The sequence below is a fragment of the Shewanella sp. 10N.286.51.B8 genome, from assembly GCF_041469325.1.
GTDB lineage: Bacteria > Pseudomonadota > Gammaproteobacteria > Enterobacterales > Shewanellaceae > Shewanella.
In genome coordinates this window covers 181301-238971 of the sequence record NZ_JBFRKG010000007.1, presented here as the reverse complement: position 1 = coordinate 238971, position 57671 = coordinate 181301, and the positions used below count along the sequence as shown (strand labels likewise).

Sequence of the window (57671 nt, the reverse complement as noted above, 5' to 3'; positions counted from 1 at the left end):
TAGCTTCTTGATAAATAACATTTTCCCACTCAGACAAATCAGCATCATTACAATCGATACCAAAACGTTTAACCACTAACTCATCAAGACCTTGAGAGCGCAATAACGCTGGGATCTTATAAATACTGTCGACATCTTTTAATGAGATAACGGCTTTTTCTTCTACATTACAAAATAGCGAGATTTTCGCTTTTTCATTAGCAGGAATAGCACGGTCGCCACGACAAACTAATACGTCTGGCGCGATACCAATTGAACGCAATTCTTTAACAGAGTGTTGTGTTGGCTTAGTTTTAATTTCACCTGCAGCACCTAAGAACGGCACTAAGGTTAAATGCATGAATAATGTGCGATCACGTCCTAGCTCAGCACCTAATTGACGAATTGACTCTAAGAAAGGCAATGACTCGATATCGCCTACTGTGCCGCCAATTTCTACGATAGCAACATCGTGACCTTCGCCGCCTTCAAGTACTTTTTCTTTAATTGCATTAGTGATGTGCGGGATCACCTGAATGGTGGCACCTAAATAATCACCACGACGCTCTTTACGTAGCACTTGCTCGTAGATACGACCGGTAGTGAAGTTATTACGACGGTTCATCTTGGTTCGAATGAAACGCTCGTAATGACCTAAGTCTAAATCGGTTTCAGCACCATCTTCAGTAACGAATACTTCACCATGCTGAGTCGGGCTCATGGTGCCAGGGTCAACGTTAATGTATGGGTCAAGTTTCATAATGGTTACATTGAGGCCACGCGCCTCTAAAATTGCTGCTAATGAAGCTGCTGCAATGCCTTTACCTAGTGATGAAACAACGCCACCAGTAACGAAGATATACCTTGTAGTCATGCTGAACCTGAGAATGTGAGATTGAAAATAACGTGCTTGTAAGAAAGCACTAGGACGGGGCGACATTCTACCAAAATAGCGCGCTAACAACAAACAATAAACGCATAAAATTGATATTAAGCCAAAGTTAAATCATGGTCATAATTTAACCCTAATTTTCATAGCGTTGAATTCAATATCATCCTAATGTTTGCCAAGTGCGCAGATTAATCTTTACTAAGCTGCTGACTTTTCTCTGCCATTTTAACTTGATCCCAATAGCTATCGAGCTCTTCAAGTGAGTGCTGTTCAAACGCCTTGCCACTTTGTGCAGCATATTGCTCTACCCCTTTAAAGCGACGTTCAAACTTCTGATTAGCAAGCCTTAATGCCTGCTCTGGCTCAACCCCTAAGTGTCTTGCCATATTGGCAACAGCAAATAATAAGTCGCCCATTTCATCAACCACCTTGGGGTAATATTCGTCTTTATTGGCTTCTAAGTGCTGCGCCTCTGCCATGACCTCATCGATTTCTTCATGAACCTTTGCCACCACAGGGGCTAAATCAGCCCAATCAAAGCCCACCTTTGCAACCCGCTTTTGAATTTTTATCGCTCGGTTCAGTGCTGGCATTGCTACTGGAATGTCATCAAGTATCGAGTGTTGGCTTTTCGCGAGCCTTTCTTGCTGCTTAATTTCATCCCAAACAAGTTTGACTTGTTCAGCGCTAGTGCCAAGGTTGTCGCCGCTAAACACATGGGGATGTCTTCTGGTTAATTTGTCGCAAATTTTATTCACCACAGTGGCAAAATCAAATAAGCCTTGTTCTTTACCGAGCTGACAGTAAAACACCACCTGAAACAACAAATCACCCAGCTCATCTGGCAGCGAATCTAAATCAGCTTGCTCGATGGCATCGGCAACCTCATAAGCTTCTTCAAGGGTAAAAGGAACAATAGTCTCGAAGCTTTGCTGTTTATCCCAAGGGCAACCCGTTTCAGGATCCCGCAGTTTTTCCATAATTGTTAATAAAGGCTGCATAATATCGTTAGCTTGCTTTAGGGTATTTGCTGACATGGTCTATTTCTCAATGATATGGCCTAAACTGGCTGATAAGTTAAAATAAAGGTGACAAACCTTTCGATTTATCACCTTATCTTTTGACACTAAAGTGCGCCGTTGGGATTTAATACTATAATCGTCTGGCTTCGGTCACACCTTCAACTTGGCCTAATTTTGATAATATCCGTGACAAGCCATCGAGGTTATACAGTTCAAGTTCTAGCTCAACGGTAGCGGTTTGGTTTTTTTCATCAGAGGTTGAACTCATTGCCATTACATTGGACTTTTCAGCCGCCAGTACTGTGGTGACATCTCGCAGTAAACCACTGCGATCATGAGCTATCACCCGTACTTTAATCCGATAACCGCCAGAATAGTTTTCTCCCCACACCACTTCGACACTGCGCTCTGGATGGGCGCGCATTAGCTCTTTAACCTGTGAGCAGTCACTGCGGTGCACTGACACGCCGCGGCCCATGGTGATATAACCAAAAATTTCATCACCCGGTACAGGTTTACAGCAGCTGGCAATATGGCTTAATAAATTACCAACACCATTTACTTCTACCTGACCTTTGCCTTTACGGGCTGGTTTCGGATTCGAGCGTTTAATGAGCTCTTCAACAATCTCTTGTTCGGTCACTTCAGTTTTGCGTAAACTGGTTTCAATGTAATTCACCACTTGGTTTAAGCGTAAATCACCGCCACCAATAGCCGCTAACATGTCATCCATGGAGTTCATATTAAAGCGCTCAACCGCAACTTTGGCATCTTTTAAATGAAGTGAGACACGGTTAAGTTCAGCCTCAAGTAATTCTTTCCCTGCCACCATGTTTTTATCGCGGTCTTGCTGCTTGAACCAATGCTGAATTTTCGAGCGAGAGCGAGACGACTTGATGTAGCCTAAATTTGGATTTAACCAATCGCGCTTCGGATTAGGATGCTTTGAGGTAATGATTTCAATACGCTCACCGGTTTCAACTTGATAAGTAAAGGGCACAATACGGCCATCGACTTTGGCGCCAATACATTTATGGCCCACATGGGAATGAATGTAGTAAGCAAAATCGAGCACGGTGGAGCCTAATGGTAAATCAACCACTTCGCCATTAGGGGTAAACACATAGACTCTGTCCTCAAATACTTGGCTGCGGACTTCATCAACCAGGTTTCCGGTTTCAGCAACATCTTCTTGCCACAGCAAAATTTTACGTAGCCAATTAATTTTTTCTTCATAGCCACTTTGCTTGCCACCAGCAGAGCCTTCTTTGTACTTCCAATGGGCTGCGACCCCAAGTTCTGAGTCCTGATGCATCGCTTCAGTACGAATTTGAATCTCTACCGTTTTACCTTCAGGGCCAACGACCACGGTATGAATTGATTGGTAACCATTGGGTTTAGGGTTGGCCACATAATCATCAAACTCACGGGGAATATGATGCCAAAGGGTATGCACGACACCTAAAGCACCATAACAATCTTGGAGACGTTCTGTGACAATACGCACCGCGCGCACATCAAACAGCTCATCAAACTTCAAGTCTTTGCCTTTCATCTTACGCCAGATGCTATAGATGTGTTTCGGGCGGCCATAGACTTTCGCGCGAATTTGGTCATTATCCAGACGCTGTTGCAGCTGGGTAACAAACTTATCGATAAACACTTCTCTGTCGACACGTTTACCATCTAACTGTTTGGCAATATCTTTGTAAACTGTCGGGTGCAGGTAGCGAAACGAGATATCTTCTAATTCCCACTTTAATTGCCCAATTCCTAAACGGTTGGCAAGCGGGCCGTAGATATCGACCACTTCTCTTGCCAACAATACTCGGGTTTCTTCATCGGCATTTTTAACTTCACGAAGTAGCGCTACCCGCTCAGCAAGCTTAACCACTACCGCGCGTACATCTTCGACCATGGCCAATAACATTTTACGAATATTATCGATTTGCGGCTCGGCGGTTCGAGAGTCAGGACTGACTTTTAAGGCGCCAATAGCCTCCATGGTCACCACGCTTGCCACTAGCTTGCTTAAGCTAGCGCCATATTTTTCTTCAATTGTTTCAATTGATAAAATACCGGCATCATGAGCAATAAATAATAATGAAGCTTGTAAGGTCTCGATATCCATATTCAATGGCGCTAGAATTTCCACCATTTCACGGGCGCGCTCAAGCAAGGCCCGATGTACATCGGGAGATTTCGTTGGCAACATATCTAGATACAGGATCAGATCCCGTAACAATAGGGCTTCTTCGGCGTTATCGATATAACGCATAACCCATTCGTCGATATTAAAATCGGCTAGATTAAAATGTGCTTCTCGAACTGAGACCATAATTAACTTCCTTATTGGTACTGACTTTTACGCGTACAAATAACTGAATCTGTGTTGATGTGTTATTTACTCTAATGCTTTCATCTTGAGCATTCAGTTATTTATGTCAAATTAATATTAATCAATTTAAAAAATGTCATCTTCAAACAGTATTTCTGTTTGAGTTGGCAGTAAAAACAGTTGATTTTACTGGTTTGCCACGCCAGCGCAGCAAGTTATTTGATTTCAAACAATGCCATCGCTTCGATATGATGAGTTTGTGGAAACATATCCAACATGGTTAGTTTTTTAAGCTGATAGCCTTGTTCGATTAATACTTGGCTGTCTCTGGCTAAACTTGCCGGATTACATGACACATACACCACTTTTTTAGGCTTCATTTTAGATAACCATTGCAAACTTTCATACGCCCCCGCTCTGGCAGGATCGAGCAATAGTTTATCAATTTTACCCAGCCAAGAGGCTTGAGATAAATCCGCACTTAAATCAGCGTGAAAAAAACTCAGGTTGGTTAAGTTGTTATCAGCAGCATTTTGTTTCGCCTGCGTAACCATTTCAGGTACGCCTTCAACACCAATAACATCAGCGGCTTGGGTAGCAAGGGGCAAACTAAAATTACCTACCCCACAAAATAAATCCAAAATTCGTTCATCTTGTTGTGGATCTAGCCACTCGATGGCCTGTGCGACCATACGCTGGTTAATATCAGCATTGACCTGCACAAAATTTCCCGGGCTAAATCGACATTCGACTTGGCCGTTAGCTAACAAATATTTGGGTAATTCAATATGATCGTCACTGACTAGCGAACGCAGTTCGCCATCATTATCTTGCACTAACAACTGTATTTGATGCTCCAAAGCAAACGCTTTCAGGCGCTGCTCATCATCGGTTTTCAATGCTTTGGTGATTCTAAGTACTGCAAATATGCCATTTTCAGCTTCAGTGAGTTCAAGGTGACCGAGTGTCATTTTAGCTTGTAACTGATTAAGCACGTTTGAGAAGGGTTCAATCAATGCCGACAATGCTACAGCCAATACATCGCACTGCTTAATATCAACGATATTATTGCTATTGGCAGCTCGAAAGCCTAATTGTAAATGCTTCGTCTTTTTATCAAATAACGTAGCTAGCCGTGCGCGACGACGATAATGCCATTGCTCACCGGTTATCATTGAAGTCATGATCTTGTCATCAATATTGACCGCTAACTTACCCATTAAATTTTGTAGTGCATCTTGCTTATATTCACGCTGCGCATCAATGCTCATATGTTGTAAGTCGCAGCCACCACATTGCTGATAATGAGGGCATTGCGCCGCGACTCTTTTATCGGTTGCGATTTGAATTTTAAGCAGCTTAGCTTTAGCGTACTTTTTCTTTTGTTCAATTAATTGCGCGGTTACCGTTTCACCGGGCAGAGCCCCAGGAATAAATACCACTTTGCCGTCATGTTGAGCAATACCTGCACCGAGATGATCAAGTTGTGATACCGTTAAAGTCAACTTGGCCGACAGTTGTTTAGTTTTGTTTGGTTTTGCTTTAAAAAATTGTGCCATTTTGGCCTCAGGTATTGAATAAATGACTAGTCAAGACGGCTCTGTTTCTGGCAGTCTAGTCCTCATCATAGATAAAAAGTCTTTAGGAATAATGTCTTCACGATGAAAAATGCTAACAACATGACCAAATACAGTCTTCGCTCTTGGGTACTGGTACTTGCGTTAGCGCCAACGGTCATGGTGGGTATTCTACTTGGAAGTTACTTCACCATAAACCGTTTTTATGAACTCGAAGAGACCTTAATCAATCAAGGTAGAAGTATTGTCGAGCCTTTGGCCATTGCCAGCGAGTTCGGACTGGTCACTGAAGACAGAGAAGCCAGCAAACGTTTACTGGCAACATCGCAATTAAACAACTCTGCCCTTATTCACTCAATTGCTATTTTTGATGATGAAAATCAATTATTTGTAACATCTCACTACCATAAAGATTTTGAGAGTATGCGCTATACAGCAGCGTTAAAGTCTTTAATTTCGACTCAGTATGAAACCATCGACGACACCATGGTGATACGGGTGCCGATTATGTCTTATACCGGCGTTAATCAACAAACTAACCCGCAAGGGGTGACAATTTCGCCCGCCAACGGCCCAAGAAAAATTATCACCAATGCTGAAGGGCAACAAATATTGGGGTATATCTCAATATTACTCAATAAAGAAAATGCCTTACTTGAGCAACACCGTGCCGCCATTGCCGCATTTGTCATTGTATTAATTGGGGTGCAGCTGAATCTGTTTTTCACATTCCGTTTGGTTAAGCATGTTAACTACCCCATTACTGAAATGGTAAGAGTAGTAGCAAAAATTCGTGAAGGTAAGTTAGACACCCGTCTTGATGGACAATTAATCGGCGAGCTAGATTTACTTAAGCGCGGCATTAATGCCATGGCTAGTTCATTGTCAGAATATCACGATGAAATGCAGCAAAACATTGACCAAGCGACCTCTGATTTACGGGAAACCCTTGAACAAATTGAAATCCAAAACGTCGAGCTTGATTTAGCCAAAAAGCGCGCCCTTGAAGCCAGTCGCATTAAATCAGAGTTCTTAGCAAATATGTCCCATGAATTAAGAACACCACTAAACGGTGTGATTGGATTTTCTCGGCAGTTAATTAAAACGCCGCTGCACTCAAGTCAGTTAGATTACATAAAAACCATTGAACGAAGCGCCAGTAACTTACTGGGGATCATTAATGACATTCTGGATTTCTCCAAATTAGAAGCCGGTAAAATGGTCTTAGAGAAAATGCCATTCGCCCTGCGGGAAACCATTTCTGAAACCGTCAGCATTGTGGCCGGCAGCGCTCAAGAAAAAAACATCGAACTGATTATTGATATTGACGACAACGTGCCTGAAAGTGTCAGCGGTGATGCGATGCGGGTTGCACAAATCATGACGAACCTATTGGGCAATGCGATTAAGTTTACCGATCAAGGTAGCGTTATTTTGAAAATTCATCTTGTAGGCCAAAAAGATGAAAATATCACCCTGCGCTGTGAAGTAATTGATACCGGTATTGGTATTGATGAAAGTCAGCAAGAATATCTGTTCCAGGCCTTTGGCCAAGCAGACTCGTCTATTTCACGCCGCTTTGGTGGTACCGGCTTGGGCTTAGTGATCACCAAACGTTTGATTAACCAAATGGGCGGCCAAATTGGCTTTACCTCAATTCCAAATCAAGGCTCAACATTTTGGTTCATGCTGCCATTGGAATTAAGCCAGTTTCATATTGGTGAAGTGCTGCATTTGGACTCTTTACGTAATAAAACCCTGTTGTTATTTGAATCAAGAGAGCTAAGCCGCGATATGCTCAATCGCCGCTTTGAAGCGTGGGGGCTACATTTAACCACTGTTGGCCAAATTAGCCATTTAGAGTCAACGCTTTCATCAAGCAAAGTGCATTACGATTATATTCTGCTTAACTGCCATGGCTTTAGTGATAAAGAGCAGTTATTAAGCTGTTTAAGCATGGCGAGGGAAAAGACCTCATGTTTAGTCTTGCTTCATGATTGCATCGAGCAGCAAAAAATATTAAACCAAGCATTGAGGCCTAATAGCGATATTTTACTCAGTATGCCAGTGAGTGACTACGAGTTGGCTAACCACTTAATTCATCCACCCACTCAAACAGCGCTATTAACCGAGTCACTACCCGCGACTGTGTATGAGCGCAAGAATTTGAGCGTACTTGCTGTTGATGACAACCTTGCTAACTTAAAGCTAATCGATACCCTACTGAAAGAGTTGGTGGTTAATGTCATCTCTGTCAATAACGGTGATGAAGCCGTGAGCTATGCCCAAAAACAAGCCTTCGATGTTATCTTTATGGACATTCAAATGCCCGGCACTGATGGGGTTACAGCAACCAAACTTATCCGCCAAGACTCACTTAACCGCAATACACCTATTATTGCGGTAACAGCCCACGCTATCGCTGAAGAGCGAGAATTAATTTTAGGTAGCGGCATGGACGGTTATCTGCCAAAACCCATTGATGAAGCGGCATTAAAAGGGGTGATTGATCGCTGGATAAATAAACCTAAATTTACCCACTTTGATATGCATACCCTTAATTGGGAGCTGTGCTTAGCACAAACCAATCAAAAACCGGATTTAGCATTAGAGATGCTGCAAATGTTGGTGGACTCACTGCCTGAAAGTGTCAGCGACATAGAAACGGCATTAAAAAGCAGCAATAGTTCGCTTATGCTGCAAACCGTGCATAAACTTCATGGAGCGAGTTGTTATTGTGGGGTGCCCAACACCCAAAAACTTTGCCAAGAATTAGAGTCTGCGTTAAAGCACAAAACCAACATCGAAGACTTAGAACCTGAAATACTTGAGTTACTTGACGAGCTAACTAAGGTAGAATCAGCAGCAAATCAAGTGATATCACAGTTATCAGCGGATGTTCCCTATGAGCAATAAACCCGGTTTTTTTAAGCGTTTAAAAGCGCTGTCATTACCTCAAAAGCAACTTTTTGCGACCGCGCTATGTCAGCGCATGCTGCCCAATTACGCCCTTTTCTCCGAAGTGTGTGAGTTTGGCGAGCCTAAAGTATTAAGCACAGTATTGGATTTACTTTGGCAATCACAATACGATAAAAAGCTTAAGTTTAATTACGATATTCACTTACAGCGTTTAGATGAAAATACCCCTGAGCCTGCAGATTTTGAAGCCTACGGTGTTTATCCTGCAATGGATGCTGCTGTAGCGTTATCGACTTTACTCGGTGGCATACAAGCTAAAATCGAAGAAGATATTACCAACGTCAGTAAATTATCATCAAGTACAGTGGCCAACTATATTGAAGCCATTAGCATTGAAGAACTTGAAGACGTCATGAATGAAGATGTTGTAGAAGAGTTCGTATTTAACCATCCTGTAATGCAAGAAGAGAAGCACTTACAAGGAATGTTATTAGATGTGATTGAAGAAACAACAAAAATCACACCTGAATTCATTAAGGAATTACGCAAAGAAATCATTGATGCTGGCGTGTCTAATATCGGCATCAGTCTGCAGCAATGATACTTTTAAAGTAGCAATAGCACTCTTTAAGTAGCAATAGCACTCTTTAATAAGGGCCTGTCATCATGCCCTTATTAAAGATACCGCTAACAGATAGCTTTATACTCTAATGCCAACCTGATGGGCAACATTTACATCCTCCTTGTCGTATCAGATCTATGCAGTTTTTCTTATCTTAGTTTAATTTAAAAACTTAACTTATTTGAATAGCTTAGATTCATCTCATACCTTACCTTTATCTAATATCTTATTGGCGCCATTAAAGTAAGATATCCAACGCCCACATTATTGATATGTCATTCAAGGCCCTAAAAAGGAATCAAGCTTGCCTAGTATCCTAACCCCACTTATCGCTGTTTTTGGCATCATGGTTATTGGCTTTAGTGTCCAGAAACTTAAATTACTCCCCCAAGATAGTGACTCGGCGCTAAATAAATACGTCTACTATATCGCCTTCCCTGCTATTTTATTTATTGCACTGGCCGAAACTGACATTAACGATATTCTGCAATGGGGATTTATATTCGCCTTTGGCCTCGCTATGGCGGGCACATATTGTATTACAGTGATCATCTCAACCCTTGCAGACAATAAACAGCCCGCGCTAGCTGCAATTAGAGGCCTAAACACCAGTTTTGGTAATACCGCCTTTATTGGGATCCCTTTAATGATGAGCTTGTATCCTGATAACAATCAAGCCATCGCCACCGCAGCCATTGCCAGTCTACTGTCCATTATCATGTTCGCATTTGCACTGGTGAGCATGGAACTTGCGGTGAATAAAACCCAACAACGTCATCCTATTATGATTATGCTCAACGCATTAATCACCAACCCCATCGTTATTGGTTGCGCCCTAGGGGTATTGGTATCAGCGCTCAAAATAAACCTACCTGACAGTATCAGCATGATGTTTCGGTTAATCGGAAACACCTCTAGCCCCTGCGCCTTATTTGCCATTGGCATGGTGTTAGCTAAAGCCATGCATCGCGGCGCAAAAGCTGGGCCTAAAAAACATAATATCGCCCTTGAAATGAGCTTGCTGAATAGTTTAAAACTCATTGTCCAGCCGTTACTTGCCTATGTTTTATTAAGCTATTTTAAGGTGGAGTCTGAGCTAGTTTTTATGGGCGTCATTCTGGCGGCACTGCCGACAGCAGCAAGTGTTTACTTACTGGCACAGCGTTACCAAATCTATGCCTTATCAAGTGCCAAGTGCATATTGATCAGCACTACAGCCACCTTTATTAGTTTGCCCATTATTGAAAAAATCTTAAGCGCCTTGGTTTAATCCTCGTATAAAAAATCAGCACCATTTTTTTATACAGCACTTTACTGTATATAAAAACAGTGTAAACTGTATGCAGATACAGTGGTTTGATGGTTATTCACACAAGGATTGATTATGCTGTGCCAATTAAGCATTAATAATTTCGCAATTGTACGTTTTCTAGAACTCGACTTTAAAGCTGGCATGACCAGCATTACTGGTGAGACCGGTGCTGGTAAATCCATTGCTATTGATGCCCTGGGCTTATGCCTTGGTAATCGCTCAGATGCCAATAGCGTTAGACCAGGTGCAACCAAAGCCGAAGTGAGTGCCCGCTTTAGCTTAGATGATGTGCCATTTGCTAAGCGCTGGCTAGAGGACAATGACCTTGATGTCGAAGACGAATGTATCTTAAGAAGAACAATTAATGCCGATGGCCGCTCACGTGCCTATATAAATGGTAATCCAGTTCCGTTAGCCCAGCTTAAATCTCTAGGGCAATTATTTGTCGGTATTCACGGCCAACACGCGCATCATGCAATGTTAAAAAGCGAGCATCAACTGACCCTTCTTGATAGCTACGCCAACCATAAATTATTGCTTGACGGGGTAAGCAAAAGCTATCAACGCTGTAAGTTAATCGAAAATGAACTGAAACAATTACAACAAAATCAGCAAGAGCGTATAGCCAGAAAACAGCTAGTGCAATATCAAGTTGAAGAGCTTGATGAGTTTGATCTTAAAGCCGGTGAATTTATTGAGATTGAGCAAGAGCATAAACGCCTTGCTAACGGCACAGAGTTAATTGATACCTGCCAATCCAGCCTGCAATTACTGTGTGATGACGATGAAGCCAATATTGAATCTTTACTTAATCGGGTCGTGGGCTTAGCTGAGAACCTAACTGAGTTTGACCCACAACTAAGTAATATTGCTCAAATGCTCAATGAAGCGTTAATTCAAGTGCAGGAAAGCAGCAGCGAAGTTCAGGACTATTTAAGCCGAATAGAACTCGATCCTGAACACTTTGCTTACCTTGAGCAGCGCATTTCAAAGGCGATGCAATTATCAAGAAAACACCATGTGAGCTCTGAGCAACTGTTTGAGCATCACCAAGCTTTAAAAGCTGAACTTAGCGAGCTTAATAACGATGCCACAAGGCTTGATGAAATTCAGCAGCAAGTAGATGAAAGCAAAAAAGCTTACGTAATTAGCGCCCAAAAACTCAGCCATAGCCGTAACCGCTATGCTAAAGAGCTTAATAAGTTAGTCACCCAATCGATTCAAGAGTTAAATATGCCCAAAGGCAGATTCTGCATTGAGGTGAATTTTAACCCAGAACTACAATCAGTTTCTGGTTGTGATCAAGTTGAATTCTTGGTTACCACCAACCCCGGTCAACCGATGCAGCCCATTGCCAAAGTAGCTTCTGGTGGCGAATTGTCACGTATTGGGCTTGGTATTCAGGTTATCACCGCTAAAAAGGTATCAACACCAACCTTGATATTCGATGAAGTGGATGTAGGTATTTCAGGACCTACTGCAGCAGTTGTGGGAAGAATGCTACGCAGCTTAGGTCAATCAACTCAGGTGCTCTGTGTGACGCATTTACCGCAAGTTGCAGGTAATGGTCACCAACATATGCTAGTGAATAAATTCACCAAAAGTGGCGGCACTGAGACGAATATGAAGTCATTGGATAAACAAGAGCGAGTCAATGAGCTAGCAAGACTACTCGCGGGTGATGTGATAACTGAAAATACCTTAGCGAATGCTAGAGAGCTATTGCAATAATCTTGCAGCTTTAAGCATCATCCATTAATCATCGCCCATTAAAAAGCCCACTATGAAGTGGGCTTAACGTTTAATGGGATTAGCTTTAAAGAGATTAAAGTATCATTGGTTAAATATAATAAGCCAACAACTGTAAACAAATTAACGAGAAAATCCCCGCTAATACATCATCAATCATGATCCCAAAACCGCCATGCACTTTAGCGTCGAGCCAACGAATTGGCCACGGTTTTAAAATATCGAAAAAACGAAATAACGCAAAACCAACCACTAACCAAATTACCCCAGCAGGGGCGGCAATCATGGTGATCATTAAGCCTGCGACTTCATCCCACACAATTGCGCCATGATCATGAACGCCCATATCTTTAGCGGCTTTATCACAAATATAAATACCAACAAGGCAGCTAATTAGCGTGATAAAAATAAAAGCCGATAGGCTTAAAAAGCTCATCAAGTACACAATCGGCACTGCGGCAAGGGTACCAAAGGTGCCCGGGGCTTTGGCGGCTAAACCACTGCCAAAACCTAATGCTAAAAAGTGTACAGGGTTTGTTAAGGTTAATTTCTTAACGGCTGGATCGGTTGAAATAAACTTCATTAGAAATGCTCAAAACTATTTTTTTCTAGCTCAAAAGGTTTGCCATCAGCCACTAAGCGTAACTTTTCGCCGGCACAAATTTGACCTACTTTAATAAATTTAACCCCAGCGTGGATCAGTGCAATATCCAAAGCGCCACGTTGAGATTCTGGTACAGTAAACATCAACTCATAATCTTCGCCACCAGTTAACGCATAACTAGTTGCTTCATTAGGGCTCAATGATGCTTGTAATGATTCCGATAGCGGTAATTCATTCACATCAATAATCGCACCCACATTAGATGCCTTTAAAACGTGCTGAATATCAGAAAATAAACCGTCAGATAAATCAATGGCACTGGTTGCTAAAGAGCGTAGCGCTTGACCCGCTAGTATTCTAGGCGTTGGATGATAGTGACGGTTAATTAAAAATTCTTTATGTTGATGTGCGACTTCTTTTTTGCCCAACAGGATATCAAGCCCAAGGGCAGAGTCACCCAAAGTGCCAGTAACATACACCCAGTCACCAACTTTCGCGCCACTACGGGTTAATGCTTTACCGGTTGGCACTTGACCATGAATAGTAATATTGATGCAGCGAGGCCCGCGGGTGGTATCACCACCGATCAGACTAACACTGTAATATTCAGCCGCTTCAAATAGCCCTTGGCTAAATTGCGCTAACCACTCATTATCAACATCTGGCAAGGTTAGCGCTAACGTCATCCACGCCGGATCTGCGCCCATGGCAGCAAGATCGGATAAATTTACCGCTACAGATTTATAGCCAAGCTCATAAGCTGGCATTGTCGGTAAAAAATGGACATTCTCGACTAGGGTGTCGCAAGATATGGCAATAGATGTGTTTTCCGCCGGTTGGACTAATGCACAGTCATCGCCAATGCCTAAATGCACATCTCGACGTTGCTGACCTTTATCACGGAAAAATTGTTCGATAAGTTGGAATTCTTTCACGATATAATCTGGTGCGGATAACCGCCCACCTATTATTTTGTAGAAAAAAGCGTTACATACAAAAACGGTATCCGAAGATACCGTTTTCATTCATTACTTACGAGTAACAAGCTTATCTAGCATACCATTGACAAACTTATGACTATCGTCAGCACCAAACGCTTTCGCTAATTCGATACCTTCGTTAATGGCCACTTTATATGGCACATCTTTACGATAAGTTAATTCATAAGCTGCTAAACGCACAATGGCTTTCTCAACGGGTGATACATCTTCAATATCACGATCTAAATGAGGCTTTAGCAGATCATCAAGTTGAGTTGCTTTCGTGGCTACACCTGATAGCAATTCACGAAAATAAGCTACATCAACACCGTTAATGTTTTGTTCAGTTAAAAATTCATGTTCAACATCAGCAACATTGTTCTTGCTTAACTGCCATGAATAAATAGCTTGAACAGCTAAACGGCGTGCCTTGCGGCGCTCTGAAGGCTTCATTACTTTTCCTACTACTATACTAACTGTTGTTCTAATTCTTGCAGAACGTTAACCATTTCTAGTAAACCAAGTGCAGCTTCAGTGCCCTTGTTACCAGCTTTAGTACCAGAGCGTTCAATTGCTTGCTCGATGGTATCAGTGGTTAAAACGCCAAATGAAACTGGGATATCATACTCTAAAGCGACTTGAGCAAGACCCTTGTTACATTCACCAGCAACTAAATCAAAATGCGGAGTACCACCACGAATTACTGCACCAAGTGCAACAATACCGTCAAACTTTCCACTAGCAGCAATTCGACGTGCAGCAAGTGGTAATTCAACAGCGCCAGGAACACGAACAACAGTAATGTTGTCGTCATTTACCTGACCTAAACGTTTTAGTGTGTCTAATGCGCCATCAAGCAGACTCTCAACAAGAAAACTATTGAAACGCGATACTACGATCGCCACTTTGGCATTTTTTGCTTCGATATTACCTTCAACTACGATCATTATCTTACCTAAATTAGCTAAAGCACCCGGCTCTGGGCAAAAGTGGCGGTATAATACCACAGCCAAATGCCCTGAGTCCTGTGCAATTATTGATAAATGTTAACTTCACTAAGTTAGTGAATTATTCTGCAATATAATCAGTTACTTCTAAACCGAACCCTGATAGAGAGTGATAACGCTTGGGTGAACTTAATAAACGCATTTTGCTCACACCTAAATTTGAAAGAATTTGCGAGCCAACACCGACTTGGCGCGAGGTTCCTTGCCATTTAGCAGCTGTAGGCGCTTGACCGTTATCTTCCGCTTCAAAGGCTTTGACCTTGGCGAGCATGTCACTTGAATGCTCGTGATTCGCCAACAGTACTAATACACCACCATCTGATGCAATACGCTCCATGGCGTTTTCAAGTGGCCAGCTACGTTTTTGATCGCGTTCAGAGTGGAATAAGTCATTAAAGGTATTTTGTAAATGTACCCGTACTAGGCAGTTTTCTTCAACGTCACCTTTCAATAAGGCATAGTGTAGCTGATTATCGATGGTGTCTCTGAAAGTCACCATATTGAACTCACCAAAACGCGTTGGCAATTTACATTCAGCTTCACGCACAACCGTGGTTTCTTTGGTGTTGCGGTATTCAATTAAATCGGCAATGGTGCCCATTTTAATACCGTGCTTTTCACTAAAGATTTCAAGATCTGGACAACGGGCCATAGTGCCATCATCATTAAGAATTTCAACTATCACGCCAGATGGCTCGCAGCCTGCAAGACGGGCTAAATCACAACCCGCTTCTGTGTGACCGGCGCGAATTAACACCCCGCCATCTTGTGCCATAAGTGGAAAAATATGACCAGGCTGAACTAAATCTGATGCTTTAGCATCTTTAGCAACAGCCGCTTGAACGGTTACAGCGCGATCATGGGCTGAAATGCCCGTTGTGACCCCCGTTGCCGCTTCAATGGAAACGGTAAAATTTGTTGAGAACTGAGCATTATTGTTGGTAACCATTAACGGCAAGTTCAGTTGCTGGCAACGCTCTTTAGTCATGGTTTGGCAAATCAGTCCACGGCCAAAGGTCGCCATAAAATTAATGGCCTCTGGCGTCACCTTATCGGCCGCCATGATAAGATCACCTTCGTTCTCTCTGTCTTCATCGTCCATCAAGATAACCATCTTACCTTGACGAATGTCTTCGATGATCTCTTCTATACTATGTAATGCCATTGCTAAGACCTTTATATTGTTTTGTCTATATCAGCGATATAGAGTAAATATGCTCCGGTAATAATATTTACCAGTAATAATCAGTTATCGCATAAATCCAGCACTTGCCAACAATTCCATTGTGACACCACTTTCAGTGGCTGGCTTTTGTTCTACTTTCATTAAGCGTTCAAGATAACGTGCAATAAGGTCAACTTCGATGTTGACGCTATGACCCGCTTGTAAAGCTAATAAGGTGGTTTCAGCTGCAGTGTGAGGCACTATGGTTAATCTGAATCTGTGCTGATCAACTTCATTTACCGTTAAGCTAACGCCATCAATGGTGATCGAACCTTTATGAGCAATATAACGAGATAACTCAGCGGGAGCTGCCAGCCAAAACTCAATGGCTTGGCCACGCACAAGGCGCTGCTCCACTGTGGCAATACCATCCACATGACCGCTAACCATATGGCCGCCTAATCGGGTCGTTGGGGTCACCGCTTTTTCAAGGTTTACTTTTTGACCGACGTTATATTTAGCAAATCCGGTTAAGGCAACGGTTTCAGCAGAAATATCTGCAACATAACCATCTGCTAAACATTGTACTACGGTTAAACACACCCCATTAGTGGCAATACTGTCACCCAGTTTTACATCGGTTAAGTCGAGCTTGCCACTGGCTACAGTCAAACGAATATCATCGCCTTTACGCTCAACTTTTCTTAATGTACCTAGTGCTTCAATAATCCCAGTAAACATATTTACTCACTTGTTATCTTTTGGGCCACGCTTAGCATCGACCGATAGACAAAATTGCATTAGTTAATTCGCTGGCGAATTAAGCTTTAAAATCAGTCGTTGGTCTGTACCAATTCTGCGACAATCCGTTAATTGTACATCAGGAATCTGATCCATAGTTTGATAGTCGTCTAATTGCATCAAATTGCGTCCATGACTGCCTAATATTTTCATTGCTTGGTACAAATAAAGTGTATCAGCTAATTTACTTTGAATAACACTACCAGCAACGCTGGCACCAGCCTCGACTAATACTGAGTTACAATGCTGGCCTAAGTGTGTAAATAAAGCATGCAAATCAACTCGTCCATCGTTATTAGCCGCTATTGTGATAAAGCTAACATGGGACTTAAAATCTTGTTTTACTTCTGCTGGATAGTCGACACAAGACACCAGCAAAATCGGCGTTTCAATAGTAAACATTTTATAGTCGGCAGTCAGCCTTGCTTTACTATCAAGCACCACTCTTAAAGGCTGTTGAAGGTCAGACTCAGCAAGGCTGTTTTGTACACTAGCCAATTGCTCGTAGCGCACATTCAAAGAGGGGTCGTCAGCTAACACAGTTTCAACGCCAGTCACTAGCGCGCAATGACGGGCGCGCAGCTTTTGCACATCGGCTCTGGCTTCGGGGCCGGTTATCCACTTTGATACCCCATTCGATAGCGCGGTTTTACCATCCAAACTGGCTGCCAGCTTAATGGTGATTTCAGGTAATCCCGTAGTCATGCGTTTCATAAAGCCGATATTAAGTTGGCTTGCCGCAGCTGTTAGCAAACCCACATCAACTTTAATACCTGCCGCTTCAAGCATGCTAACGCCATTACCCGCCACTTGCGGATTCGCATCCATTTGCGCAATCACCACTCGCTTCACTTTGGCTGCAATTAATGCCTTAGCACATGGCGGGGTTTTGCCATAATGACTGCAGGGTTCAAGGGTGACATAGGCTGTAGCTTGAGGGAGTAGCTGTTGTAATTGTCGATTTTCGACATCTTTTAAGGCGTGAATTTCGGCGTGGGGGCCACCCGCTTTAATATGATAGCCTTGACCAATGATCTCGCCATTGGCGACAATCACACAACCCACATTAGGATTTGGACGTGTGGTATAACGGCCTTTTTCAGCTAATGAAATAGCAAGGCTCATCATTTCAATATCACATTTTGACCACTGAGACATAAAGACCTTCTAGAAACTAAAAAGCAGTCATTAAAATTCAGAACTGCTAAATAAGGTTAATCATTGGCAAGAATACAAAGTGCCAATACCAACAAATGTAAGACTGCAATTAATTAAAGACGGCAATAAAAATAAGCTAGATTATTTTTGCAGCTTGGCGATGGCTTCACCGAATTGGGAAACATCTTCAAAGGCGCGATAAACTGAAGCAAAACGGATATAGGCAACTTTATCTAGGATCATCAATTGATCCATCATCAAATTACCAATCATGGCCGAATCAATTTCACGCTCACCTGTTGCTCTAAGAGTGGACTTAATCTTACTTAACGCTTGCTCAATTTGATCGATTGAAACTGGGCGTTTTTCAACAGCCCGAAGCATGCCGCCACGCAGCTTATCTTCATCAAATGGTTGGCGAGTGCCATCTTGCTTGATCACCCGCGGCATGACTAATTCGGCGCCTTCAAAAGTGGTGAAGCGTTCATGACACTCAGTACATTCCCGGCGACGGCGCACTTGATGGCCTTCAGCCACGAGTCTTGAATCAATAACTTTCGTATCTGTCGCGCTACAAAATGGGCAATGCATATCCGCTCCTGAAATAAAAAACAAAATGGCCGTAAGCACTGAGTACTTACGACCATTGAAGTTTATCCTATTTACTTTACAAGGTTAACCTTATCGAAAAGATTATCCGCGTTAGTTAAATAGATCATTGTTTATGTTAATCAATCTCGGTTGACATTAACCGTAAACTGGGAACTTAGCGCATAATTCAAGCACTTGGTTTTTAACGCGCTCAATAGTAGCTTCGTTAGTGATGTCATCTAACACATCACACATCCAGTTAGTTAACTCTACAGATTCAGTTTCAGTGAAACCGCGGCGGGTAATAGCAGGAGAGCCAATACGTAAACCAGACGTCACAAACGGTGAACGTGGATCATTTGGTACTGAGTTTTTGTTAACTGTGATATTTGCATGACCTAGCGCAGCATCTGCGTCTTTACCAGTGATATCCTTGTTGATTAAATCAAGTAAGAATAAATGGTTATCGGTGCCACCAGAAACAACATTGTAGCCACGCTCAATGAAGGTTTTCGCCATCACTTTCGCATTAGCAACCACTTGCTCTTGATAAGTGGTAAATTCAGGGTCTAATGCTTCTTTAAATGCTACCGCTTTGGCTGCAATAACGTGCATTAATGGGCCACCTTGGCCACCAGGGAATACTGCAGAGTTTAGTTTTTTATAGATAGCTTCATCGTTAATGGCAGATAAAATCAAACCACCACGAGGGCCCGCTAGGGTTTTATGGGTAGTGGTTGTCACAACGTGTGCGTGTGGTAGCGGATTCGGGTAGATACCCGCAGCCACAAGACCGGCAACGTGCGCCATATCAACAAATAAGTAAGCACCTACTTTATCAGCGATTTCGCGGAATTTGCCCCAATCTATGATCCCAGAGTAAGCAGAAAAACCAGCAATGATCATTTTGGGTTTATGCTCAACGGCTAAACGCTCAACTTCTGCGTAGTCAATTTTACCTGTTACTTCATCAATGCCGTACTGTACCGCATTGTATAACTTGCCAGAAAAGCTAACGTGAGAACCATGAGTCAAGTGACCACCATGGGCTAAACTCATACCTAAAACAGTATCACCGCCTTGAAGCAGTGCCATGAAAACAGCTGAGTTTGCTTGAGAACCAGAATGTGGTTGTACGTTAGCGTATGTAGCGCCGAATAATTCTTTTGCACGAGAAATAGCTAACTCTTCTGCAATATCCACATGCTCACAACCACCGTAATAACGCTTACCAGGGTAACCTTCTGCATACTTGTTAGTTAGCTGTGAACCTTGAGCTTCAAGAACACGTGGGCTGGTATAGTTTTCTGATGCGATTAATTCAATGTGCTCTTCTTGGCGACGAGTCTCATCTTCAATTGCTGCAAATAGTTGTGGATCATAATCTGCGATATTCATAGCTTTCTTTAGCATTGCTCACTCCAGCTGTTAATTCTTATAGTAGGGTTGCGCGGTATGATACAGCGCAATTGATCACAATCCCAGCATTTGAAACATGAAATTACTTGCAATTCATTATGAGTACCATTTGCCATCTATAAATTTTCAGCTGCAGCAGCTTTCAGTAATTGTATTTCATAGAAAAATCCAAATTAACTCTTAGTTTCATAACCTTGTGACAATTTTAAGAAAACTCTTTTCTAAAATATTAATCAGCAAAATATTTAAGCTCTACAGCTCAATTTATCACAAAAACTAGATAGTCTAATCTATGATACAGGCAATGATTTATCGGCTAATATTGATAAGTAAAGTGAATACTACTGCGACTTTCTGTTTCATCATTTCGATTGGCAATGGCCAAGTTTTCAATTCCGGTTAATGTGCCACTTCGATCGATACGTTCATGGTGAATACTGATACTCATAGTATTCGTTAAAGGAACATCGAGATAAACTTCATACCTATCACGTGCATCTTTAAAATCTAGGTCACTGACGTTTGGATTCCAATCACTGCTTCGATTAAACTCATTATCATCTATAGAGTCCCAGCGTTGACTTTGAAACTTAACCCCGAGCAACAATTCTTTATAATTCGCCTCTAGTGCTAATTTGGCTGTATGGCCTAAAGCATATCCATAGCCACCTTCCCAAAGCACCGATTTTGTCCCCCAAAAATGGCCTCCATTTTGGCGATAATCTTTTGTTGCAAAGGGTTTCACCATACTAAAATCACCAAACAGGTCGCCTCTGATACTTATCGAAACATCATCAACAAACCATTGCGTTCCAGCAGATACACCAATCACATTGATTGCTGCGTAAAAATCTTCCTCTTCATCTTGACCCAGACTGCTATATTCCAGCCCCATGGATGGGCCAATAAACCAAGTCTGGCGTCTATTTTCAGAATCTAATATGGTATTAACATCGCTCGTCCAGCCACCTAAAAAAATCGAAGAATCCATTTGCCAATCTTCAATTCCTTCGTTAGAAATCCCCAGTTCCATGTTTAAATCGACCTGGCTAGGTGTCGCAGATAAAGCATCATATTTACCTTGAACACTATCAATACTCGCCTCTAATCCCAATATTAAAGAAGTAGTAGAAATATCAGCCTGCTTTTTGCTGGAGTACATTGCACCTGTATAGATGTTGAACATATCCTTGGCGTATGTTCGATTAAACCGTTGTGGGTTATCATAACCAAACCAACCTTTAATGGTTTTAGCCGGATTAAAAACACTACTAAAAGCCGTTGGGACCCAACCTTGTTTTGAATCTAACATTTCAGATATTTGAAATAAGCTTTCACCCAATACTGCACCACCAAATGTTGTAACGATTTGATCATTCACACTTACCACTTCTTTATATTCAGCAAAGACTTCCCAGACTGCCGATGCTATAAAATTACCCGCCAAAGATTCATAATAATTAAAGTTATAATTACGGAACGCTTGATAATACAGTGCACCAGCATAGGTATGCCCCCAATTCATGCCTACCTTGTTGTCATCAAGTTTCCAAGCATCAGTTGTCACAATTCTATCTGCAAAATATTGCCCTGCATTGCCTTCAATTTCGTAATCAAAATCTCCTTCCATACTTTCTTCACTGGTCAGGTAAAGTACCTCGCCAATGACTAATACCGTAGAAATTTCAGTTAATGCTCCCCACCAGTCTTTATCTATTAGCTCAGTATCTGTGATAAGAGTTTCACCTTCTTGTAAATCAGGCCCACTAATACTTCTAATGTCTTTTCCTGCAGTGATAGAGCTTATGACTAAACCTGATGGCTCATATTTAAGTTGATTAACTTCATTTGAATATGATTGATTTACTGCTGCTGAATAAAAGGATTTAACTGAACTTTCATCTTTGCTGCTAATGGTGAAAACAGCGGTTGGTTGGTCTTTTTCAATGAATAAAGACCTGTATTCTTTTGCTTGGTGTTCTTGGGCATTAACTTGACTACACAAGCAGAATATTGAAACAGAAAACAACGAATTACACAGTAATATTCTCTTTAAAGCCTTCCTTTGTATCGTGCTCACTTTAATCCCTTAACATATTTTGAAAAATTAACCTGATATCACCAACAATCAGTGATTGTCCCTCTTTCTATCCACAAATCGGGTTGTTACAACTATGTTGTAGACGATTATTACTTTATTCGGTTGTTTTTGTTAAGTAGTTTTTTGACGTATCGGTGTGGAATAAACCTTCAATGACAAAAGTTCGATTTTCAGTTACGGCGAGATTGAAGTAGAATTAATTAAATTTCCTAGTCCGAATCTTAGTCAAAGAGATATAAATATGGCTCAGTTTGTATATAGCATGCTTAGAGTGGGCAAGATTGTTCCACCTAAAAAACAAATCCTTAAAGATATTTCCCTTAGTTTTTTTCCTGGCGCCAAGATTGGTGTACTGGGTTTAAACGGTTCAGGTAAATCTACTCTGCTTAGAATCATGGCAGGGTTAGATACTGAAATCGAAGGTGAAGCTCGCCCGATGCAAGATTTAAAAATCGGCTACCTTCCTCAAGAACCTAAGCTGGATGAATCTCAAACCGTCCGTGAGGCTATCGAAGAAGCCGTAAGCGAAGCTAAAAATGCCCTTACACGTTTAGATGAAGTGTATGCACTTTACGCAGAACCTGATGCTGACTTTGATGCGCTTGCAAAAGAGCAAGGTCAACTTGAAGCCATTATTCAATCTCAAGATGCCCATAATCTTGATATGGTATTAGAGCGCGCAGCTAATGCACTGCGCTTGCCGGATTGGGATGAAAAAATCGCAGTGCTTTCTGGTGGTGAACGTCGCCGTGTGGCCATTTGTCGTTTGTTACTTGAAAAACCTGACATGTTGCTCCTTGATGAACCTACCAACCACTTGGATGCTGAATCAGTAGCTTGGCTTGAGCGCTTCTTACAAGATTACACTGGCACCGTTGTAGCGATTACCCATGATAGATATTTCTTGGATAATGCCGCAGGTTGGATTTTAGAGCTAGACCGCGGTGAAGGTATACCGTGGGAAGGCAACTATTCATCATGGCTTGAGCAAAAAGATGCCCGCCTGCAACAAGAGTCTGCCACTGAAAGCGCCCGCCAAAAAACCATTCAAAAAGAATTAGAATGGGTACGTCAAGGTGCTAAAGGTCGTCAATCTAAAGGCAAAGCCCGTATGGCTCGCTTTGAAGAATTGAACACCAATGACTACCAAAAGCGTAATGAAACAAATGAGTTATTCATCCCGCCGGGGCCTCGTTTAGGCGACAAGGTTATTGAGGTTAATAACCTAACAAAATCTTATGGCGACCGTGTATTAATTGATAACCTCACCTTCGCTGTGCCAAAAGGCGCGATTGTTGGTATCATCGGCGCTAACGGTGCAGGTAAGTCAACCTTATTTAAGATGATTTCAGGTGCAGAGCAACCGGATAGCGGCAGCATTGAAGTCGGCGAATCAGTGCAAATAGCCTCAGTTGAACAGTTCCGCGATTCAATGAATGATAAGAACACAGTTTGGCAAGAGATTTCAGACGGTCAAGATATCATGCGGATCAACAATACTGAGATCCCGAGTCGCGCATACGTAGGCCGCTTTAATTTCCGTGGTGGCGATCAGCAAAAAATCATTGGCACTCTTTCAGGTGGTGAGCGTAACCGGGTTCATTTAGCCAAACTACTGCAAGCTGGCGGCAACGTGTTATTACTCGATGAGCCAACCAATGACTTGGACGTTGAAACACTCCGTGCATTAGAGGAAGCTTTATTAGAGTTCCCAGGTTGTGCCATGGTTATTTCCCATGACCGTTGGTTCCTAGACAGAATCGCTACCCATATTCTTGATTACCGTGATGAAGGCCAAGTGAACTTCTATGAAGGTAACTACAGTGAATATACCACTTGGCTGAAAGAAAACTTAGGTGCAGAAGCCATTGAGCCGCACCGCTTGAAATACAAACGTATTGCAAAATAACAATCGCGTCACTGCCGATATCTATCAATGGTGATGCAAGTTAATAAATGCTCCTTATGACTATTTACCCATATTTAAGTAAATAGTCTAAAGGAGCATTTTTATATCTCATGACTAAAAAATTCACTAAACAGGTTAAAGCTGCAGTTTTGTTGATTAATGTCATAAAAATGACACCATTAATTCATATCCAAAAACAATTGAAATATTAACAACTCGCCAAACCATATTGCAGCGGCGCCGTTATATTCATGTTTATCCGCCCCTTGCCAAACTCATCATCCATATGGACTATTTTTACTAATTAACAACAGCTTAAAAATCATTTACAACTTATCCCTTAGTGTATAAAAATGGCCTAGATGAATTAATTTTCGTGAGCTGTGGCGATGTTGTAAAAAATACTCAAAAACAACAATCTATTTGTAAAGACATACCAACTTCAGTAATATAAAATTATTGACGGATTGTTTTACTGTTGACCATTTGTTATGGCGCAATTGCTATACACCAAAAAAATTAAGAAAAAACGGAGAAATCAGTGAGATATAGTCGAATAACATTTATGTTTTTATGCTTTTATGCAAGCAGCTCATTTGGTTTAGAAATTATTACCAGCAGTGAAACTAAAGCACTTGAAGAAATTGAGCAAAAATACAACATTGACAGCTTACTTATTTCTGCCAATGACAAGTTATCGACTCATAAGAAAAAAGAATCTGATTATCATGCTCTCAGTGTTGAAATAAAGAGTAAGAAAACTGAGTATGATCACGTTATCTCAAAACTACCGGCTAAAATTTTATCGCGCTCAAACATTAATGCTTATTACCAAGATATCGAAAAACTGGTGCTTAAAATTGACCAGTTAGAAACCAAATATGATATTGACGGCAAATCACTTCGTAGAGAGTACAAGACTATTATGGCCGAGTACGATGCCATTAATACTAAACGTACCGATAAAGATGAGCAGTTAGCCGCCTTAAAAAGTGATATTACCAAACGTCTAATCGCTGATGTATCAAAACCAGATACTGTCCAAACTGTTGATTTAGACGGTTCGACGTTATGTTCTAAATTCCAATCAATAAACGACTGTCTTAAAGATTCTGAAAATTACATTGTCACTAATACCATTAAAACGGATCCATTCTTAAATGATCGTAGCGTGTTGCTTTCATACGATGTTATTGATGCCAGCATGAACATGAGTGGTAATTTAAACTACAAGATCAAGATGGCCTTCAAACCTTCTTATAACAGTAAAATTGATTCGCTCATTAATGAAAAGCTAGGGTTAAAATCAGCCATGATCACCTTAGTGAGTAATGTCGCTGCTGATTGGTTTATTGATGGGGTAAAAATCGGTACAGGCCGAGAATTATTTCATGAGGTGCCATTAGGGCAACATGGCATTTTGGCATCATACCAGTCTCAAGATAAATCGAGTGTTGAGTTCATTCAAGGAAACGGCGTTTTTAACTATAACTTCAATAATATGTCTCGACAAAATGACCTAGTCAGCTTGCCAAACAAAGACAGTAAAAAACAAGTTATAAAAATGAAGCCTAAACAGGTTAATACCAATAACCAAGCGAACGCCACCTCCAAAAAAAGCTTAACCGATAAAGGTTATGAATACTTTATGGGTATTGAACCCGCTAATAGTGAGCATGAAAAAAACTTCGACTAATAGCCCTATAAGCTGCGAGTAAAAAAAGCCATTTAGGTATTACCTAAGTGGCTTTTTTATTTAAGTGCATTTAGCTTAATGAGCTATTTTAATGAGAAGAATAACTAAGCCGCAGGTTGTTAATATCATAAGCTAGCAAATTGTCACAGTAACAATGTCGAACACCAAAAGTCACCAACAACATAAGCCAAGCTAATGTTATCTATTCATTACAAAATGATCAGCTAATCGCCTATAGTTGCAACGAACTGTTGATGAGCTTGTTATCGGAATGTTCAGTTACACTCTTATCTTCTTTGCTTTACATTCATTTACGCTTATATGGCTAATTATTTATTAATATAGACCGCAATTCAGCAACGAGTCATCGAGTTCTATTATGAAAAAATTACTTCCCCTTATTGTCATTTGCAGCTTAGTTGCTGCCGCAGTCATCTATAGTGATTTTTCACAAGCCAATAAAGCTACGCCGTCTCAAAAAGGCCCTGCCAAAAAATCTATTCCGGTTGTTACAGGGCTTGTAGAGCAACATGAATTATCTCAATCACTGTCTTTGATTGGTAAGCTCGACGCTGAACAATCAGTGTATATCTCTTCGCAAGTGGCTGGGCAAATCGGTCAAATTAATATTCAGTCCAATCAAGATATTCAAGCTGGGCAAATCATTGTTCAATTAGACGACGCCAAAGCCAAAGCGGCAACAGCAGAAGCCGCGGCTTACCTTGCTGATGAAAAAAGAAAGCTCAAAGAGTTCCAAAAATTAGTTAAAAGTAATGCCATTACCCAAACTGAAATCGATGCCCAACAAGCCAGTGTAGATATAGCTCAGGCGCGTTTAGCCGCTGCCCAAGCAGAACTTGATTACCATTCATTAAATGCGCCTTTTTCTGGCACCGCTGGCTTAGTTGATTTCAGTGTAGGTAAAATGATTGCTGTCGGCACCGAGTTACTGGCATTTGACGACCTTTCTAGTATGAGACTCGACCTGCAAGTGCCTGAGCATTATTTATCTATGTTATCCATTGGTATGCCTGTAGCGGCACAAAGTAAAGCCTGGCCTGAACAAGTCTTTAGCGGCGAGATTACCGCCATTGATTCCCGCATTAATCAAGACACCTTAAATTTACGAGTTAGAGTGCAGTTTGATAACTCCAATAGTCAACTCAAGCCGGGAATGATGATGGCGGCGACACTTAACTTTCCTGCGATTGCTGAGCCAGTCATTCCTGTACAGGCTATTGAATACTCAGGTACTAAACGCTTTGTCTATTTGATTGGAAAGAACAACATTGCTAAACGTACTGAAGTCATTCTTGGTGCCCGTATTGATAATGAAGTGTTGATCTCAAATGGCCTTAAAATTGGCGACAATGTGGTGGTTCAGGGACTTGTCAATATGCGTGATGGTGTCAGTGTCGATATTTTAGAAACCAACTCAACCACTGAGAAAATCGCTAAAGAAGATGACAGCGCAATGCTAACCACTGAATTGGAGAAAAGTTAATGTGGCTTTCTGACGTTTCGGTAAAACGCCCTGTTGTCGCCATCGTACTGAGCCTGCTTTTAGGGGTATTTGGACTGGTATCACTGTCTAAGCTTTCAATCAGAGAAATGCCTGATGTAGAAAGCCCTGTGGTAACTGTAATGACCACCTATGATGGCGCCTCGGCAACCATTATGGAAAGCCAGATCACCACCACCATTGAAGATGAATTAACCGGTATCAGTGGTGTTGATGAAATTACCTCAGTAACCCGCAATGGCATGTCGCGCATTACTGTAACCTTCTTATTAGGCTGGAATTTAACCGAAGGGGTAAGTGATGTTCGCGATGCTGTCGCACGCGCTCAAAGACGCTTACCTGATGAAGCTAACGATCCTGTGGTCTCTAAAGACAATGGCTCTGGCGAGCCGGCAATCTATGTCAATTTAAGCTCATCGACGATGGATAGGACCCAGTTAACTGATTACTCCCAACGGGTGCTAGAGGACAGATTTAACTTAATTTCCGGAGTGAGTTCTATTTCAATCACTGGTGGATTATATAAAGTCATGTACGTTCAGTTAAAGCCTGAACTTATGGCCGGGCGTAACGTGTCAGCCAATGATATCGTCTCTGCTTTAAATACTGAAAATGTTGAAACCCCAGGTGGTGAGGTCCGTAATGACACCACTGTTATGACTGTGAGAACGGCCAGACTTTATAATAATCCAGATGATTTTGATTATTTGGTTGTACGTACTGCAGAAGATGGCAGTCCTATTTATCTAAAAGACGTCGCTGATGTATTTATCGGTGCAGAGAATGAAAACTCAACCTTTAAAAGTAATGGTGTTCCTAACCTTAGTTTAGGCATTATTGCCCAATCAGATGCTAACCCTTTGGATGTCGCTAAATTGGTTCATCAAGAGGTTGATAACATTCAACAGTTTCTTCCTGATGGCACAGCCCTCGCGGTAGATTATGACTCTACCGTGTTTATATCTCGTTCTATTGATGAGGTGTATAACACTATTATTATCACTGCTATTTTAGTGATACTGGTGCTATACATTTTTATTGGCCAAGTGAGAGCCACATTGATCCCTGCGGTGACGGTTCCGGTATCATTAATTTCTGCTTTTATTGCGGCCAATAGCTTTGGCTTTTCAATCAACTTGTTAACCTTAATGGCACTGATCCTCGCCATTGGTTTAGTGGTCGATGACGCCATTGTAGTAGTAGAAAATATTTTCCATCACCTCGAAAAAGGTGAGCCACCGATACTTGCCGCGTACAAAGGTGCCCGTGAGGTTGGTTTTGCTGTAATGGCAACCACAGCGGTACTGGTCATGGTATTTTTACCTATCTCCTTTATGGAGGGCATGGTGGGGCTGCTATTTACTGAATTCTCAGTCATGTTGGCTGTATCAGTGCTGTTTTCATCACTCATTGCCCTAACCTTAACCCCAGTACTTGGTAGTAAATTACTTAAGGCTAACGTCAAACCTAATCGATTTAATCTGTGGGTTGATGACCTTTTTGAGCGCCTAGAGCAGCAATACCGTAAGCTGGTTTCAAAAGCGGTGAAATACCGCTATATCGCGCCTATTATCATTATTGCTTGTGTGATTGGTAGTGGCTGGTTACTCAACCAAGTACCAGCACAGCTAGCACCACAAGAAGATCGCGGTGTCGTGTTTGCTTTTGTTAAAGGCGCTGAAGGCACCAGCTATAACCGCATGGCGGCCAACATGGATATTGTCGAGCAGCGACTACTGCCCATGTTAGGCGATGGTGTTATTAAGTCATTTAGTATTCAAGCGCCTGCTTTTGGTGGCCGCGCAGGCGACCAGACCGGCTTTGTGATTATCCAATTAGAAGAGTGGCAAGACCGTGATATTAATGCCCAGCAATCTTTAGGCATTATCGCTAAAGCACTTGATGGCATTGCTGACGTTATGGTTCGGCCAATGTTGCCTGGCTTTAGAGGCCAATCCAGTGAGCCGGTACAATTTGTGTTAGGTGGTTCTAATTATCAGGAGCTATTTAAATGGGCACAGGCACTGCAACTTGAAGCGGATCATAGCCCACTTCTAGAAGGCGCTGATCTTGATTATGCAGAAACCACCCCCGAATTACTGGTGAGTGTTGATAGGCAACGCGCTGCAGAGCTGGGCGTCAGTGTCTCAGAAGTAGCCGACACCTTAGAAATTATGCTGGGCGGCAAAAGTGAAACCACCTTCATCGAACGCGGTGAAGAATACGATGTTTACTTACGTGGTGATGAAAATAGTTTTAATAGCGTGGCTGATTTGAGTCAGATATATATGCGCACTAAAACCGGTGAACTTATCACCCTTGATACCATTACCAAGATTGATGAAGTGGCTTCAGCGCAAAAACTAAGCCATTTAAATAAACAAAAATCGATAACCTTAAAGGCGAATTTAGGCGCGGGTTATACACTCGGTGAAGCATTAGATTTTCTGGACCAAAAAGCCATTGAGATGCTCCCCAGTGATATAAATGTGTCCTATACCGGTGAGTCGAAGGATTTTAAAGAAAACCAGAGCAGCGTATTTATCGTATTTGGTTTAGCGCTATTGGTTGCCTATTTAGTTCTGGCGGCGCAGTTCGAGAGTTTCATCAACCCATTAGTGGTGATGTTTACCGTACCAATGGGGATCTTTGGCGGCTTCTTAGGGCTTTATTTAACCGGTCAGGGGTTAAATATTTATAGCCAGATAGGCATGATAATGCTCATTGGTATGGTGACTAAGAATGGTATTTTGATTGTTGAGTTTGCCAACCAGCTGCGAGATAAAGGCCTTGAAATAGAGCAAGCCATTATCGACGCCTCAGCTCGTCGTTTAAGACCGATTTTAATGACTGCTTTTACCACTCTAATCGGCGCAATTCCACTCATTATGTCAACAGGTGCAGGCTCGGAAAGTCGAATAGCTGTGGGTACAGTAGTGTTCTTTGGGATGGCATTTGCTACTCTAGTGACCTTATTAGTTATTCCTGCCATGTATCGACTCATTTCAGGGGCAACGCATTCACCCGGGTATGTTGAACAACAACTCAATGATGCTATTGAGGCGCAAAAACAACGACCTTAACTTAATGACTTTAATACAGGTGTAAAAATGGAAAAAGTGGCTATTTTTGTTGATGTACAAAACATTTATTACACCTGTAAACAAGCTTTTGGGCGCTCATTCAATTACCGCGCTTTATATAAATTACTGAGTCAGCAATATCACATTGAACATGCTATTGCTTATGCCATTGCCCCTGCAGACGACGGTCAGAGAAAGTTTCAAGATGCATTAAAACACATAGGTTTTGAAGTCAAACTCAAACCTTATATTCAGCGCAGTGATGGCAGCGCCAAAGGCGACTGGGATGTAGGAATTACCATAGATATTCTTGATATTGCCGAGCATGTCGATAAGGTAATTTTATTGTCTGGCGATGGTGACTTTGATTTATTGCTTGCCAAAGTAGCACAAAAATATGGCTGTAATACCCAAGTGATCAGCGTTGCGCCTTTAACAGCAAAGTCACTGCTTGATGTCACTGGCAGCCATATCGCGATTAACCATGACTTGCTACTTTAACTGTCACATTTTTCATCACTCTTCGGCTTCGTGTAAACAAATATATACACATATATAAGCTGGCTAGTATGTTTTAAAATACCAATATAAACAACTAACTAGGCTTTCCTATATGGTCACAGTGCTCACTTCCCATATTGTGCTGTTTATCCGCATTACATCACTTCTAAATTTATGTAGAATTACTAGCGAACTTCATTAATAAAAAATAATAATAATTGAGGCTAGTCGATGTTTGGAGCGTTAAAGCAGTTTGTATTGTTAATCACTTGCGCCTGCGTCACTGTTTTTTTTACGCCTCAAAGCTATGGCGAACAATTTCGATTAGAAACCCTGACCATCAGTGACGGTCTACCTTCTTCGAGTATTACTACCCTTTATCAACAAAAAAATGGCTTTATCTGGTTTGGTACCGATGCGGGTGCCAGTCGCTATGATGGGGTTAACTTCACCAATTTCCAATTTTCATTAAATGATAAACACCATATATCAAACAATTACGTCACTAAAATCCACGAGGATACAAATGGTGATATATGGATAGCAACCGAAGATGGTCTAAATCAGTTAACCACAGATAATCAGATTATTATTCATGATATGAAATCATCAAGTAATGGCTTAGGTTCCAGTTGGATAATAGATATATTTGAAGATGATAATAACGATCTATGGTTTGGCACCGGCTCTGGTGTCAGTCACTATAATATAGACACTCAAACCTTTACCCCCTACTTCCTCTATGAAGTTGAAACGGATAAAGCATATGATACCTCTATCGCAGGCTTTTTTTACGATAGTAACCATAACATTTGGGTAACCTCAGACTTTGGCTTGGCCAAGGTAAATCGGCTGAAGCAGAAACTGGAATTAGTCAATTTTAACGATAAGCGCACCCAAGAGATCTTTGACGGAAGCTTATCGACCGTGTATCAGGCTGAAGATGGCCTTGTGTGGATTGGCACTTATCAAAGTGGCTTAATCAAGTTTAACCCTGAAACACTGGCTACTGAGGTATTTCAACATCAAGGGGATAATCCCTCCTCCCAGCAGCTCGCTTCAAATCAAATTTTTTACATTACCGCTGAAGATAACAATACCCTGTTGATTGCGCACGATCATGGTGCCACAAGATTACAACTCGATACCATGACCTTCAGCCATATCAAACATCAAGATTATAATGATAATTCACTTGCTGATGATTACGTTGCAAGCATCTTAATCGATTATTCAAACGGTATTTGGTTCGGCACTGGCAATGGTGTATCGCGCTACTCAAGCTTTAAACAAGGCTCTCGATTATATCGCCCTCACCCTTTTAAACCCGAGTTATCAGGTAATTTCGTTTATTGGTTTGATACCGATAAACAAAATAATATATGGATAGCCACTGATAAAGGTATCGATAAGATTAACGCTGGCACAGAAACAATTACCATAGCGCCAATAACAGATGCTGTGATCAATGAACCCTATAGCACCATTGTTGATGAACAAAACAATTTATGGATAGCGGGTGCCAATGGCTTATCACAGTATAATATTGATAATGATACTTTAAGGCATTTTAGTAATAGCCCTGACAACCCCCATGGATTCCCCAGTAATGAGTTTTACCTCGCCATACCTGACAACAAAGGCAATGTTTGGATAAGCGGTTATTTAGACGTGGGTTTAATACTGTTCAATCCTGATAAAGGCATTTTAAAGCGCTATTTCGAGCACTACGATAATGCATATCGCTCTGGAGGTAACTTTGCCTTTGATAAGAAAATCATTCATAACGGCGAATTATGGATGGCCACAACCAATGCTATTTTCCGAATTAACCCTGAAACTGATGAAGTGAAACACTTGCCTCTAGGCAGTGAGGTTGAAAATATTCGCACCGTCAAAATTTACCAAGATGAAGATAATATTATTTGGGTTGCCACTCAAGGGTTAGGGCTGGCTAAAATTGAGATTGGCGAGAAATGGAGTGATGAATTAAACATCCAGTACTTCACCAAAGAGCATGGGTTTACCAGCAATACCCTCAAGGGCGTGGTGGGTGATGGTAAAGGAAATTTATGGATCACCTCGCAAGCTAAATTTGCGCACATGGATACAAAAACCAATAAAATCACCCAATACCCCAGTGCCATCACTCAAAAAGACAGTTCATTTTCAGATGGTGCAATAGCAATAAGAAACCACGAGTTACTTATTGGCACTAATCATGGTGCCTTTAAAATTGACACCCAGCAGCTAACAAGAAATGACTTTCAGCCTCAAGTGCATATTACTTCGGCACTTGTTGCTAACCAAGAATATATTGGCCCTAATAGTAATAATCAGCTCGCTAAGTTAAGCCTAGATTATCAAAAAAATATGGTCCAGTTTACCTTTGCCTCATTAGACTTCAGTGCCCCCACTAAAAACCAGTATCGCTATATGCTGCAAGGGTTTGATAAAGAGTGGACCTATGTCGGTAACACCAACACTGCCACATATACTAACCTCAGTGCCGGTGAATATAACTTCATCGTACAAGGGAGTAATAGCGACGGCCTATGGAGCCCTCATCAAGCCATATTTGCTTTTAAAATAAACCAAGCTTGGTGGCATTACGCCATTATTAGCTTGCTGATAATATGTGCCTTATTACTGTTTTTATACCTATTAACTCGCCATCAAAAAATTACTGAACTTAGAAAAAGAGCGAACTTTGATGCGTTAACGGGGTTATCGAATCGCTTCCAATTTAATAGCAAACTTGAAGCGTCCATTAGCATTAAAAATACTCACGCAGCCATTGTTTTTATCGACCTTGATTATTTCAAAGAAGTGAATGACACCATGGGCCATGACATTGGTGACGAGCTTATTATTCAGGTCAGTCAGCGTTTAAAAGCCAATATAAAAAGGGATGACTTATTAGCTCGATTAGGTGGCGATGAATTTGCCATTATCATTCGAAATCCTGGTGAGTTGGCTCAATTAGTGACTATTGTTGAACGGATAAGAGCAACCATTAATTGCGGTTACCAGGTACAACAGCATTGGATCAGTACTTCAGCGAGTATTGGGGTCGCCTGTTACCCTGAAGATGGCCAAGATGCTAAGACCTTGCTAAAGCACGCCGACACGGCAATGTATGCCGCCAAGCATGCAGGCCGTAATAGTGCATACTTTTTTAATGAGGCGCTCTCCATCGCCCTGCAAGAAAAAATCACTATCAAACAGCAACTGCAACTGGCATTAGAGAATGGTGAATTTGAGTTATTTTATCAACCGAAAGTCTGTTTAGTCAGCGGTGAGATCAGCTCCTTTGAAGCATTACTGCGTTGGTTTCACCCTAAAGAAGGCATGATCCCGCCTAATCGCTTTATTCCAGAAGCTGAAAGTAACGGTCAAATTATTGAGATCGGCTACTGGGTATTAAGACAAGCCTGCATAACCGGCAATCAATGGCATCAGCAAGGGCTATTAAGTGGCAATATTTCAGTCAATATTTCGCCAGTGCAACTATCACAGCCGGATATTTGCCAGCAAATTGAAGCGATTTTAGTTGAAACAGGTTTTCCTGCCGAGAAACTGGAGCTCGAGATTACCGAATCATTATTAATTGAAAACGTGGAAGTCGCTGAAAAAGTACTTAACCAGCTGCATCAACTGCATATCAGGATTAGTTTAGATGACTTTGGCAAAGGCTATTCTTCATTGAATTACCTGACCCATTTCCCGCTAGATACCTTAAAGATTGATAAAGGCTTTATCGATAACTTTATCGATAACAAAGCGGCTGGTAATGTACTTAAAAACATTATTAATCTCGGTAAGGACTTGAATATGCAAATTGTTGCCGAAGGTATTGAAACCGAGCTGCAATTATTAAAGTTAATTCAGTATCAATGTCATGTAGGCCAAGGTTATATCTTCAGCCCAGCGGTCAACGCGCAAAGCGCTTACCAAATGCTTACTGGGGAAACACAATTACTGCCATTGTCTATGCAGCAAAAGGTCAGCTAAAAATTAAGCATCAGTTTGACTGTGATGCTTAAAGCTACTCACAATGCAATATCGTTGCAGGTCTGAGCAGTATGTAACTTAGGTATATCAACAGCAAGAGTCTGTTTAAAGTGGTTTAAATAGGTGACAATAAGCATCCGTTTTACCTTAATAACCAAATCAGCCTAACTGAGTAGCGAATGAGCACAAAAACAATAGCATATAGCCCAATATTTCACTTTCCGGTGCAAATCTATTATGAAGACACCGACTTTTCTGGGGTTGTGTATCATCCTAACTTTTTAAAGTATTTCGAAAGAGCCAGAGAGCATGTTATTGGGGCCGATGTACTAAATAGCTTATGGCAGCTACAACAATTGGGATTTGCAGTGTATCGCACCGATATGCTTTGTCATGATGGGGTTGAGTTTGCAGATATTGTTGATGTACGCACTCGATATTATTTTGAAAGTAAATATCGTACTGTGTGGCAACAGGAAATTTGGCGACCTAATGCTAACAAGCCTGCTGTGACAGCGACCATAGAAATGGTTTGTATGAATCAACAACGACAAATGGCGCCGATGCCAGTTGAGCTGATCGCACAGTTACGATCACAATTTGGTCAAGATTAGCTATTTAGCAATAAATTACGTCGCGCTAACCGGATAAGTTAACTGAGCTAAACAATGCTCTAACTCACTAGGCCGAAGGGGTTTACTAAAATAATCCCCTTGGATGGTATTGGCGCCAAATCCAATCAAGGTATCAAATACCGCCTTTGTTTCGACCCCTTCAACCGTGACATTAAACCCTAAGCTACTAGCTAAATCTATGCTGGTTTTGACAATTTTGTTAGCTTGTAAATCACAATTAAAATCGTCCAAAAATGCTTTATCAATCTTTACCTCATCCACTGGAAGATGGCGCAGGTAAGCAAGAGAAGAGTGGCCGGTGCCAAAATCATCAATGGCGATGGAGACGCCGATGTCTCTGAGGGTATTTAGCGTTTCTATGGTGCTGTTCAAATCAATCATCAAGGCGCTTTCAGTAATTTCTATGGTCAAGTTTTGCGCAGGCACTTTATATTGCAGCAACTTACTGCTTATGATGATCGGAAGCTGTTTATTCTCTAAATCTTTGGTGGACAAATTCACTGCCACTTTGATATTTAAACCTTTGTTAATCCACTTAACCTGTTGTTTTAACACTTCATCCAGCGCCCAATGGCTAACTAAATCGATAATGCCAGTATGCTCAGCTAATGGAATAAACTCCGAAGGAGAAATGTCACCAAGACCAGCATGTTTCCAACGAATGAGTGCTTCAACTTGATGACAAGCACCTGAGTTCATGTCCAGCTTTGGTTGATATACCATGTACAATTGATTCTGCTTTAAACCTTTTGGTAAGCTATTGATAATTAATAATTCACGATATTGGGCTTTATCATCATCTTGATTATAAAAAGCAACAGAGCCACTGCTGCGCTTAGCTTTTTTAAGGGCTAAATCCAGCCTTCTTAGCATTAAACTGACATCAGCATGGTGTTTATTTAACTCCAATACACCTAGTTGAACTTTAATACAGATTGGCGTTTGAGCAATTTCAAATGGTCGTTGTAAATGCTGCTTCATATCCTGTAAATCCTGGCTCAATAATGAATTGGGATAAAAAAGCAAAAACTCATTACCATTCATTCGCGATACAAACGCAGGGGGGGTAGTTAAGCCTTTAATCCTCACTGCAAATGCTTGCAATAATTGATCGCCAAAAACAAAGCCAAATAAGTCATTCACAAATCTAAACTGTTGAATATCGACCAAAATCAACATACCTTCGGTCGCTGGCATTTTGGCAAACATTTTGCGTTTAAAGCCCACTCGATTGGACAGTCCTGTTAGTTTGTCACGATCAAGATTAACAGGATTATTTTTGTGTAGTTGATTTAGATTGCGAATAAGGGGTTTAAAAGCCCGAGGGGTATGTTTGAAACTTAACGGTAGTTTATTGCTACTATTGACATCAAGGGTTTGGGTTAACTCATTAATAAAGCGCCCTTGCTGAAAATAGCCACCCAGTACAATACCGAGCAGCAAAACTAAGCCAATAAACACAATGATCATTATTTCAACAGTTAACACAACCGAGTGCCTCTATTATCTTGCTTTATTAGCGTTAGCCTTATTAGCGTTAACTCAATAGCCATCGGGCTTGAATTTATGCTTATTGATAACTCTGTTTTATCGAATGATAAACATCTAAAAACTCATCACTCTCTAAATCTTCAGGGGTAACTGGTAAGCCTCTTGTGGCAAATAATGCTAACCGCTGCTCAAGCTCGGGACCTGCTCTTAACTCACCAGAGTAATAGGCCGCTGAGCGAATAAAGTCTAAATAAGTGACCTGCTCAGAGATGTAATGCAAATCAGCCCAGCGCTCAACCACTTCCATCACTTCAGGGGCAAAGTCCCACGTTTTTAAAATAGCTCGACCTATTGGCCCTTGCATTTTACGTACGAGACCGCGTAATTGTTCAATACTGGTAAAGGTATCAGGCCTTGTTTCAGCTTCTGATAACACAGGTAGCGCGCCAATATTGTGCACTAAGCCAGCCAAGGTCAATGTTTCAGCATCTAACCTTTTACTGGGGTTGCGCTTATTATAAATTGCAAGTAATGCCCCTGCCGCTGCTGTCACTTCAATGGAGGTTTGCCATACTTCATCCATCACCTCCCATACCATTTCATTGGTTGAGATAAAAAGTTGCTCTAACGCCACTGAAGTGACAATGGTTTTAATCTGCACTAAGCCAATTCGATTAACGGCAGCACTGATATTTTCAGCTTTTTTACCACGGCTATACAATGCACTATTTGCCACCTTAATAATGCGCGCCGAAATCGCCGCATCTTGGCCAATAATATCACCCACTTGCTTCAAGCTGCTATTAGGGTTTGATACCACCTCTTGCACTCTCATGGCAACTTCAGGAAGCGTTGGCAGTACCAATGCGTCATCTTTAAGCTTTTTCAGTAAACCCACTAGGAGTTGGTGTTCAGTCGTCATCAATTCAGCCCGTTGTATTATTATTATCGCTTTGTAAGCAATTGTACCAGTTATGTGGCTTATTTGAATAAAGAAAAAGAACGACTATGGGGATTTTATTCCATTAAAGATGATCAAATTTGACTGTAACCGCAATCACAGAGGAAAAATTTGCATTCAGCAGCCATACTTCAGTAAAATGCCGCCCCCGCGCTGTGTGCGAGTTTTCATCAATTTGAGAGTTATTATGTTTAGACCAGAGCTATTGTCTCCAGCTGGAACCCTTAAAAATATGCGCTACGCATTTGCCTACGGTGCAGATGCTGTATATGCCGGTCAGCCTCGTTATAGCCTTCGAGTTCGTAATAATGACTTCAAAATGGAAAACCTCGCCATGGGGATCCAGGAAGCCCATGCGCTCAATAAAAAATTATATGTGGTCAGCAACATTGCGCCCCACAATGCCAAGCTAAAAACCTACATTCGTGATATGGAACCTGTCGTGGCGATGAAACCTGACGCCATAATCATGTCAGATCCAGGCCTTATCATGATGGTGAGAGAAGCCTTTCCCGATCAAGTAGTGCATTTATCAGTACAAGCCAATGCCATTAACTGGGCTTCGGTGAAGTTTTGGCAGCAACAAGGTATTAAACGCGTTATTTTATCTCGAGAATTGTCGTTAGATGAAATTGAAGAAATTCGTCAGCAATGCCCTGATATTGAATTAGAAGTATTTGTCCATGGCGCATTATGTATGGCTTACTCAGGCCGTTGCTTACTCTCTGGTTACATCAATAAGCGCGACCCTAACCAAGGCACTTGCACCAATGCTTGTCGTTGGAAGTACGATGTCCATGAAGCCAAGCAAACTGAAACCGGTGACATTATTGCGGTAAACCCACAAGGGCTTGTTGACCAACATGGTGTGCAGTTAGAGACGCCGCCAACATTGGGCGCAGGTCAGCCATCAAGTGAAGTGGTGTTATTGCAAGAACCAGGACGCCCAGGCGAATATATGCCTGCTTATGAAGATGAGCATGGTACTTATATTATGAACTCAAAAGATTTACGTGCCATTCAACACGTTGAGCGTTTAACCAAAATGGGTGTCGACTCATTAAAAATTGAAGGCCGTACTAAATCTTTTTATTACGTAGCGAGAACCGCACAGTTATATCGTCAAGCCATTGAGGATGCTGTGGCAGGTAAAGATTTTGACCGCACGCTAATGCATAACCTTGAAGGCTTGGCGCATCGTGGTTATACCGAAGGCTTCTTACGTCGTCACGTTCATGACGAATACCAGAACTATGATTACGGCTACTCAATCAGTGATACCCAACAATTTGTTGGTGAATTTACCGGTAAACGCAATGATGCCGGCGCAGCTGAAATTGACGTTAAGAACAAGTTCTCTGTCGGTGACAGTGTTGAATTGATGACCCCGCAAGGCAATATCACCTTAACCATTTCAGAATTAGTTAATCGCAAAGGTGAATCAGTAGAAGCCGGGTTAGGTTCAGGGCACTTTGTATTCTTAGCTGTGCCGGCAGAAGTCGAGCTGGATAAAGCAATTTTAATGCGCAATCTGCCTCAAGGGCAAGATAGCCGCAATCCACATCAAGCGATTGAACCCGTTACCTAGACCTGCTACATAAGTCAGTCTAACCAGGGGATGGTTATCCGTTTTCAGCTGTTGCAGTTATTGCCTTTTAGGCCATAACTGTGACTGTTGAGAAAGTGTTTACCCGCCAATGCAATACAAGCCACCACTTTGACTCAATCTCTACCTTTCACTCAATCTCTACCTTTCACTCAACTTCTATCACCTACTCAACTTCTATCACCTACTCAACTCTATCACCTACTCAACTCTATCACCTACCCAACTCTATCGCCCACTCAACATCTATCACCTACTCAACTTCTATCACCTACTCAACTCTATCACCTACCCAACTCTATCGACCACTCAAGATCCAGCCTACTACATATAAAAACTCATGACCTATCATTTAGTCAGTTATCACCTATCATTTATTTATTATTGGCCAAGGTTGGTCAAAACTTGAAGGGTTAGATCCTTCAAATGTGAGTTCCTCTAATCTATGCTATTAATTAATATCAGTAATAAGTTTTACAGCGGCAAAATTTTATCATTAACGCAACATCAGCAACAAACTCAAAGCGATACGAGCAACCGAAGCTAACAAAGCCGTAACCCTAAGCCCTGAGATATTTATTATTCGCACCCAAAGACACGCTTGCGCAACAAAAGTATCAAAGTGTGCTTTACATTATCCAAATTTAGAGCAAAGCTGTTTAAAGTAGCTTTTATGGTGCTTGCCGTTTCACATGTTGCCAGTTTTTACTATTTTTATTGCATGAATAAATGAGGATAAAAAATGAAAGACGATACCAAGCTAAATGATTTAACCACTAACAATGTCGACCAGTCAAAACGTACTACGCTAACTAAGCTTGCGGCGGGGGCTGTTAGTACTGCAGCGCTTCCATTTGCCTCAGTTTTGCAAGCCGCATCAGACAAACTCACTGAGCAGCAAATTAAGCTAATGGCCAATGAAAAGGGCCCATTTGATATTGTTATTGAAAATGGCCGGGTCATTGACCCTGAAACTAAATTAGATGCCATTCGTAACGTCGGCCTTAAAGGCAATCGTATTGCCGCCATTTCAACAGATAAATTACAAGGCAAAAAAGTCATTGATGCCACAGGCTTAGTGGTTGCGCCGGGCTTTATTGATATGCACGCGCATGGTCAACAGCTTCCGGCTGCACGAGCACAAGCATTTGATGGTGTAACCACCGCTCTTGAAATGGAGTCGGGGTTGCTACCTATTGCTAAATTCTATGATGACACAGCCAAAGAGGGCCGCCCTATTAACTACGGCGCCTCTGTTGCATGGACTTATGCTCGTATCACGGCAAAAGAGCCCACAATGCCACCAGCAGACGGTACGATTGTTTGGTTTCAACAAGCATTTTCTAAAAATAACTGGCAAAACACCCTTGCGACAAAAGATGAGCTTAAATCCATTTTAAACTATGTTGAGCAAGGCCTTAAAGAGGGAGGTTTGGGCATTGGTATTAACGCTGGCTATGCACCAGGTTATGGCCATAAAGAGTACTACGAATTAGCAAAGCTAGCTAAACGCTATGAAATGCCTACTTATACCCACGTGCGTTACTTAAATAGCGCAGAGCCTAAATCAAGCTTTGAAGCCTACCAAGAACTGATCAGTTTATCGGCAACCACCGGTGCACACATGCATATTTGTCACCTTAACAGTACCTCAGTGCAAGATATCGAAGATTGTGCTGATTTAGTTCAAGATGCGGTTGATGCAGGCTTATCGGTGACAACAGAAGCTTATCCTTACGGTGCTGGTTCATCAGTGATCGGCGCAGAAGTTTTCCGCGGTGATGACTGGCTAGAGCGCTGGGGAGTGCCAAGTGCAAGCTACATGGAAGCAAATGGTAAAGCCTTAACACAAGAAAAAGTCACTGAGCTTCAAGCAAATGCGCCAGGTACAGTGGTAGTAATGCACTTTTTAAAACCTGATGAAAGTAAATCCGATCGCCATAAAATGGACCGCTCAGTATTATTTCCAGGCGCAGCCATTGCATCCGATGCAATGCCATGGATGAATCCTAAGGGGCAATTAATCGAAGGTAATGTATGGCCATTACCAAGTGATGCTATTGCTCATCCAAGATCGCTTGCTTGTTTTACTCGCTTTATCAGTAAATACCTCAATGAATACAAAGCAGTTACACTACTCGAAGCGATGGAGCGTACGAGCTTAAATGCGTGTCGAATATTAGAAAACAGTGTTCCTCAAATGAAAAACAAAGGCCGTATTCAAGTGGGTAAAGATGCTGATTTAGTCTTATTTAAACTTGACGAAATCAAAGTGCTAGCGACCTTTGATGCGCCTAATGCACTCTCAGAAGGGATGCATCATGTGATCGTAAATGGTACACCTATTATCGAAAATGGTGAATTGCATTTAGATGTAAATCCTGGCTTAGCAGTTCGTAATCCAGTGGTTGCATAACCATTATGCCTATAATCATAAAGCTCGGGTAATACCGAGCTTTTTCGTTAAAAAGTAAATCATATAGAGAAACGTCAATGAATAAAAAACCTATTCCTGTGACCATTTTAGCGGGTTTTTTAGGTGCCGGGAAAACCACCCTGTTAAACCATATCCTAACCAATGCCGATGGCATGCGTATGGCCGTTATCGTAAATGACTTTGGTTCAATTAATGTCGATGCAGAGCTAGTAAAATCCCAAAGCGACAATATGATTAGCCTCGAAAATGGCTGTGTGTGTTGCAATCTTGCCGAAGGTTTAGTGGTCTCAGTGATGCGCATACTGGCACTTGAAGAGCGCCCTGATCATATTATTGTTGAAACCTCAGGTATTGCCGAACCTAAAGAAGTGGCATTGCAATTTGAAGATCCTGAACTACAAGCACACGCGCCATTGAACGCGATTATCACCACTATCGATGCTGAGAATATTTTAAGTTTAGAAGGTTCAATGGCCAGCTTGTCAGAGCAACAAATACAAGTCGCCGATATCGTGTTAGTTAATAAAGTTGATTTAGTGGCAACTGAGCAGCTGGAAAAAGTTAAAGCATGGTGCCAAACCCAAGCCCCTTTTGCCAAACTGGTTGAAATGGAGTTTGGAAACGTCGCACTACCGATTTTATTTGATGTACCTGAGCGGTTAGTAAAACTTAGCCATGAGCATACTTGTCAGCACCAAGGTGCAGACCATGACCACAGCCAATGCAACCATCATGACCATGTAACCCACAGCTTTGATACTTTTAGCTTCGAAACCGACAAGCCGCTGTCTTTGCAAAGCCTCTATCCGCTATTACAGCAGTTTTCAGTCGATGCCTACCGCATGAAAGGTATTTTAAATTTATCTGATCGACCTGATCATCGCTGTATATTTCAATGTACTGGCCAACGCGCCAATGTCACTGTTGGCGAGCCGTGGGAACACGATGAAGCAAGAGCAACCCGTTTAGTCTTTATTGCCCCCAAAGGTGGCATGGACGAAAAAATAATGCGTGAAAAGTTAGCTAGCTTAGTGGTTTAAATATAAAACGACTATGCAGTAAACGGCCCACTAAAGCTGTTAATGACAAGCTGTAAATGCTTGGCTGATAATTAATAGCATGATAATCAAGGATACTGGCGAGAAAGGAGTAAATGATGTCCGAGTTAAATCAAGATGACAAATTAACCGCTGAAGTTGATCAAACCAAGCGCGATACCATGAAAAAACTGGCTATTGGCGCCGCTGCAATAACACTTTCATCGACTGCCACAGCAGAAACTAACAAGGGTCCACAAAAGCCACAGTTAATGCCAAATCAAACAGGCCCGTTTGATGTAGTGATTACTAATGGCCGTGTCATTGATGCCGAAACGGGTTTAGATGCCGTACGCAATGTAGGCATTAAAGACGACAAAATTGCCGCTATATCGACAGAAAAGCTCACAGGTAAAAAAGTCATTGATGCCAGCGGGCTTGTGGTTGCCCCTGGCTTTATCGACCTTCACGCCCATGGACAACAATTACCCGCAGCCAGAGCTCAAGCCTTCGATGGTGTCACCACCGCCCTTGAGTTGGAATCAGGCCTATTACCCATTGGTAAGTATTATGATGACACAGCTAAAGAAGGTCGCCCAATTAACTACGGCGCCTCAGTAGCTTGGACCTATGCCCGCATTATGGCAATTGAAAGTGAAATTTCGCCCGCAGATGGCACCATTACTTGGTTTCAGAATGCCTTTAGTTTAAAAAATTGGCAAAATGATCTCGCCACCGACGCACAGCTAAATACGATATTGTCTGATGTTGAACAAGGCTTAAAAGAAGGTGGTTTAGGGATTGGTATTAATGGCGGTTATGCTCCCGCCTATGGCCATAAAGAGTATTACGGCTTAGCTAAACTGGCCAAAAGTTTTGATGTACCGACCTTCACCCATGTACGTTATGCCAACGGCATGGAGCCCAGATCAAGCTTTGAAGCCTATCAAGAGTTAATCAGTTTAGCCGCCACCACTGGGGCACATATGCATATTTGTCACCTCAACAGTACCTCGGTGCGAGACATTGATGATTGCGCCGACCTAGTGCAAGAAGCTGTTGATTCTGGTTTGCCGATTACCACTGAAGCTTACCCCTATGGCGCAGGCTCAACACCTGTGGGCGCGGCCTTATTTGCTGGCCCAGAATGGATTGACCGCTTTGGCGTTCCCGATGCAAGTTACATGGAAGCCAATGGCGTACCTATGACCCAAACCAAAATCGATGAACTACGAAAAACCAACCCTGGTGAAGTAATCGTTATTCACTTCTTAAAGCCTGACGACAGTAAAGAAGACTTACGCATGATGAAGCGTTCGGTGTTGTTTCCTAACGCCGCTATTGCCTCTGATGCCATGCCGTGGATGGACAGCAAAGGTAAATTGATTGAAGGTGATGTATGGCCATTGCCTAACGATGCTTTTGCTCACCCCCGCTCGGTCGGGTGTTTTGCCCGCTTTGTAAATAAATACGTGGTTGAGTATAAAGAAGTCAATTTAGTCGAGGCAATGAAGCGCACCAGCCTCAATGCGTGTCATATCATCGAAGATGCTGTGCCGCAAATGCGTAACAAAGGCCGTATGCAAGTGGGTAAAGATGCTGACATAGTGGTATTTGATCTCAATAGCTTTAAAGATATGGCCTCATTTACTGAGCCCAATAAGCTTTCAGTGGGTATGCAGCATGTACTAGTCAATGGCCAATCGATTATTGATAAGGGACAATTGCTTATGGATGCTAAGCCTGGCAGAGCAATTCGTCGCGATGTGACAGTCTAATCGATAATCAAAAAACGTCGATAAAACATGACAACGAAAAAGCGCCATTAGGCGCTTTTTTCATGTGTTTAGTTTTTCTCAATTAATATCGATTAGTTGCGTTTATGGTTAAACAAAAAGCGGTCATTGAAAATAGAATAAACCATGATCTGCCCTGCCATAATCGAACAAAACATCAATAATGCTGACATACCAATACTGGGGATAGGCAATATTGCAGTGGCAAAGAATGACTCACTGGCACCAACGATGATCCGGCTTCCTGGCACTAAAATGATCACCCCTTGGATAATATACACTAACGCAGGCACTTTACGTGCTTTACCGGCTAACAGCCCATAAAGAGTGATAATCATGGTGCTAATCCAAGTGCCGATAACCCAATCAGAGGTAAACCAATGTGGCCCCCACATGCCAACTGCAGCAGCGGGCAGGCCAATAATAATGTCTTGCCAACTGGCATTAAAAATCAGTCCAATCGCAACCGATATGCCAATTAACGCCAGAATATGCAAACCTAAAGGGATTTCATTAATAAATGGCGCAGCGGCTACATGACCCACAAGCAAGCTTGATAAGCCTAAGCCCATCACCACGCCAATGAATATTTTTATTACCACCAAACTACTTTGGGCCAATAACTCTATGCCTGAGCGAAAGTCATTTAAGGCAAGACTGGCTAAACCATTGGTGACAGTGAGTCCTGGAATAAACAGTACAATGGATGAGATGCATAAAGCTAACACCGGTAACTCAGGAAATTGAGCGGCCAATATCCCCACCACAAAACTGGCAATAAACGCCACAATGAACTCTACCAGCATTGCTCGCTGCCCGATGCACATTAGTTGAGCTAACCAGGCGATTAACCCTAAAAAAACCGAAATCATTGCCGCAAGATACGTGCTCCCCACCAGCATCAAATAGCAAGGCGGCAGTAATAGGTTGGCAATGCCTAAAGTAAAATTCGAGTAACTCGGCACCCCTTGATAGTTTTCTTTTGAGTGTATTGCCTTTAGGGTTGCCACCAAATTGCGTAAATTGACTGACGGTGGATTTTTAGTTTGCATCACCATTTTCTGAGTGGGTTGCTCGAAAATGGTCACAATTTTAGTTGGGGTAACATCAATGGCGATATCTATCTGGTGATGAGCCGCATAAGACTGGGTATATTTCGCCACTGAGTATGGCGCGCACCCTGATTGATGTAATCGATCTGAAAATGATAAAACATCATCATACTGTTGCTGGGTTGGGCTTTTATCTTCCATTTTTTTATTCTCGATAAGTCAGCAAAAAGTGGTTCTGAGGGCTTAGTTAAATCATAGTAGCTAAATGATAATTGCTACATAATAGTAGCGTTCTCATTCACTTCATAATCTGAAATAGAGGGTCAAACCCTTCAAAAATGAATCCTTTCATTGAATCAGCAGTGGTCGCGATAACCTCCACTGCAAAACATGAGCTAGACGGTGAATTTCTCGCTTAACCCTAGGCGGGCTATCTCTGTGTGATATAATCAACGATTGAAAGATTTATAGCGTGTTAAAACGCGATAGATCAGCGCAGTCATTCAACGCTTATTAAGTCTTTGTCTTCATTCAGGTCATTATTCATGGTTAAGTGCATGAAAATCCGCTGGATGAATCATTGAAAGTCGGGACCGGGTAATTTTTACCATTATATGGAATATACATAAGCAATTGTTACAGATGAATTTTATAAGGTATATCAACTAAATGGCATTACTAATCGACGATAGCTGCATTAACTGCGACATGTGTGAGCCTGAGTGCCCTAATGAGGCTATCACCATGGGTGAAGAGATCTATGAAATTGATCCTGCGCTATGTACCGAGTGTGTGGGTCATTATGCAAAGCCGACCTGTGTGTCAGTTTGCCCAATTGATTGCATTGATCCTGATCCCAGCCACGCAGAAACCCCAGCTGAGCTGCAATATAAATATGAAGTCATTACAGGTAAGGTTTAACCCTTAAACTACATGACAAAAAAGGCGCTAATTAGCGCCTTTTTTGATGTTTATATTCATCCCATGTCTAACGCTCATCATCTGAGTCATTATGACTGAATATTACGCCGTTGCGGCTGCCTGCTCATTAGCATAGCCTTGTAACGTTTGTAGCGTAATAGCTAACTTTTCAATGCTAAGCTTTACCGCTGCTGGTAACGTATCAAGCTCAATACCGAGCAATAAGTTTTTCACTTCAAGGCCGAGTTCGGTATCGCCTTCAATACGCAGCTTACGTTGAAAAAATAACGTGTCAGGATCTTCTTTGGCCGCAGCAACCAGTAATAACTCAGGCACATTGGCAGTAAAAGTTACATCGGCTTGCGTCAAAGGACGTAATAATAACTGTTGATCGTAACTAATTTCAAAGTTGAGCGCGATGTCTTGCACACAAATAGCAACCCACTTACCTTGCAGAAAATCTAACTCACCAAATTTAATTTGTTCACTTAACGAAAGTGACAACATCTTAGCCAGAATATCCAACTTTACCTTTTCAGGGACAACAGCAAGAGACTGGGTGGCGACTTTAGGGGCGATATTAAGCAAATTTTTAGCAACCTTTCCTGAAAAACCGAAAGACATTCATACTCCTACACTGACAAGATTCCAATTTAAGCTAGTTTACTCACATTTTATCAATTGAAACCTGTTTCAAATCAAATCATGTGATGTCATTCAACTTTACACTCACTTTCAATCGAAATTTGAGAGAGAGAATATGGAACTCTTGTGCCCTGCAGGAAATTTAGCCTCATTAAAAGCCGCTTTTAGAGCGGGCGCTGACGCCGTTTATCTAGGTTTAAAGGATGATACTAATGCCCGTTCATTTGCAGGTTTAAACTTCACCCCAGAACAACTAAAACAAGCCACCAAGCTTGCCCATGCCCAAGGCAGAAAAGTATTTTTAACCTTAAATACTTATCCAAAACCTGGAGAGGAAAGCCGCTGGTATCAGGCAATAGATTTAGCCGCCCAGCTGCAAATGGATGCACTTATTACCGCTGATATATCCCTGCTTCATTATGCCAGCAACCGTTATCCACATTTGCCATTGCACCTTTCAGTGCAAGCTTCGGCCACCAATCAAGCCGCACTCGATTTCTATCAGCAAAATTTTAATATTGAACGCGCGGTATTACCTAGAGTGTTATCAATGAAGCAAGTGCGTGACCTAGCCAAATGCAGCTCGGTAGAGTTAGAAGTATTTGCCTTTGGTAGCTTGTGTATTATGGCTGAAGGACGTTGTCATTTATCGTCTTATGTCACTGGCCAATCACCTAATACAGGCGGGTCTTGCTCGCCAGCAAAAGATGTGAGATGGCAAGAGCAAGGCAACCAATGCCTAACTAGGCTAAATGACGTGCTGATTGATACCACAGGTATTGACCAACAACTTGGCTACCCCGTGGTCTGTAAAGGCCGCTACATTGCCGAAGCGGATACCAAAGCCGATTACCTGTTAGAGTCGCCCACCAGCTTAAATACCTTAAGCCTATTACCTCAACTTGCCCAAGCTGGGATCAAATCGCTAAAAATAGAAGGCCGTCAACGCAGCCCTGCATATGTAGAGCAAGTAACGCGGGTTTGGCGAGAAGCGATTGATAGCTATCAAAACAATCCTAGCGCCTTTAAAGAGCAAGCCAGATGGAATCATACCTTAGCCAAGGTGTCTGAAGGACAAGTCACCACATTAGGAGCGTACGAGCGTCAATGGCAGTAAATAACAATATGAAAATCTCACTGGGCGCCATTAGCTATTGCTGGGACAAAGACACCACGGAACAATTTTATCATCGGGCAGCACAAAGCCAGGTTGATACTATTTATTTAGGTGAAACCGTCTGCAGCAGGCGTCGATTAATGAAATTTAAAGATTACTTCGACATTGCCACTATGCTCAAGCAGTCTGGCAAAAATGTGGTACTTTCAACCATGGCATTAATCGAGGCACAATCTGAGCTTGGCGAACTTAAAAAGTATATCGATAATGGCGAGTTTATTATTGAAGCCAATGATATGGCAGGCGTGCAATTGGCCTCTGAGGCCAAACTGCCGTTCATTTGTGGCCCAACCATTAATAACTACAATAGAGCCAGCTTAGATATTTTGCATAAAATGGGTATGCAACGCTTTGCTATGCCATTTGAATTATCAAAGTCATGGCTTAAAACCGTGATTGGTGAGGGCGAAAACACGCCGCAATTTGAAGTGGAAGTCATGGGCCATGGTTATATGCCACTGGCGCATTCAGCGCGCTGCTTTACTGCCAAACACTTTAATTTGAGTAAAGACAATTGTGAGACCATTTGTCAGCAACACCCAAAGGGGATTTTGGTGCAAACTCAAGAGCATCAGGATTTACTGAGATTAAATGGCATCCAAACTCAATCGGCTTCATTTGTTGATTTAACCGCTGAAATGATGCAAATGCAGCAAATGGGGGTGAACTACTTTAGAGTATCACCTAGCCAATTAGCCTGTATTGAGCTTGCAGATGAACTCACAAAGCGCTTAGCAAACAGTGATGAGACTCAAGATGATATGGCGATGAAAACTCGCGAGTTTGCTAACACAAAATCCTGTAATGGCTATTGGTTCGGCGGCGCTGGTTTACAAAAAATCTAGTTAACACCTTAGTAATCGGGGCTAATGCAAGGCAGTGAATAACGCTGTAAGCTTTAGCCTCTTTGCTTACAAGTCTTTTTACTTACAAGGCTCTTATAACAAGTCTCCTACTGACAAGGCTCTTACTTACAAGGCTCTTACTTACAAGGCTCTTACTTACAATTGCCCAAGAGTCATACCTTTGGCTTAGGCTTATCTGCTTTACTTTGCCCCTGGGGCAGAAAATAGCAGCGGCAAATGCTCAAAACCCACAGCCATGTAGTTATGATGCTTAGCCAAAATAAGATGGATAACCACCAAGTTTGTGGCTTAGGAGACTGCGACACAATGGCTTGAAATAGTAGTCCTTCAGAGAGCGGGTTCTCACCTAAACTCCCCCCCCAATATGGCCAAGTTAAAATCGCGCCGTGGATCACCGCAATCAAACCAGCAAACACCAATGGCAGCATATATTGGGCTTGGCGCATAATGATCCCGTTAACCAGTCCCAGTAGCGCACTGATTAAGCCAAAGTAAATAAAAATAGACACGGCTTGAATATGTAAATGGTAAACATTAAGGGGAAACAGCCCTGTGGCAGCTAGGGCAAGAAAAGTCACGATAAGAGCCAGCCAAAATAACCGACCAGTAATGGTACGGTTTATTTGTAGGCCAAATAAAGCACTCATCGTCAGGCTTAAGCTACCAAAAAATAGCCCGCCATTAATCAATAAGGCAGAAGAAGAGCGGTTGTAAGTCCCCAGTTCACTGATTGAAAATTGCAGTAAACTATACTTATCACCATGCTGCATATGCTCAATAAACACAGATAAACCTATGCCGATAAAAAGCCCTATCAAACCTAATAAACCAAACAGGTAAGCTAATCGAGCAATTTTTTCCGTTTTACTTATTATCACAGCGTATCTTGTTCCTTGTAAATTAGGCTCTATCATACTTAATCGCCTTTGATAAAAACGCTATCGACATCTAATGTTTAGTATTCAGTCAATTAACCACGTCAATATAGAGGGCACGACCCAAACAACCTTACAACGATCCACTCACCCATTGTAATAACAAAACACCACAGTAACAACAACTGCATAACACCATGATTACAAACAAAATAATCCGTGCAATTCGGTTGGGAAACGATACAATATAGATAAGCATAAAAAGCCCATAACTATTCGTTTTAGTGAATAGTTTTACTTAGAATAGATAAGCAGGTAACCTTGCCTCGCTTAGATATCCTATGAATGGACATACAGCATTTCCCATAAGACGGTTTGATTAACTCAACCATGATTATTTAGTTAATTGGTAAGGCATAGACAAAGTGACTCAAGAAAAACCAAAATATAATCTCAAAACAATACTTACCTTTATCATTCCGTCACTTATCGGATTGTTATTGTTTATGACACCTATTAGCTACGACGGCTCAATCACCATTCCGATTGCTATCGTATCAAAATTTGTACAAAACCAATTCGCCGATATATTACCTTTAATCGTAACCTGTATCGTAGTCTTTATGGCAATCGTGTCGGTGCTTACTAAACTAATAAACCCAAAGTTAGTTCGTAAGAGCCCGTTTTTGCATTCGCTGCTGAATGTTTCACCATTTTGGTTATTAGTACGCGTCTTAGGGGCAATATTCATTGTATTAACCTACTTAGAGATCGGTTCAGAAGTGATTTACTCAGCTGATACCGGAGCCTTGGTACTCAATGACCTATTACCAGTACTACTGTCAGTGTTCATTTTTGCAGGCATGCTGCTGCCGTTACTGCTTAACTTCGGTCTATTAGAATTTTTCGGTACCATGCTGACCAAATTAATGCGTCCAATCTTCAACCTTCCAGGAAGAAGTGCCATTGACTGTATGGCATCATGGTTAGGTGATGGCAGTGTTGGTATTTTAATGACCAACAAGCAGTATGAAACCCGTCTTTATACCGAGCGTGAGGCGGCCGTAATTGGTACTACCTTCTCAGCAGTATCTATTACTTTTAGTTTAGTGGTTATTTCTCAAGTCAAACTTGAGCATTTATTTGTGCCATTTTACTTAACCGTTTGTCTCGCTGGTTTTGTTGCCGCTATCATAGTGCCTAAATTACCACCGCTATCATGGAAAAAAGATTTATATATCGACAACACCCCACGTCACCCAGATGATGAAATGATCCCACAAGGTCATGGCGTAATGTCTTGGGGCTTTGAGCAAGCGATGAATAAAGCTTCGCGCGCTGGTGGGGTTAAACAGCTATTAACTGAAGGCGTTAAGAACGTGGTTGATATGGTGTTTGGTATTATTCCTGTGGTTATGGCCATTGGTACCATCGCATTGGTATTAGCTGAAAATACGCCGATTTTTAATTATCTAGGTATGCCATTTATTCCACTGCTCGAATTACTGCAAATACCAGAAGCCGATGTTGCATCGACAACGATTGTGGTTGGCTTTGCTGATATGTTCTTGCCTTCAATTTTAGCCAGCTCAATTGAGTCAGATTTAACTCGCTTTGTGATTGCAGCCCTATCAGTAACCCAATTAATTTATATGAGTGAAGTCGGTGCATTACTTATTGGCAGTAAAATCCCAGTTAACTTCTTCGAGTTGTTTGTGATTTTCATTTTGCGTACCTTAGTGACATTACCGGTTATCGCCCTTTGCGGACACTTACTGATTTAGTCGCTTGATTCGAGTCATAAAGTAAATACAAAAAAGGAGCCACAGGCTCCTTTTTTAATGCTTAACAAGTTTTGTTAATCCATTTAGTTAATCAATTTAGTTAATCAGTTCTAATAACTCATGAACGGTTTTAATCGGATGGATTTTAGCGCCTAGCCCTTCCATTGATTTATGGTAGTTACGATGGGGAATATACACCTCGGTAAAACCATGTTGCACCGCTTCTTTTACTCTCGGCACACCACTATCAATCGGCCTAACATCACCATTTAAACTTAGCTCTCCCATAATGCAGGTGGTTCTGGGCACCACAAAGTCATTTAAACTGCTGAGTAAAGCCGTCACCAAGGCTAAATCAATACAGGTTTCTGATTCATCAATCTTCAAACCACCCACCAAATTAAAATAAGTATCATGATAAATCTTGGTGCGAGTATGCTTGCGTAATATCCCCGTGAGCATTTTAATCCGGTTCATGTTTAACCCCACACAAACTCGCTGCGGAAACTCGCCTTCAGTCTCAGTGGTTAGACATTGAATTTCTAGCAATAAGTTACGGTTGCCTTTACGGATACAGGTAATGGCCGCGCCAGGTGATTCAGTGGTGGAGCCAGAGAGAAATATCTCACTGGGATTATCAACACTTATCATACCGCGCTCGGTCATCTTAAAAATGCCCACGGTATCCACATCACCAAAACGGTTTTTATTGGCTCTTAGAGTTCTAATTTGGCCGTCATTGCATTCAATATGGGTCAGACAATCGACAATGTGAATAAGCGTTTGCGGGCCGGCAGTTTCATTGTTTTTATTAACGTGCGCCACTAAAAACATGGTGACATTATTTTGCTTACAATACTGGGTTAATGCCTGCGCGCAGCTTTTGACTTGTGAAGGCGAGCCAGGGCTGCCATTGGCGCTTTCAGACACCACCGCTTGGATTGAGTCGATAACAGCAAACTTTACCTGTTTAGCGTCCAGCTCAGCAATAATCGCCTCAACGCTGGTTTCAGCCATTAAATATAGGTTCTCTTCGTTATAACTGAGCTTTAAGCGGTTAACACGATTTTTGAACTGCGATAGTGACTCTTCAGCAGTACAATATAATGAAGGCATAACTTGTGACATGCGGGCAATTAAATCGGACAGTAAAGTAGTTTTACCTGCACCAGGATCGCCTGAAATAATATTCACTGAGCCTGTGGTTAAGCCACCGCATAAGACCCTATCAAGTTCACCAATGCCGGTAAGCATTTTTTGGGCTTCAAACTCTTCCACTTCATGAAGTTTTTTTGAGCCGCCGCCGACAGAGCCTGCATAACCAGCTACCGAATTGGTCGACGATTTAACCGCAGAAATGCGCACTTCTGATATGGTATTCCACTCTTGGCAGGCATTGCACTGTCCTTGCCAGCGAGGAAAATCTTGTCCGCACTCATTACACACATACGCTGTTTTATTTTTTGCCATAGATCACTTTTGTCAGATTGCTGCTTATGGGATTTAAGCACTTATTAATTTATTAAATTTACACAGCTCAATTGTTAAGCTAATGGCGCCAAAATCGCATTATTACCTTAGCTTTAACAGACACCTAGACTAATTTTGTATAAAGTAAGCCTGATGCTAGCCGATAAGATTACCAGTCGAGCCTGCAATTATCACCTTTATCTGAGCCCTCAATAGAAAAGAAGCCATGAGTTTAGAAGAGCACAGTCAGCTTATAGAGCAATTAAAGCCACTTTTAATGGAACCTGATTTTAAGGATGCCTTTGAAATGTTTACGGCTGACGAATCAAACTCGACTCGATTTTTATTGAAAATGGAATTAAATCGCATTGCGGTGATTTGTACTCGGATCATTGATTTACGTGATAAAAGCGATCTTGAATGTGAAGAGGTTCAGGTTGGAAAACTACGTCATTTTCTCGATGAGCCAGCAAAGCTTTCCTTGCTAGAGGCACTGCAGCTGTATCGCAATAAGTATATCGTTGGCGTTTATGAGCATGTACTCAACCAGCACAAATTACGCAAAGAAAAAGCCCGCCAAAACAATCAGCAACCCGTAGCACAAACCTCCCAGTTAATTGTGCCTGGGGTGGTTTTAGGCAGCTATTTTAATCGTAGCGAAGAGCGAATGAATTACAGTATTCGTATTTCAGCCTCACAAACAGGTGGCCCCGAAGTTAATGGCGCCAGCTTAGATTTATCTGTCGGTGGCGCGAGAGTTCGCTTACCTGCTGACATTCGCTTTGATCAAGATAAGCCGCTGCGTATTAAATTACTTGAATTAAACGAAGAGTATTTTTTTGACGATCTCCAAAAAGGCATCGACTATAAAATCGTCGATATACAACACAAAGATGATAGTGCCATATTGCGCCTATGCCGTATTGGAGAAAGTAACGAGCTCGATAACTTATTAACCCAGCTGATCCGCAGTTACCGCTTTCGCTATAAAGTGGATGTAAACGATTTGATTGTCAATGCAACCGGGCTTGGGTTTGAACGCCATTATTTACCACTATTAGCTCACCTCCCCATTTATATCAGTTTAAATGACGGTAAACCGACCATTAGCCATTTGCTATTAAGTCAAGGCAACCAAGCTTCATTACAATATTTTCAAGATGAGCAAGAGATTAATCAGCTACCCGGTTTACTGACCAATAATCGCTTAGTCAATCTCATTAAGCACCCACAAGACAGTGACCATAGTTTATTTTTTTGCTTCACCTACCAAGCAAACGACACAATCCAATACTTTTCAGCCTCGCTTTATGAGTTAAAGCAACATGATGCCTTAGGGTTATTCCTTGGCTTTGGCGCAAGCAAAACTAGTTGGCGAGTGTTCAAAGTAAGCCAACAAAGCATTGACCATAAACTGAATTATAAAACCTCGACGCTACCAGGGGATGAAACCCACTACTCAGCGCTAGTAGAGCAACAACTGGCAGGCTTTAGCTACGTGCTGCAGTTAATCGATTTAACCAATGAGCAGGTTCAATCCGATTATCAAACCTGGTTTAACCCAAGTGATAACGTCAATAAGCTTAAAAAGTTTAACCAAACTAAGCTCAAACAAAACAGCATAAAACGTCTATCAATGCCCTTTAGCGAGCGACGACGAGAAGCGCGCTATGCCTTTAAAACCTTGGTAGATATTGAGCACAACAACCATAAAACCCGTGGGATAAGCCATGATATATCCACCCGTGGGCTGCAGCTTGCTTTAGAAGATAATCTTAACCTCAAAAAGCCTACAGATGTGTTACTTAGTTTCCCTAAACTGCAGCAAATTGCAGGCAAGACATCACTGTCAAACTTGCCATATCGATTGATCCGCAGCCGTAATCATGACCAAACCCTGCATTTGTCGGCCAACATTGGTCACGAACCCCATGCTGGAGTTGAGTTTATCAATAAACTCATTAATCATAATCGGGATAAACTTGAGCAATTATCAGATAGTGAAGGCGAGTTAAAAGAGCTAGCCGATGGCATGAAAAACTTACTCCTAAGACAGCTGGCTAATGTGCCCTTTTTTGTAGAAAAAACGCAAAAATCGGCGCAACTATCATGCTTAGGGATCGGCGTTAAAACTGATGCTATTAGCCATCTATTTGCCGCTGGCTCCACTAAACCATTAAATTATAATTTGACGCCATTATTTAATGAAAGCCAGTTTAAGCAGCTAATTATTAATCCAGTTCGAGCAATGAAGCCCATTGATGGCCTGAAATATATAGAGATATTCCTGCAGGTGTCTCGTCAAGGTAGAGGAGCAATTAACATTCAATCTCAGTTAGTCAACGACTTCGCTAGCCGAGATGCTCAAATTGCCTTTGTGCGTCACGCTAAAACTGTTGGCCGCTTTGTGGCATTACGAGTTTATTATGGCGCAACTGAAAAGCCAGACATGAGCTATATTCGCCGCGAAATGGAATATATTGCCACCCATGCTTCCCACAGAGCAAAACAGCTTGAAGCCCAGTTATGGCGGGTTTTAGGAGCCGGAGAACTGTTAGAGATTAGTGCTGAAGTTGAAATGAGATATCCAGAGTTACACCAAGTCTAAATACCCCAAATCTGAATGACTCAAAACCTGAATGACTCAAAACCTGAATGACTCAAAACCTGAGTTGCTCAAAACTTGAAGGCTCCTAGCCTAAGTGCGCTAATGCTAAACCAAAAGTGCGCTAATGCTAAACCAAATTGATACACTAATCTCGACAGCGCTAATAGAGTATATATTGCAATCACTTGGTTTGTATTACTTCAGCTAGCGCTTATCGCTGCAGTTTATTTTTAAGTTGCTACTTAGCCAAACTGTCATACCAGCTTTTCACTAACGGGAAATGATCATCTACTGCGGATTTGTCGGTTAACATGCCTGCATGGGTGTAGTCCCGCTTAAAGCCGCGATGTTTAGCCAGTAAAGTATACTCAGCTGCCACCATCTGACACTCACCCATCATATCTTGCACATCTGAAGGGTTACCTAACACGCGGTCCTTTTTAGCGGCTAAAAACCAACAAGGCGGCCAAGTCACCTGCCTAGCTGCAGCGGCATAATCAAAGTTATCATGGCAATCTACCCAATCACCTTTTACCCAATCTATGGTTTGCCTTAATGATTGCCGGCTTTCATTGTCCATACCCATTCGATATTTATCTGCCGCTAAATAGCCATCCACTTTTGACAAAAATGGCGCCAACCGATTCCAAAATAAATCCACCATCATGGTTTTACGCAGAGATTTAATTTTGATGGTTCTTTTACTACCAAAGGTGACAAATGAAGCCACTTGAGTGCGCACCTTAGCTAAGCGAACATAACAGCTCGCCATTAATACCCCGCCCCATGAGTGCGCGCACCAATGCACTTTACTTGCTGATGAATGCGATAAAATAAACTCATTGGCAAGGGGCAGCTGCTCTAAAATCACTTCGGTTTGACCTAAGGAATAGGCCGCGCTGATTTTAGGCTCACTTAAGCCTCTGCCTGCCGTATCGAGTATATACACATCAAAACCTTGCCTAGCAAGATAGCAACCTAAGCCTTTGCCCGAGGCACTGTAAAATACCCGTCCATTTGACATTGCGCCATGTAACATCAAAATTGGCATGCCTTTAGCCAAGCTAGGGTTTGCTTTGATATGCCGAATATGAAGGCGACCATTTCGATAGGGAATAAAATGTGACTGCTGCATGGGAATGAATATGACTATTTTGAGTGTATGAACTCAATACGGTAATCAGTGTAAATGTTAATTACAAGTTAATTAGAGTAATGAGCCTAATCAAGATAAAAAATGGCTCACTTAAAGTGAACCATTTAAAAGTGCTCTCAGCCAATATCTAAACAGCTAAGAGTCGATGCCATTGATGCTTGCAGCTCTTTACCCTTGCAGTGTTTTTAGGCTT

At 41.8% G+C, this 57671-nt stretch carries 41 protein-coding genes (1 of these 41 cut by a window edge); 20 read left to right on the top strand and 21 right to left on the bottom strand.

Annotated elements, in window-relative coordinates; genetic code table 11:
* The 4 genes from AB4160_RS03805 to rlmD form a co-directional block, all read right to left on the bottom strand.
* Nucleotides 1-853, bottom strand: partial view of a CTP synthase gene (locus tag AB4160_RS03805; protein ID WP_102438070.1) — the 5' portion only. The gene continues 785 nt to the left of window position 1, outside the view; 853 of the gene's 1638 nt are visible here — the first part of the coding sequence; the start codon lies at nucleotides 851-853; its stop codon lies off the left edge, out of view.
* A 206-nt stretch (nucleotides 854-1059) separates the two neighbouring features.
* Complete coding sequence (mazG, locus tag AB4160_RS03800) at nucleotides 1060-1908, bottom strand: nucleoside triphosphate pyrophosphohydrolase (protein ID WP_102438068.1); 849 nt, start codon at nucleotides 1906-1908, stop codon at nucleotides 1060-1062.
* A 115-nt stretch (nucleotides 1909-2023) separates the two neighbouring features.
* Nucleotides 2024-4231, bottom strand: coding sequence for a GTP diphosphokinase (gene relA, locus AB4160_RS03795; protein ID WP_102438066.1), 2208 nt, complete (start codon nucleotides 4229-4231; stop codon nucleotides 2024-2026).
* Nucleotides 4232-4446: 215 nt separating this feature from the next.
* Complete coding sequence (rlmD, locus tag AB4160_RS03790; protein ID WP_102438064.1) at nucleotides 4447-5790, bottom strand: 23S rRNA (uracil(1939)-C(5))-methyltransferase RlmD; 1344 nt, start codon at nucleotides 5788-5790, stop codon at nucleotides 4447-4449.
* 102 nt (nucleotides 5791-5892) lie between these two features.
* Here rlmD and barA point away from each other — a divergent pair, with 102 nt between their 5' ends.
* From barA to recN, 4 genes are all read left to right on the top strand, one after another.
* A complete protein-coding gene (barA, locus tag AB4160_RS03785; protein ID WP_372003656.1) occupies nucleotides 5893-8724 on the top strand; it encodes a two-component sensor histidine kinase BarA in 2832 nt (943 codons plus the stop codon).
* Nucleotides 8714-9328 carry a YjaG family protein gene (locus tag AB4160_RS03780; protein ID WP_076543013.1) on the top strand — a complete coding sequence of 205 codons (615 nt, stop codon included), beginning with the start codon at nucleotides 8714-8716 and terminating at the stop codon, nucleotides 9326-9328. The genes barA and AB4160_RS03780 overlap by 11 nt, the downstream gene beginning before the upstream one ends.
* Before the next feature lie 325 nt (nucleotides 9329-9653).
* Nucleotides 9654-10619 (top strand): AEC family transporter, encoded by a 966-nt coding sequence (locus AB4160_RS03775; RefSeq protein ID WP_303412204.1) that lies wholly within the window; start codon nucleotides 9654-9656, stop codon nucleotides 10617-10619.
* Between the two features lie 114 nt (nucleotides 10620-10733).
* Nucleotides 10734-12392: a DNA repair protein RecN gene (gene recN / locus AB4160_RS03770; protein WP_102438058.1), complete on the top strand. Its 1659-nt coding sequence runs from the start codon at nucleotides 10734-10736 to the stop codon at nucleotides 12390-12392.
* 109 nt (nucleotides 12393-12501) lie between these two features.
* On the opposite strand, the gene AB4160_RS03765 is transcribed toward recN, so the two are convergent.
* The 10 genes from AB4160_RS03765 to AB4160_RS03720 form a co-directional block, all read right to left on the bottom strand.
* On the bottom strand, nucleotides 12502-12993 hold the full coding sequence (locus tag AB4160_RS03765) for a phosphatidylglycerophosphatase A (protein WP_102438056.1): 492 nt from the start codon (nucleotides 12991-12993) through the stop codon (nucleotides 12502-12504).
* Nucleotides 12993-13949, bottom strand: coding sequence for a thiamine-phosphate kinase (thiL, locus tag AB4160_RS03760; protein WP_372003665.1), 957 nt, complete (start codon nucleotides 13947-13949; stop codon nucleotides 12993-12995). The genes AB4160_RS03765 and thiL overlap by 1 nt, the downstream gene beginning before the upstream one ends.
* Before the next feature lie 93 nt (nucleotides 13950-14042).
* Nucleotides 14043-14447 (bottom strand): transcription antitermination factor NusB, encoded by a 405-nt coding sequence (gene nusB / locus AB4160_RS03755; protein ID WP_076543020.1) that lies wholly within the window; start codon nucleotides 14445-14447, stop codon nucleotides 14043-14045.
* 14 nt (nucleotides 14448-14461) lie between these two features.
* Nucleotides 14462-14941, bottom strand: a complete 480-nt coding sequence (gene ribE, locus AB4160_RS03750; RefSeq protein WP_102438136.1) for a 6,7-dimethyl-8-ribityllumazine synthase — start codon at nucleotides 14939-14941, stop codon at nucleotides 14462-14464.
* A gap of 121 nt (nucleotides 14942-15062) precedes the next feature.
* Nucleotides 15063-16166: a bifunctional 3,4-dihydroxy-2-butanone-4-phosphate synthase/GTP cyclohydrolase II gene (gene ribBA, locus AB4160_RS03745; RefSeq protein WP_102477182.1), complete on the bottom strand. Its 1104-nt coding sequence runs from the start codon at nucleotides 16164-16166 to the stop codon at nucleotides 15063-15065.
* 84 nt (nucleotides 16167-16250) lie between these two features.
* Nucleotides 16251-16907, bottom strand: a complete 657-nt coding sequence (locus tag AB4160_RS03740) for a riboflavin synthase (protein ID WP_102438052.1) — start codon at nucleotides 16905-16907, stop codon at nucleotides 16251-16253.
* A 63-nt stretch (nucleotides 16908-16970) separates the two neighbouring features.
* Nucleotides 16971-18125 (bottom strand): bifunctional diaminohydroxyphosphoribosylaminopyrimidine deaminase/5-amino-6-(5-phosphoribosylamino)uracil reductase RibD, encoded by a 1155-nt coding sequence (gene ribD, locus AB4160_RS03735; protein ID WP_303446474.1) that lies wholly within the window; start codon nucleotides 18123-18125, stop codon nucleotides 16971-16973.
* A gap of 141 nt (nucleotides 18126-18266) precedes the next feature.
* Nucleotides 18267-18716 (bottom strand): transcriptional regulator NrdR, encoded by a 450-nt coding sequence (nrdR, locus tag AB4160_RS03730; RefSeq protein WP_076543024.1) that lies wholly within the window; start codon nucleotides 18714-18716, stop codon nucleotides 18267-18269.
* Nucleotides 18717-18872: 156 nt separating this feature from the next.
* On the bottom strand, nucleotides 18873-20129 hold the full coding sequence (glyA, locus tag AB4160_RS03725; protein ID WP_372003655.1) for a serine hydroxymethyltransferase: 1257 nt from the start codon (nucleotides 20127-20129) through the stop codon (nucleotides 18873-18875).
* Between the two features lie 322 nt (nucleotides 20130-20451).
* Nucleotides 20452-22215, bottom strand: a complete 1764-nt coding sequence (locus AB4160_RS03720) for a DUF3943 domain-containing protein (protein ID WP_372003654.1) — start codon at nucleotides 22213-22215, stop codon at nucleotides 20452-20454.
* Between the two features lie 262 nt (nucleotides 22216-22477).
* Between AB4160_RS03720 and ettA the strand changes: the two genes are divergently transcribed.
* The 7 genes from ettA (at nucleotide 22478) to AB4160_RS03685 (ending at nucleotide 35575) form a co-directional block, all read left to right on the top strand.
* On the top strand, nucleotides 22478-24145 hold the full coding sequence (ettA, locus tag AB4160_RS03715) for an energy-dependent translational throttle protein EttA (protein WP_102477180.1): 1668 nt from the start codon (nucleotides 22478-22480) through the stop codon (nucleotides 24143-24145).
* A 541-nt stretch (nucleotides 24146-24686) separates the two neighbouring features.
* Nucleotides 24687-25841 (top strand): hypothetical protein, encoded by a 1155-nt coding sequence (locus AB4160_RS03710; RefSeq protein ID WP_102520088.1) that lies wholly within the window; start codon nucleotides 24687-24689, stop codon nucleotides 25839-25841.
* A 379-nt stretch (nucleotides 25842-26220) separates the two neighbouring features.
* Nucleotides 26221-27345 (top strand): efflux RND transporter periplasmic adaptor subunit, encoded by a 1125-nt coding sequence (locus tag AB4160_RS03705; protein WP_303503206.1) that lies wholly within the window; start codon nucleotides 26221-26223, stop codon nucleotides 27343-27345.
* The gene (locus AB4160_RS03700) at nucleotides 27345-30446 is read left to right on the top strand and encodes a multidrug efflux RND transporter permease subunit (protein WP_102520090.1); all 3102 of its coding nucleotides are present in this window, start codon (nucleotides 27345-27347) and stop codon (nucleotides 30444-30446) included. Before AB4160_RS03705 ends, AB4160_RS03700 begins: the two co-directional genes overlap by 1 nt.
* 27 nt (nucleotides 30447-30473) lie before the next feature.
* A complete protein-coding gene (locus tag AB4160_RS03695) occupies nucleotides 30474-30947 on the top strand; it encodes an NYN domain-containing protein (protein ID WP_102438036.1) in 474 nt (157 codons plus the stop codon).
* A 231-nt stretch (nucleotides 30948-31178) separates the two neighbouring features.
* Nucleotides 31179-34961: an EAL domain-containing protein gene (locus tag AB4160_RS03690; protein ID WP_303412184.1), complete on the top strand. Its 3783-nt coding sequence runs from the start codon at nucleotides 31179-31181 to the stop codon at nucleotides 34959-34961.
* Nucleotides 34962-35140: 179 nt separating this feature from the next.
* Nucleotides 35141-35575, top strand: coding sequence for a thioesterase family protein (locus tag AB4160_RS03685; protein ID WP_102438032.1), 435 nt, complete (start codon nucleotides 35141-35143; stop codon nucleotides 35573-35575).
* 15 nt (nucleotides 35576-35590) lie between these two features.
* On the opposite strand, the gene AB4160_RS03680 is transcribed toward AB4160_RS03685, so the two are convergent.
* Together AB4160_RS03680 and AB4160_RS03675 are read right to left on the bottom strand one after the other, a co-directional pair.
* The gene (locus AB4160_RS03680; RefSeq protein ID WP_371999936.1) at nucleotides 35591-37066 is read right to left on the bottom strand and encodes a putative bifunctional diguanylate cyclase/phosphodiesterase; all 1476 of its coding nucleotides are present in this window, start codon (nucleotides 37064-37066) and stop codon (nucleotides 35591-35593) included.
* Between the two features lie 100 nt (nucleotides 37067-37166).
* Nucleotides 37167-38009, bottom strand: a complete 843-nt coding sequence (locus AB4160_RS03675) for an HDOD domain-containing protein (RefSeq protein WP_102438028.1) — start codon at nucleotides 38007-38009, stop codon at nucleotides 37167-37169.
* Between the two features lie 226 nt (nucleotides 38010-38235).
* Between AB4160_RS03675 and yegQ the strand changes: the two genes are divergently transcribed.
* The 4 genes from yegQ (at nucleotide 38236) to AB4160_RS03655 (ending at nucleotide 44906) form a co-directional block, all read left to right on the top strand.
* On the top strand, nucleotides 38236-39636 hold the full coding sequence (gene yegQ / locus AB4160_RS03670) for a tRNA 5-hydroxyuridine modification protein YegQ (RefSeq protein WP_102438026.1): 1401 nt from the start codon (nucleotides 38236-38238) through the stop codon (nucleotides 39634-39636).
* Between the two features lie 760 nt (nucleotides 39637-40396).
* Nucleotides 40397-42070: an amidohydrolase family protein gene (locus AB4160_RS03665; protein WP_102520094.1), complete on the top strand. Its 1674-nt coding sequence runs from the start codon at nucleotides 40397-40399 to the stop codon at nucleotides 42068-42070.
* A 77-nt stretch (nucleotides 42071-42147) separates the two neighbouring features.
* On the top strand, nucleotides 42148-43131 hold the full coding sequence (locus AB4160_RS03660; protein WP_102520095.1) for a GTP-binding protein: 984 nt from the start codon (nucleotides 42148-42150) through the stop codon (nucleotides 43129-43131).
* Between the two features lie 116 nt (nucleotides 43132-43247).
* The gene (locus AB4160_RS03655) at nucleotides 43248-44906 is read left to right on the top strand and encodes an amidohydrolase family protein (RefSeq protein ID WP_102477174.1); all 1659 of its coding nucleotides are present in this window, start codon (nucleotides 43248-43250) and stop codon (nucleotides 44904-44906) included.
* A gap of 92 nt (nucleotides 44907-44998) precedes the next feature.
* On the opposite strand, the gene AB4160_RS03650 is transcribed toward AB4160_RS03655, so the two are convergent.
* A complete protein-coding gene (locus AB4160_RS03650) occupies nucleotides 44999-46177 on the bottom strand; it encodes a threonine/serine exporter family protein (protein ID WP_102532041.1) in 1179 nt (392 codons plus the stop codon).
* 468 nt (nucleotides 46178-46645) lie between these two features.
* Between AB4160_RS03650 and AB4160_RS03645 the strand changes: the two genes are divergently transcribed.
* Entirely contained in the window at nucleotides 46646-46897 is a 252-nt protein-coding gene (locus AB4160_RS03645; protein WP_055023738.1) for a YfhL family 4Fe-4S dicluster ferredoxin, read from the top strand.
* A gap of 102 nt (nucleotides 46898-46999) precedes the next feature.
* Here AB4160_RS03645 and AB4160_RS03640 read toward each other — a convergent pair whose 3' ends face one another.
* Nucleotides 47000-47521, bottom strand: a complete 522-nt coding sequence (locus tag AB4160_RS03640) for an SCP2 domain-containing protein (RefSeq protein WP_102477172.1) — start codon at nucleotides 47519-47521, stop codon at nucleotides 47000-47002.
* A 136-nt stretch (nucleotides 47522-47657) separates the two neighbouring features.
* Between AB4160_RS03640 and AB4160_RS03635 the strand changes: the two genes are divergently transcribed.
* Entirely contained in the window at nucleotides 47658-48659 is a 1002-nt protein-coding gene (locus AB4160_RS03635) for a peptidase U32 family protein (protein ID WP_102477171.1), read from the top strand.
* A gap of 8 nt (nucleotides 48660-48667) precedes the next feature.
* The gene (locus AB4160_RS03630; RefSeq protein WP_102477223.1) at nucleotides 48668-49564 is read left to right on the top strand and encodes a U32 family peptidase; all 897 of its coding nucleotides are present in this window, start codon (nucleotides 48668-48670) and stop codon (nucleotides 49562-49564) included.
* A gap of 173 nt (nucleotides 49565-49737) precedes the next feature.
* Here AB4160_RS03630 and AB4160_RS03625 read toward each other — a convergent pair whose 3' ends face one another.
* Nucleotides 49738-50499 carry a hypothetical protein gene (locus tag AB4160_RS03625; RefSeq protein ID WP_303446469.1) on the bottom strand — a complete coding sequence of 254 codons (762 nt, stop codon included), beginning with the start codon at nucleotides 50497-50499 and terminating at the stop codon, nucleotides 49738-49740.
* 467 nt (nucleotides 50500-50966) lie between these two features.
* On the opposite strand from AB4160_RS03625, the gene AB4160_RS03620 reads away from it, so the two are divergent.
* Nucleotides 50967-52244 carry a YjiH family protein gene (locus tag AB4160_RS03620; protein ID WP_102477222.1) on the top strand — a complete coding sequence of 426 codons (1278 nt, stop codon included), beginning with the start codon at nucleotides 50967-50969 and terminating at the stop codon, nucleotides 52242-52244.
* Nucleotides 52245-52340: 96 nt separating this feature from the next.
* On the opposite strand, the gene radA is transcribed toward AB4160_RS03620, so the two are convergent.
* Nucleotides 52341-53714 carry a DNA repair protein RadA gene (gene radA, locus AB4160_RS03615; RefSeq protein WP_372003653.1) on the bottom strand — a complete coding sequence of 458 codons (1374 nt, stop codon included), beginning with the start codon at nucleotides 53712-53714 and terminating at the stop codon, nucleotides 52341-52343.
* Between the two features lie 226 nt (nucleotides 53715-53940).
* On the opposite strand from radA, the gene AB4160_RS03610 reads away from it, so the two are divergent.
* Nucleotides 53941-56322: a PilZ domain-containing protein gene (locus tag AB4160_RS03610; RefSeq protein ID WP_372003652.1), complete on the top strand. Its 2382-nt coding sequence runs from the start codon at nucleotides 53941-53943 to the stop codon at nucleotides 56320-56322.
* Between the two features lie 238 nt (nucleotides 56323-56560).
* Here AB4160_RS03610 and AB4160_RS03605 read toward each other — a convergent pair whose 3' ends face one another.
* Nucleotides 56561-57457 carry an alpha/beta fold hydrolase gene (locus tag AB4160_RS03605; RefSeq protein WP_102436190.1) on the bottom strand — a complete coding sequence of 299 codons (897 nt, stop codon included), beginning with the start codon at nucleotides 57455-57457 and terminating at the stop codon, nucleotides 56561-56563.
* Nucleotides 57458-57671: the final 214 nt, after the last annotated feature.

Excerpts from the sequence above, each read along its gene's own strand:
- AB4160_RS03650 (WP_102532041.1), bottom strand. The coding sequence starts at position 46,177 with ATGGAAGATAAAAGCCCAACCCAGCAACAGTATGATGATGTTTTATCA.
- AB4160_RS03655 (WP_102477174.1), top strand. The coding sequence starts at position 43,248 with ATGTCCGAGTTAAATCAAGATGACAAATTAACCGCTGAAGTTGATCAA.
- AB4160_RS03605 (WP_102436190.1), bottom strand. The coding sequence starts at position 57,457 with ATGCAGCAGTCACATTTTATTCCCTATCGAAATGGTCGCCTTCATATT.
- AB4160_RS03665 (WP_102520094.1), top strand. The coding sequence starts at position 40,397 with ATGAAAGACGATACCAAGCTAAATGATTTAACCACTAACAATGTCGAC.
- ribE (WP_102438136.1), bottom strand. The coding sequence starts at position 14,941 with ATGATCGTAGTTGAAGGTAATATCGAAGCAAAAAATGCCAAAGTGGCG.
- ribD (WP_303446474.1), bottom strand. The coding sequence starts at position 18,125 with ATGTCTCAGTGGTCAAAATGTGATATTGAAATGATGAGCCTTGCTATT.
- recN (WP_102438058.1), top strand. The coding sequence starts at position 10,734 with ATGCTGTGCCAATTAAGCATTAATAATTTCGCAATTGTACGTTTTCTA.
- glyA (WP_372003655.1), bottom strand. The coding sequence starts at position 20,129 with ATGCTAAAGAAAGCTATGAATATCGCAGATTATGATCCACAACTATTT.
- AB4160_RS03685 (WP_102438032.1), top strand. The coding sequence starts at position 35,141 with ATGAGCACAAAAACAATAGCATATAGCCCAATATTTCACTTTCCGGTG.
- AB4160_RS03610 (WP_372003652.1), top strand. The coding sequence starts at position 53,941 with ATGAGTTTAGAAGAGCACAGTCAGCTTATAGAGCAATTAAAGCCACTT.
- AB4160_RS03705 (WP_303503206.1), top strand. The coding sequence starts at position 26,221 with ATGAAAAAATTACTTCCCCTTATTGTCATTTGCAGCTTAGTTGCTGCC.
- yegQ (WP_102438026.1), top strand. The coding sequence starts at position 38,236 with ATGTTTAGACCAGAGCTATTGTCTCCAGCTGGAACCCTTAAAAATATG.
- AB4160_RS03660 (WP_102520095.1), top strand. The coding sequence starts at position 42,148 with ATGAATAAAAAACCTATTCCTGTGACCATTTTAGCGGGTTTTTTAGGT.
- AB4160_RS03765 (WP_102438056.1), bottom strand. The coding sequence starts at position 12,993 with ATGAAGTTTATTTCAACCGATCCAGCCGTTAAGAAATTAACCTTAACA.
- radA (WP_372003653.1), bottom strand. The coding sequence starts at position 53,714 with ATGGCAAAAAATAAAACAGCGTATGTGTGTAATGAGTGCGGACAAGAT.
- AB4160_RS03630 (WP_102477223.1), top strand. The coding sequence starts at position 48,668 with ATGAAAATCTCACTGGGCGCCATTAGCTATTGCTGGGACAAAGACACC.
- AB4160_RS03695 (WP_102438036.1), top strand. The coding sequence starts at position 30,474 with ATGGAAAAAGTGGCTATTTTTGTTGATGTACAAAACATTTATTACACC.
- AB4160_RS03625 (WP_303446469.1), bottom strand. The coding sequence starts at position 50,499 with ATGATAGAGCCTAATTTACAAGGAACAAGATACGCTGTGATAATAAGT.
- AB4160_RS03645 (WP_055023738.1), top strand. The coding sequence starts at position 46,646 with ATGGCATTACTAATCGACGATAGCTGCATTAACTGCGACATGTGTGAG.
- AB4160_RS03700 (WP_102520090.1), top strand. The coding sequence starts at position 27,345 with ATGTGGCTTTCTGACGTTTCGGTAAAACGCCCTGTTGTCGCCATCGTA.
- AB4160_RS03780 (WP_076543013.1), top strand. The coding sequence starts at position 8,714 with ATGAGCAATAAACCCGGTTTTTTTAAGCGTTTAAAAGCGCTGTCATTA.
- ettA (WP_102477180.1), top strand. The coding sequence starts at position 22,478 with ATGGCTCAGTTTGTATATAGCATGCTTAGAGTGGGCAAGATTGTTCCA.
- AB4160_RS03680 (WP_371999936.1), bottom strand. The coding sequence starts at position 37,066 with ATGATCATTGTGTTTATTGGCTTAGTTTTGCTGCTCGGTATTGTACTG.
- AB4160_RS03690 (WP_303412184.1), top strand. The coding sequence starts at position 31,179 with ATGTTTGGAGCGTTAAAGCAGTTTGTATTGTTAATCACTTGCGCCTGC.
- AB4160_RS03740 (WP_102438052.1), bottom strand. The coding sequence starts at position 16,907 with ATGTTTACTGGGATTATTGAAGCACTAGGTACATTAAGAAAAGTTGAG.
- AB4160_RS03635 (WP_102477171.1), top strand. The coding sequence starts at position 47,658 with ATGGAACTCTTGTGCCCTGCAGGAAATTTAGCCTCATTAAAAGCCGCT.
- AB4160_RS03640 (WP_102477172.1), bottom strand. The coding sequence starts at position 47,521 with ATGTCTTTCGGTTTTTCAGGAAAGGTTGCTAAAAATTTGCTTAATATC.
- AB4160_RS03675 (WP_102438028.1), bottom strand. The coding sequence starts at position 38,009 with ATGACGACTGAACACCAACTCCTAGTGGGTTTACTGAAAAAGCTTAAA.
- ribBA (WP_102477182.1), bottom strand. The coding sequence starts at position 16,166 with ATGGCATTACATAGTATAGAAGAGATCATCGAAGACATTCGTCAAGGT.
- rlmD (WP_102438064.1), bottom strand. The coding sequence starts at position 5,790 with ATGGCACAATTTTTTAAAGCAAAACCAAACAAAACTAAACAACTGTCG.
- nusB (WP_076543020.1), bottom strand. The coding sequence starts at position 14,447 with ATGAAGCCTTCAGAGCGCCGCAAGGCACGCCGTTTAGCTGTTCAAGCT.
- relA (WP_102438066.1), bottom strand. The coding sequence starts at position 4,231 with ATGGTCTCAGTTCGAGAAGCACATTTTAATCTAGCCGATTTTAATATC.
- mazG (WP_102438068.1), bottom strand. The coding sequence starts at position 1,908 with ATGTCAGCAAATACCCTAAAGCAAGCTAACGATATTATGCAGCCTTTA.
- barA (WP_372003656.1), top strand. The coding sequence starts at position 5,893 with ATGAAAAATGCTAACAACATGACCAAATACAGTCTTCGCTCTTGGGTA.
- nrdR (WP_076543024.1), bottom strand. The coding sequence starts at position 18,716 with ATGCATTGCCCATTTTGTAGCGCGACAGATACGAAAGTTATTGATTCA.
- AB4160_RS03620 (WP_102477222.1), top strand. The coding sequence starts at position 50,967 with ATGACACCTATTAGCTACGACGGCTCAATCACCATTCCGATTGCTATC.